Origin of the sequence: Nonomuraea sp. NPDC001831 (genome assembly GCF_042892035.1) — a bacterium.
Taxonomy (GTDB): Bacteria; Actinomycetota; Actinomycetes; order Streptosporangiales; family Streptosporangiaceae; genus Nonomuraea.
The window spans coordinates 1-55,410 of the sequence record NZ_JBIATU010000008.1 but is presented as its reverse complement, the minus strand read 5'-3'; the positions used below and the strand labels follow the sequence as shown (position 1 = coordinate 55,410).

Below are 55,410 nucleotides of genomic sequence, written 5' to 3'. Positions count from 1 at the left end.
GTCGCGCCGACGCGCGCTGAACCGCAGGAACCCGGCGGTCTGCGTCACGACGACGAGCAGCGAACCGGCGATCAACGCCAGCCACAGCCCCCGCAGCCCCCAAGCCCGCGCCGCCGGACCCGCCACGGACGCCAGCAGGCCGTTCCCCAGGACGGCCGACCCCAGCGTCCAGGACGACCGCCTGAGCGCCGTCAGCCCGGCCGACATCACGATCGCGCAGTGGTCGGCCAGGGCGTGCAGCACCGACAACGGCAGCAGGCCGACGGCGACGGCGAGCACGGCGGCGTCCGAGGTGAACAGCCCGAGCACCGCCTCCCCCAGGACGACCAGCACCAGCCCGCCGGCCAGCACACCGGCGGCGGCGATCGTCAGCGCCGCCCGGTTCAGCCGGCGGGCCTGGCCCGGCAGCGCCGCCCTGGCGATCTCCGGCGTCGCGGCCTGCGCGACCGCGACGGCGGCCAGCCCCAGGAATCCGTGCAGCGACAGCAGGACGGCGTGCGCGGCCGCCCCCTGCGCCCCGGTCCGCGCGGCGGCGTACGTCACCCCGCCCATGACCGCGAACTTCACCACGAGCGTGGCCGACATCGGGACGCCCACCCGCGCCATCCGCACGATCTCCCGCCACCGCGGGCGGCCCGGCCACGACGACCGCCCGGCCAGCTCGGGCAGGCGCAGCAGCAGCGCATTGGACACGACCACGGCCACGGCGGTGGACGCCACCAGCGCCACCCCGCTGCCCTGGACGCCCATCCGCGGCACCAGGACGAACTGCAGCAATACCCCCGTGGCCGTGCTCGACAACCCGGACCGGAGCACCAGCCTGCTGTGTCCGAGCGCGACCAGCACGCCGCCGGCGCCGCTGCCCGCCGCGTACAGCAACACCTGGAGAGCCAGCAGCGGCGGCAACGCCCCGAACTCGGCCACCACCTCGCCGGGCGCCCCGCCGATCCGCGCGATCACCGGGACGCCGAGCATGACGCCCGCGCCGGCCGTGCCGAGCCCGGCGGTGAGCCACCGCGCGTCCTTCAGGACGAGCAGCGCCTCCACCGGACGGTCCCGGCAGGCGGCGACGAACGGCGCCATCCCCCGCAGACCACCCGACACCGCCGCCGTCACGGGGGTGAGCACAGCGTTGACCAGCGCGAAGGCCGCAAGCTGGACCGTGGCCTGGCGGCCGAGGAGTGAGGTGGTGACGAGCTGGGCGACGATCCCGGCGCTCATGGACAGAAAGAGCGGGACGGCCGCGGCGAGCAGCGCTCGATGAGGTGTGGAGGGCATGACATGCAAGATCCCGGGAGCGCCTGCCCGCCGGGATGCATGATCATTATATCGGTGGGCCGCCCGTCCTGTCTGCCCCTTCGCGTCTCAGCCGCCGTTGAGGTGGCCCTGCTCAAGGGGGCGTCCGGAGCGTGGGTCGAGGGTGACCGTCCGCGCGGGCCGGTCGTCCAGGCGGACGTGTGCGGGGTCGAGCCAGGTCACCCTGGGCGGGCCGTCGTCGGGTCCGGCGGTGAAGCGCTCCGTCAGGGGCCATTCGCGGGTCAGGAGGCCGTCGTCCCGGCGGACCACGAGCCTCCAGTCGGGGGCGATCCAGTCGTCGGTCAGCACCTGCACCTCCAGCCCGCTGCCGTCCGGGCCGGGGATCCTGGCATGCACCCGCATGCCGGTCACGAGAGCGATCAGCCCGGCCATCGCCCAGATCATCACGAGCGCGACGGCGGGCGCGCGCGGACCGCCGCCGAAGGCGAGCGCCCCTGAGACGACGACCAGGCTCGCCGCCAGCGTCCCCAGCAGAACGGGCCGGTCGAGCAGCACGTAGTGCCCGAGGCCGCCGACCAGGGCGGCCGCCACCGCGACCACCGCCAGAACCAGCAGCCCGGCGGCCACCCGCGCGTGCGAACACGAAGTCGCGGCCTCCGGCTTCGGATCGTCATTCATGTTCATCGAGGTGCTTCTCGGCACGGCCGGATCAGCCGAACCTGACCTCCAGTCTGATCCGCTGGTTGGTCCCGCTCTGCTCGAAGTCGGCGGTGACCTGCGGGCCGAAGGCGGCCGAGCCGGTCAGCTTCACCTGGAGCGGGTAGACCTTGCCACTGGTGGCCGAGCGGTAGGTCGCGGTGATGCGGTACCGGCCCAGGGGCACGTCGACCACCGCCCAGCCGCTGTCCGTGTAGACCGGTGCGCGGCCGGAGACGACCTTGCCCTCGCTGCCGTCGATCAGCGGGCCGACCGGGGTCATCGTCAGCCGTACGTTCTCCTGGTCGACGTCCTCAGGGAGGTTGTCGAACCAGAGGTTCGTGGCGACCAGGCCGCCGTAGTACCGGCCGTCGGCGCCCGGCCGCCTGCCGGTCACGCGCCAGGTGAAGTTCCGCACCCCGCCCGCGCTCGCCCGGACGGAGCCGGTCGAGGACGGCTCCAGGTCGAAGGTGTACTGCCGCCCGTGGAACTGCCGCGTCACCGAGGCGCTGACCAGCCAGGACGACGGTTCGCGCGGCAGTTGCGCCCGGTAGAGGCCGTTGCCGTCGCTGTGCAGGACGATGTCGCTGTTGTAGTAGCGCCGGTCCTTCACCACGACCTTGGCGCCCTGGACCGGCCGGCCGGCCGAGTTCACCACCTTGCCCCGCACCACGTACGCCGCCGCACCGACGCTCGCGTCCGCCGCGTCGGCGGAGCCCGGCGCGCAACCGAGCACCGCGCTCAGGACGAGCGTCGCCCCCGTCCTGCCCAGCACCGACCGGGTCCTCGTCTCGCCCATCTTCTCCCCGTCCACCGACTGTGTCCTGACTGACCAGACCCTGGCCGCGGCTCCTTGGAAACGACTGGAAACCACTGGAGACGGCCGGTCGGGGGCGCCTGACCGGGCCGTCCGCGGCTGGGGCGGTGGGCGAGCCTCGGCTACAGTGGGGAGGAGAACGTGTATACGCAACCATTCTTCAGGGAGGCAGGGCCCGTCACGGCGGGCTCGTTGTTTTGAGAGGTCTGACGAGCAGTCTGGGACAGGACGAAACCGGGACCGTGTGGCGCGGCGCCCCTTACCCGGTCCTGGTGGTGGACACCGCGGGTGTCATCGCCCAGGCCAACGACGCGGCGCTGCGGCTGCTGCCCGGCGCGGTCCCCGGCGCGGCGCTGGCGGACAGCGCTCCCGCCTGGCTCTCCCACGCCCACGCCGCCACAACCCCTCTCCCTGACGCCGCCCTTCCCGACGCCGCCCTTCCCGACGCCGCCCTTCCGGACGGTGCTCTTCCCGACGGCGCTCTTCCCGGCGGTGTGCGTGGTTCGATCGGGGCGGCCACGTTCGTGGCGCGTCCGGTCCGCGACGGCGACGTGATCGCCTGGTGGCTGGCCGACACCACCGACCTCGACCGCGCCACCCAGGCCCTGCAGCTCGAACGCGAGCGCACGTCGTTCCTCGACAAGGCCTCCAGCGAGCTGCTGTCCTCGCTCAACCTCGACCGCTGCCTGGAGGTGACCGCCCGGCTGGCCGCCCGCCACCTGGCCGACGCCGCGCTGGTCATCCTGCCGCCCTACCGGCGCCGGCACCCCATCGCGTACTGCGGGCCGGACGGCGTCGTCGTCCGCGAGGAGCTGGCCGTCGATCCCGAGGCCGTGCCGGGTCTGGCCGAGGCGCTGCAGGGCTACCCGCCCCTGCCCTCCCGCTGGATCGACCCCGCCGCCGCCCCCGCCTGGCTGGCCCGCGACGGGCTCGACGAGATCGGCTCGATGGTGGTGACCGCGCTGCCCGGCCACGGCGTCCCGGCCGGGGCGCTCGTGCTGCTGCGCGGCAGCGGCCAGGCGTCCTTCTCCGACGGCGAGGAGGTCTTCGCCCGGCTGTTCGCGGCCCGCGCGGGGGCCGCGATGTCGGCCGCCCGCCTGTACGCCGAGCAGGCCGACATCACCGAGACCCTCATGCGCGAGCTCCTGCCGCCCCGCGTGCGGAGCCTGCACGGCGTCGAGGTCGCCGCCCGCTACCGTCCCTCGGAGCACACCGCCCGGGTCGGCGGCGACTTCTACGACCTCCACCCGCCCACCGAGCCCGGCCAGGAGTCGCTGGTGGTGCTCGGCGACGTGGCCGGCAAGGGCCTGGAGGCCGCCGTGCTCACCGGCAAGATCCGGCACACCCTGCAGGCCCTGCTGCCGATGGCCGGCGACCATCAGCGCGTGCTCGAACTGCTCAACGGCGTTCTCGTCAAGGGCGGCGACCGCTCCCGCTTCGTCACGCTCGTCCTGGCCTCGATCCAGCGGGCCGGTAACCGCGTCCTGCTCCGGGTCACCAGCGCCGGGCACGCGCCGCCGCTCGTCGTACGCGGCGACGGGCGCGTCGACGTGGCCAGCACCAAAGGCACCCTCATCGGCATGCTCGAACGCGTCACGAGCGTCACCGACACCGTGGTCCTGGAACCCGGCGAGACCTGCCTGCTCTACACCGACGGCATCACCGAGGCCATGGGCGGCCCGCTCGGCGACGAGATGTTCGGCGACGAGCGGCTGCAGGAGGAGTTGCGGCAGTGCGGCGGCATGCCGCCCGAGGCGATCACGGAACGTGTGGAGATGTTGTCGTCCCAGTGGGTAGGAGGTGGCGATCATGATGACATGGCCGTCATCGCCATCACCGCGCCGCGCGGGGCCCATCTGAGCGCGGTGGGAGGACACGGACGGGGAAGGTTCACCGCATGACGCACGCAGACGGACTCTCCGCCTGGCGCGAAAAACTCTGGGACGCCGCCGTCGCCGGAGACGAGTACGCCGCCACGGACGCCGCGCTCGCCGCGCTCGACCAGGACATCTCGCTGGAAACCCTGCTGCTGCACGTGGTCGCCCCCGTACAGGCCCGCGTCGGCCTGGAGTGGGAGAGCAACCAGATCACCGTGGCGCAGGAGCACACCGCCACCGCCGTCAACGAGCGGGTGCTGGCCGCGCTCGCCCACCACCCCGCCGCCCGCGCCGCCGCCGCGAGCGGCCCGGCGCTCGGGCGCATCGCCGTCGCCTGCATCGACGGCGAGTGGCACGCCATGCCCGCCCGCATCCTGTCCGAGGTGCTGCGGCTGCGCGGCTGGCAGGTCGACTACCTGGGCGCGCAGGTGCCGACGCACCACCTCATCACCCACCTCCACCGCACGGCCTGCGACGTGGTGGCGCTGTCCAGCTCCATCCCGACCCGGCTGCCCGGCGCCCACGCCGCCATCACCGCCTGCCAGGCGACCGGCACGCCGGTGATGGTCGGCGGCGCCGCCTTCGGGCCCGACGGCCTCTACGCCCGCCTGCTCGGCGCCGACGCCTGGGCCGCCGACGGCGCCGCCGCCGCCGACCGGCTCGCCGCCGGCCCGCTGACCCGCCCCGTCGCCCCCCGCCAGGCCGTCGACGACCTGCCGCACCTGGACGACCAGGAGTACACCATGGTCAGCCGGTCGGCCCGGGCCCTGGTCAGGGACGTCATGGGCGGCCTGGAGGAACGCATCCCGGCGATGGCGGACTACACGCCGCAGCAACGCAGGCACACCGCCGAGGACATCCTGCACATCGTCGACTTCCTGGCCACCGCGCTCTACGTGGACGACCCTGGGCTGTTCACCCGGTTCCTCACCTGGACGGCCGGCGTCCTGACCGCTCGCGGCGTCCCGGCGGGCACGCTGCTGCCGGCACTCGACCTGCTGGGCAGGCGGCTGGAGGACTTCCCGCGCGCCTCGGCCCTGATCAGCAACGGGCGCGACGCCGTGAGCGCCGCGGCCGTCCCGACCGACAAGACCCCGCTCCCCGGCCACGGAAAGATCGCATGACCGCCTTCGCCCCCGACCCGCTGACCCTCGTCCAGGCCACGCCCCGCCCGGGGGTGCTGCGTGTCGCCGTCACCGGCGACCTGGACTACAACACTGCGCGAGAGCTCCTGACCACCGCCCTCGCCGCGCTCGCCGACGGCGGCCTGACCGACCTGCACCTCGACTTCGACGGCCTGCACTTCTGCGACTCCAGCGGCCTGTCGGCGCTGCTGATGATCCACCAGCACGCCGTGACGGCCGGCACCCGGCTGCACCTGGAGCAGCGCCCGCGGGTGCTGGAGCGGCTGCTGGACGTCAGCGGCACGTACGAGCACCTCACCGGCGCCCCCGCCGGCGTCACCCAGCACTCCTCCACCCAGGACTGACCACCACCGTTCGTCCTGGGTCCTCACCCAGACTGACTCCCGGCGTCCGTCCGCCGGGATGCGGCCGGCCTGGTTCAGCCGGCCGCGGCCTCGTCGGCCGTGTCGCTCCTCGTCCTCGTGCGTCGCAGGATCGCCGCCCCGGCGATCGCGGCGGCCACCGTGTCGCCCATGGCGATGTGGTCGGCCAGCCCCGTACGCCGCATCATGTTGGCGCAGATCGGCGGCGGCGCGGCCACCGCCAGATCGCCGCCGGCCTCACGCGCCCGCTGCCACAGCGCGATGACGACGGACAGCCCGGTGGAGTCGAAGAACTCGATGCCCCTGAGGTCGAGCACGACCATCGGCGCCCCGCTGTCGCCGTTGTCATCGTTCCCGGCGCTGTCGCCGTTCCCGGCGTTGTGGCCGCCGGCCACGACGCCGAGCGCCCATTGCCGGAACTCGGGTCTCTGCATGTAGTCGAGCTCCCCGCTCAACCCCATGACCAGGCACCCGTCCGCCTGTCTCGTCTCCGCCCGCAACCGGGGCCCTCGCCAGCTTGTCTCGTCCGCTCCGCCGTCGATGCCGATCACCTCCCGGTGGTTCCTCTCCTACCCGGCCGATACCGGGCCACGCCGCCGTCTTGTGAGAAGCGTACGCATCCCAGGTGTCAAGTGCTGCCGGTGGAGTGCTACAAGGCGAGATGTCCGGTATGAAGCCGTGATGCAGGTAGGTTGGCCGACCATGGACGACCTCCGACGCCCGTTCCGCGCCCGCCCGCCGAAGCCCCGCACCGGCCGGGGCCGTACGCTCGCCTGTCTGCTGCTGGTGAGCGCGGCAGTCGCCGGGACGGCCGGATGCGGGGCCACGACCACCACCCCCTCCCCCGCGCCCACCCCCTCCTCGGCCTCCGCCACGGCGGCGGCCTCCGCTACGGCGGCGGCCTCCGCTACGGCGGCGGACCCCTCCCCGTCGGTGACGGCGAGCGCCGGCGCCTCCTCCGGCCAGGCGCTCCCCGCCCCCGGCGCGCCGCTCCCCACCGACCCCGCCCGCCTGGCGACGGCCCTGCGCGACACGACCACCGCCCTGAACGCGGCCATCGACCGCTGGCGCCCCTCGACGGGCGCCCCGCCGCGGGACGTCGAACTCCTGGCCCTCTACCAGCAGCGCCTCTACCGCCACGCCGCCCGCAACCGCGCCCTGGCCGACCGCGCCTTCGCCCGCCTGCCCGCCGCCCTCGCCGCCCAGGCCAAGGACAACGTCAGCGCCCTGCGCGAACTGCTGGCCCTGACCCGGCCCATCAAGCCGTCCGCCGTGTTCAAGGTGCAGCCGGCCCGTCCGGCCGCCGAACTGCTCAGCCACTTCAAGCGGGCCGAGCGCCGCTTCGGGGTGGAATGGGAGGTGCTGGCGTCGGTGATGTTCGTCGAGACCAAGTTCGGACGGGTACGCGCCGACAGCCACGCCGGCGCCCAGGGTCCCATGCAGTTCATGCCGGCGACCTGGCGCGCGTACGGGATGGGCGGCGACGTCCGAAACCCCCGGGACGCCGTCATGGGCGCGGCCAACTACCTCCACGCCAGCGGCGCGCCCCGCGACTACCGGCGGGCCCTGCACGCCTACAACCCGTCCCAGGCGTACGTGGACGCCGTCCTCCTGCACGCCCGCCAGATGCGCCGCGACCCGCGCGCGTACTACGCCTACTACAACTGGCAGGTCTTCGTCCTCACCACAGCAGGCGAACGCCGCCTGACCGGCCCGAAGTAGTCTCGGCCGCCGGGTCGCTTCACCGGACCCGGGTGTACTCCGGCAAAGGGCGGGGGTTCCTGGTCTGGACGCGGCGTTCCACCGCTCCCATGGCCTTCAGCAGCGGGAGGCGGATCAGGGCGTCCCGGACGCATCGGCCGCCCTCGGTTCTCGGCACCATGAGCCGGACGTTCGGGCCGATCTGCTGCTTCCTGGCCACCAGCGGACGATGGACGGCCTCGTACCGCGCGAAGGCGACACGGTGATCACCGCCGGCGGCGGCGAGCTCCCCCGCCAGCCGGTACGCCCCCACCAGGGCCAGCTCCGCGCCCGCCCCGGAAGCCGGCGAGGCGCACCAGGCGGCGTCGCCGACGAGCACGACGCGGCCCTTCGACCAGGAGTCCATGTGCACCTGGCCCAGCGCGTCGAAGTAGAAGTCGGGGTCGGCCAGGGCCGAGTCGAGCAGCTCCCGGGTACGCCAGGACGTCTCGCCCCCGAACGTCCGGCTCACCAGCCGCTTGTGCTCGGCGACGTCCCGGCGGTCGTAATCCAGCGGCGCGGAACGGAAGATGAAGTACGCCTTGGCCTGCGCGTGGTTGCCCGACCGGTAGATGCCGGCCATGCGTCCCGGCGTGTTGAACATCGTGACCCAGCGGTCCTCCCCGAGCGCGGCGTCGGCGTCGGCGAAGGCGAAGTAGTGGTCCTTGTGCCGGACGAACTCCTCCTCCGGCCCGAAGGCCAGCCGCCGCACGTGGGAGTGCATCCCGTCCGCGCCGACGACCAGGTCGAAGGCGCGGGCGGGCGCGTGCTCGAAGGCGACTCGCACACCCTGCTCGTCCTGGTCCAGGCTGCTGATCGCGTCACCGAACATGATCTCCACGTCGGCCGCCTCGCGCAGCAGCGCCACCAGGTCGCCGCGCATGATCTCCACCGAGCCGGGGTCGCGGGTGTCGACGCGGGCGACGGGCCGGCCGCCGGCGTCCACGAACTTCATGCCGTGCACGTCGGCGGCCAGCGCGCGCACCTGCGGCATGAGGCCCATCCTCGCGGCCACCTCGACGGCGTGGTCACGCAGGTCCACACCGTTGCCGCCGGCGCGCAGGCGCGGGGCGCGCTCGACGACGGTGGGCCGGAAGCCCAGCCGGGCCAGCCAGTGCGCCAGGGCCAGCCCGGCGATGCCGGCTCCGGAGATCAGGACGCGCTCGTTCACTGAGGCTCCTCGGGGTACAGTAACTGAAATAAGCGTTCCAGTTAACTATGTGGAATGAGCATTTCAGTTGTCAACACCCGCCGAGCCCAAGCGCCGTGCCGACGCCGTGCGCAACCGCCGACTCGCCCTCGACGCCGCCATGACGCTGCTGGCCGAACCCGGCGCGACGCTCACCGTCGAGGCCATCGCCAAGCAAGCGGGCCTGGGGGCCGCGACCGTCGTACGCGCCTTCGGCGGCAAGGACGCCCTGCTGGACGCCGCCGTCTCCCGTCTGCTGGAACCGGTCGTCCAGCGTGCCCGCGACCTGCTCGCCGAGACGACGGCCCACCAGGCCCTGCGGACCTTCCTCGGCGAGCTGATCGCGTTCCAGACCGCCCACCACGCCGTCAACGACCAGCTGGGCGGCCTGGACCTGCCGGCCACCGCCGCCCTGCGCGCCGGGCTGGCCGCCGCCGTCGAGGAGATGATCGAGGGGGCGCGGCGCGAGGGCACGATCCGCACCGACCTCGACCCGGCCGTCGTCACGACCCTCCTCGGCCGGACGGCCCTGGCCGTCGCCCGCGCCCAGCCCCCTTCACAGGCCCTCGCCGACGCCTACCTCACCGTATTGCTGGACGGCCTGCGCCCCACCAGATGACCGCTCGGCCTGCCTGCCGCATCACTTGTTGACGCAGTATTCGATCTTCGCGGCGGCCATCGTGATGTTGACGACCCGCTTGCCCAGCCACTTGTCCTGGAAATCGCAGAAGTAATCCCAGGTGCCATCGCTGTAGTCGATGTAGCCGGACCAGCCGCCGGGCTCCAGCTTGTAACCCTTGGAATTGAGCGAGTGGTCACCGGCGCAGTTATTGCTCCAGCGGCCGATGGTGCCGTCCGACTTCCAGTACTTGTAGACCAGGTAACTCGACTGGCACCAAGCCGACGCCGACGCGGCGGCCGGGCCTGGGGTGGCCACGATCGTCAGGGCCGCGCAGGTGGCGGCCGCCGTGGCGAGCAGTTTCCTCGTCCGATTTCCCGTTCCGAACATTTCTCGTCCTCTCCGGCCGCGCGGAACCACGGCGACACGAATGTTCAGCGATTTCACCGGGCCCTGTTCGCCCCGATGCCGGAAAGCCTGCCGCACCCGGAACGCGCCCTACAATGCCTTTTAGTCGTGCCTAAAAAGGGCCGCATCTGGCCGAGCGGCCGCGTTTGCTGGAAATGCCGAAGCCCAGGGAATTCCTGAACACCATCACCGTGTCATTCGGCTGAGTGCCCGGATCGGCGGGACCGCCACGAATCCTTTTCGAGAACCGAAGGGCGGCCCGCCGCGTCAACCAGGTGCGGGAGTACCGCCGGTTGCACCGGGCCGCGGTGCCTGCCCCCGGTCGCGGCCCAGGTCGCAGCAGGAACCTAGAATCTGCGGTCGAACACTGATCCGGAAAGAGCTGGGGGCGGCGGGTGGAGCCGAGCGGTGTGCCGGCCGAGGCCGACTGGCGGTCGCATCGCTCCGCCGTGTTCGGGGCGGCCTACCGGATCCTCGGCAGCGTGGCCGAGGCCGAGGACGTGACGCAGGAGGTCTGGTTGCGTGCCGCCGCGGCCGACCTGTCAGGCGTGCGTGACCTGCGGGCCTGGCTGGTGACCGTGGCCGCCCGCGCGTCCTACAACGTGCTCGGGTCGGCGCGGGTCCGGCGGGAGTCCTATGTCGGTCCCTGGCTCCCCGAACCGCTGCTGACCGTGCCTGACGCCGCCGCTCAGGTGCTCGTGGACGAGTCGGTGAGCACCGCGATGCTGGTGGTCATGGAGACGCTCACCCCGGCCGAGCGCGTCGCGCTGGTGCTGCACGACGTCTTCGACTTCCCGTTCGCCCGGATCGCCGAGGTGCTCGGCAGCACGCCCGCCGCCGGGCGCAAGCTCGCCTCCCGGGCACGGGCGCGGGTCGCCGCGGTCAAGGAGCGGCCCAGGGCGTCCAGGGCCGAGACCGAACGCCTGCTCAGGGCGTTCAAGGCGGCCGCCGACGCGGGGAACATGGCTGAGCTGGTCGAGCTGCTCCACCCCGAGGCCGTCTACGTCGCCGACGGCGGCGGCAGGGTGACCGCCGCGCGCCGGCCGGTCCACGGGGCCGGGACGATCGCCCTGCTGGCGGTCCGGCAGATCGAGATCAGGCGTCCCGACGCGTTCCAGATCGTCGAGGTCAACGGGCAGCCGGCCCTGGCGACCTACCGCGGCGGCGAACTGGTCTGGCTCGACACCGTGGAGATCGCCGACGGACGGATCACGACGTTGCGCAGACTGGCCAATCCCGAGAAATTTTCCCACATCGGTCACATCTGAGCCCGCTGTCCTGTCTCCCTGCCGCCCCCGGATCACCAGGGGCGACGGGAGAGAGGACGACACAATGGCACACGTTGTGATCATCGGTGGCGGTTTCGCGGGCGTGTGGAGCGCGGCGGGCGCGGCGCTGGCACGCGAGCGGGCGGGCGGCGCCGCGGACCTGCGCATCACGCTCATCGCCCCGAACGAGCACCTGGTGCTGCGGCCACGCCTGTACGAGCCCGAGCCGGACCTGGCCAAGGTGGAGCTGCGCAGGATCCTCGGGCCGATCGGCGTCATGCACCTGCGCGCCTCGGTGAGCACGATCGACACCGGCCGCCGCACGGTGGTGGCCGACGGCGCGGAGATCGGCTACGACCGCCTGGTGCTGGCGGCCGGCAGCCGGCTGGTACGGCCCCACGACCTGCCCGGCGCCGAACGGCTCTTCGACATCGACACCCTCGACGGGGCCCGGCGGCTCACCGGCTTCCTGCGTGACCGGGAGGACTTCACGGCCGTGGTCGTCGGCGCCGGGTTCACCGGCCTGGAAGCCGCGACCGCGCTGGCCGGCCGGGGCCGGGTGCTGCTGGTGGACCGGTCGCCGGTGGTCGCGCACCAGCTCGGCCCCGGCCCGCGTCCGCAGATCGAGGCGGCACTGGACAAGCTGGGCGTCGAACGCCGTCTCGGGACGACGGTGACCGAGGTCGGCGCAGGGTACGCCGTCCTGTCCGACGGCACCGAGCTCGAGGCGGACGCGGTGGTCTGGTCGATCGGCATGCGAGCCAGCGAGCTCACCAGGCAGATCTCCGACGAACTCGACCATCTCGGCCGGATACCGGTGGACCGGTGGCTGCGCGCGCTCCCCGAGGTGTTCGCCGCCGGGGACACCGCGGCGGCGGCCTTCGACGCCGAGCACACCGTCATGCAGGCGTGCCAGCACGCCACCCCGCTCGGCAAGGTCGCCGGGCACAACGCGGCGGCCGACCTGCACGGCGTGCCGCCGCGTGACTTCACCCCCGGCCCGTACGTCACCTGCCTGGACCTGGGCGACGCCGGCGGGATCTTCACCCGCGGCTGGGACCGCAGGGTGATGGCCTCGGGCGCCGACGGCAAGGACATCAAGGTACGGATCAACCAGGCGATCCACCCGCCGATCGACGACGCGGAGAAGATCCTCGCCGCCGCCGACCGCGTGCGCATCGAGCTGCCCTTCTTCCCCCGCGACGAGGAGACCGCCGGCTGAACCCCCTCCACCGGAACGCGGCGGCCTCCTGTCGCCGCGCCCCTGGCAGCCGGCCCGGTCGTGCCGGTCTTCCCACGAGCGGCAGGGGTCGTCCTGCCGGGCGCCGGCGTCAGCGGCTGCTCCGCTCGTTCCCCGGCCTCGCCGCCGGGTGGGCCGTACCGGACGACGTCGGGACCAGGTGGCCGAGCGTGAGGGGCGGCGGGGGCGGCAGGGGCTCGGCGTGGTCGGCGCGGAAGGACTGCAGCAGATACGCCACCAGCCGCCGCGACGCCGCCGCCACCCCCTCCCCAGCCCCAGCCCCGGCCCCGGCCCCGGCCCCGGCCCCGGCGACGATGCCGCAGTTGGCCCTCAACAGCAGCACCAGGTCCGCGGAGGCGAAATCGGCCCGCAGCCGCCCGGCAGCCTTGGCCCGCCGCACCACCTCCTCGAAGCCTCGCTCGGCCCGCTCCCGGGTGCGCTCGTAGTCGACCGCGTCGGGGAACGCGGTGAGGAAGGCGTCGGTGAACCCGCGGTCGGCGACCTGCATCGCGCACACCTTCTCGATCGCCCCGCAGAACCCGTGCCAGGGATCCGGGTCGGCCAGCGCCTCGTCCACGACCGACGCGCACGCCGCCAGCTCGTCCGCGAACACCTCCGTGATCAGGGACTCGCGTGACGGGAAACGCCGGTAGAGGGTGGCCACGCCGACCCCGGCGCGCCGCGCGATCGCCACCATCGGCACGTCCAGACCGCGCCTGGCGAACGTCTCCCGCGCGGCCTCCAGGATGCGTGCCCGATTGTGCCGCGCGTCGGCCCGCATTTCCCTGGTGGGCGCCAACTGAGAGCGAGGACTGGGCATCTTTCTCACATTAGCCTAAGTGGAGAGCCCCGACCGTTTAGCGGGCTAGCGTCGTCCACATGGAGACGAACGAGATGCGCGCGGCCCTGTTCGACCGGTACGGACCGCCGGAGGTCCTGTACGTGGGCACGGCGCCCAAGCCGGTCCCCGCCCCCGGACAGGTGCTGGTGCGCGTGCACGCCGTCAGCGTGAACGGCGGCGAGGTGCACGGCCGGACGGGCCGGGTGCGGCTGGTGACCGGGCTGATGCAGCGGGGCTTCCCGAAACGGATCGGCATCGACCTCACCGGCGAGATCGTCGCCCTGGGGTCCGGGGTCACCGGCCCCCGGATCGGCGACCGGGTGTGGGGCACGCTGGGCCGCGCGTTCGGCAGCGCCGCCGAGTACGTGGCGGTCCACCCCCGCCGCCTGTCCCGGGCCCCCGCGTCCGTCGACCTGGTGACGGCCGCGGCGCTCCCGGCAGGCACGACGGCCATCACGGCGCTGCGCGACCAGGCCGGGCTCAGGCCGGGCGACCGGCTGCTCGTCCGCGGCGGCAGCGGCGGGGTGGGCGCTGTCGCGGTGCAGCTCGGCAGGGTGCTGGGCGCCCACGTCACCGCCCTCGCCGGGGCACGCAACCTCGACCTCGTCCGCGACCTCGGCGCGCACGAGGCGTACGACTACGCCACCGTCGCCCCGGCGGATCTGGGCCGGTTCGACGTGATCCTGGACACCGCCGGCACCGAGCACGCCGCTTTCCGCCGCCTGCTGACACCGTCCGGCCGCATGGTGGCGATCGCCTTCGACTCTCGCAGGATCACGGCGTCCCTGGCGTACATCGCCGCCTCGGCCGTCCACGGCCGGCGGCGCGTGCGCTTCTTCAGCGGCAACCCCACCACCCGGCTCCTCACCGACCTCACCCGGTACGTGGACAGCGGCGCCATCCGCCCGGTCGTGGACAAGGTCTTCCCGCTCGACGACATCGCCGCGGCGCACCGGTCATTGGAGGCGGGCGGCGTGCGCGGCAAGATCGTCGTGCGGATTGTCTGAGACCGGGCGTGGCACGCCGCCGAGCCTCCGGGCGGGCGGCTACGGCGCTCAAGAGGAACGCGGGCCGTCGCCTACCCCTGCCTCTTCCAGAGCACGGAAGGAGACCCGGGTCGCGGCCAGGTCGGGATCGCGGACGTGCTTCTTCGCCTCGGACTCCGGAACCACCCGCCGGTGCTGGATCTCGAACTCCGGCGCCCACTCCCCAAGCCGGACCTCCGCACGCCAGTAGGAGCGGACGAGGACCAGGCCGAGCTCGCGCCCGCGCACGCATTCGCTGCGGACATAACCGAGCAGGCGGCTGCCGGTGACCGTGACGCACGCCTCTTCGAGCATCTCCCGGCGAAGGGTCTCCTCGATCGTCTCCGTTCCTTCGGGCCGCCCGGCGGGGAAACCCCAGTGCTCACCGTCATGGCTGATGAGGACCAGCTCATCGGCAGCCGTCACGCAAATGCCGGCGGCTCCGTGAGATCTGCCTTCCGGCGGGTCGTCGGCCGGATGCCAGGACACCAGCCAGTCCTGGCCGTTCGAGCGCACGGGCATGCGCTCCCCGTCACGAGCAGCAACAAAAGACGCCATACGACTCTCCTCGGAGACGGCTTTCTGGCTATTCGGAAGCCCCTCTCCCAGCGGCCCGCTCGACCGCATGACCGTACAGGAAGGTGGAAACTCCTGCGGTGACCATCTGGCGGAGCGCGTCCTGGTTGTGCAGGTCCGCCCGGTCGGTGAGGTTGTCGGCGGAGATGAGCAGCATCAGGTGCCCGGCTGCGCGAGCGGGGTCGTCGATCGCGAGGTCGCCGCGCTCAGCGATGCGGCGCAGACGTTCGGCCAGTTCGCGCCGGGTACGGCCGGGGCCGGTCTCCTGCCAGAGCTTGAGCGCGGCCGGCGGGATGTGCTCGATCTCGGCGTTGACCTGGCGGATGAGCGCGAAGTGCGGGGCCAGGTCGGAGGTCAGCACGCCGAGCCAGGCCAGCCCGAAGTCGATCATGTCGCGTTCCAGATCGATCACCTTGGTCAGGTGGCGGTCGATGATGTCGACCATGGTGTCCGCGACCCGTTGCGTGCTCTCCTGCATCACCGCCTGGAACAACTCGGCCTTGTCGGTGAAGTGGTTGTAGATGGTGCGGTTGGACACTCCCGCCTCGGCGGCGATCGCGTCGAGCCCGGCGCGCATGTAGCCGTCGCGGGCGAACAGGGTCAGCGCCCCGGCCATGATCGCCCGGCGCTTGTCCGGCTGGCCGACCGGCTTCCTTCTCTCGGTCACGTTCCCCGACCCTAGTCGATTACACCGACGCTTGCATTCACTACACCGATGGGCGTAACTTCTACACCGATCGGTGCAACACCCTTCAGTCAAGGAGACGTCAATGACCAAGATCGGTATCGTGGTCGGCAGCACACGCCCCGGCCGCCGTGGCCGCGCCGTCGCCGAGTGGGTGGCCGAGGTCGCCGCGCGGGAGCAGCCGGCGACCGGCTTCGAGATCATCGACCTCGCCGACTTCGGCCTGCCGCTGCTGGACGAGCCGCATCCGCCGGCGTCCGGCCTGTACGGCAACGCGCACACCGTCCGCTGGGCGGAGGCGATCGCCGGCTACGACGGGTTCGTGTTCGTCACGCCGGAGTACAACCACTCCATCCCCGGCGCCCTGAAGAACGCCCTGGACTTCGTCTACGCCGAATGGCACGACAAGGCGGCCGGCTTCGTCGGCTACGGCCTGCTCGGCGCTACCCGCGCGGTCGAACACCTCCGGTTGATCCTGGCCGAGCTGAAGGTCGCCACCGTACGCAGCCAGGTGGCGCTGTCCCTGCACCACGACTTCACCTTCTCCGCCCCCACCGAACCGGGCGACCTCACTCCCGCCCCGCACCAGCACGCCGCCCTCACCGCCCTGCTGAACGACGTCGTCGCCTGGTCACGGGCGCTCGAACCGATCCGCCAAGGAGTTCCGGCATGACCTCCGTGATGACCGAGACCGCTCTCGACGACCTGGCCGACGCGATCGCCACCGGCGCGACCGTCGCCGGGCTCGGCGAGTCCACCAGGTTCGCCCACGAGACCTCCGAGGTGCGCGACCAGCTCTTCCGCCGCCTCGTCCGCAGGCACGGCTTCCGTGCGCTGGCCGTGCAGGACGACGCCTCCGTCGGGGCGGCCCTCGACGCGTACGTCACCGGCGGCGCGGGCACCGCGTCGTCCGCCCTGGCCGGCGCCTGGCGGCCCTGGCGCACAGCCGAGACGGCCGCGGCGCTGGAGTGGATCCGCGCCTTCAACGAGGACCATCCGGACGACCAGGTCCGGATCTTCGGCGTCAAACCCGCCCAGGCGCGGCCCGCCGACTACGACGCCGTCATGGAGCACGTTCGCCGTGCCGCCCCGCACCGGCTGGCCGAACTGGCCGCGCACCTGGAGCCGATCCGTACCGCACATGAGATCGACGAGCACGTGCAGCGGGCCAGAGGGCTGCACCCGGGCCGCCCCTTCGCCGAACACGCCCGCGACGCCCTCGCGATCGTGGAGCAGCTGCCCGGCGACCCCGCCCTGGAGCGCATGCGCCTCATCGCGGACTTCCACCGGCGCAGCGTCGCCGGCCGCGACGACTATGCCGGCGACGCCCGGACCTGGGCCGGCACGATCGTCGGCCACCAGCAACGGACCGGCCACCGCGTGGTCTACTGGGACGGCATCGCGCACACCGTCGCGGCCCCGGCGACCCTGGGCCTGGCGCATCGACGCGGCCCCCAGCCCACCGTCGGCAGTGTGCTGCGCGACCACTATGGCACCGGCTACGTCTCCGCGGCGATCGGCTTCCACCACGGCGACCTCGGCGCCGTCACCGTCCCGGAACCGCCCTCCGACTGGCTCGACGCCCGCCTCGGCGCCACCGGCCGGGCCGCCCACTGGCTCGACCTGCGTGACGGCGGGATGGACGGGCCGATGAAAGTCCGCGTCATCAGCGGCGTCTACGACCCTTCCAGGGACGCGGCCGAACACCTCGCCGTCACCTCCCTGCCCGACGCGTTCGACGTGCTCGTCCACCTGCGCCAGGTGTCCCCCGTGCGCTGGTTGACGACGTAGAGACGCGCCGGCTCACCACTCACGCGGAGGTGACGCACACCACACGGTCACAGCGTCACAGGATCCCGGGGAGCGGAGTCTCCATGGACACCCCCGTCCAGCGCGAAAGGAAGTCCAACCCATGAACGAGCACACGTCACAGCAGAAGGTGGCCCTGATCACCGGCGCGAACAAGGGAATCGGCCGCGCGGTCGCCGAACTGCTGGCCGCACGGCAGGTGACCGTCCTGGTCGGCGCCCGTGACGCGCGCCGCGGCGAGGAGGCCGCGGCGGCGATCCGCGCCACGGGAGGCGACGCGCACGCGCTCGAACTGGACGTCACCGACCCCTCCGCCGCCCAGGCGGCCGCCTCCTGGATCGACGACCGATTCGGCCGCCTCGACGTGCTGGTCAACAACGCCGGCATCACCGGATCGGGCCAGGCCGCGCCCCAGGACGCCCTCGACCGCGTCCCCAGCGCCGTGGACGTGGAGCTGGTCCGCGAGGTGTTCGAGACCAACGTCTTCGGAGTGATCCACGTGACCAACGCGGTGCTGCCGCTGCTGCGGCGCTCCCCCGCTGCCCGGATCGTCAACCTCTCCAGCCACGCCGCCTCGCTGGCGCTGACCGCCGAGGTCGACGGGCCCTTGTCGGGGCTGCCGTCAGCGGCCTACTCGCCGTCCAAGGCCGCGCTGAACGCGCTGACCCTGCAGTACGCGAACGAGCTGCGCAAGGAGAACATCCTGGTCAACGCCGCCGCCCCTGGTTACGTCGACACCGACATCAACGGCCACAGCGGCTTCCTCACCCCGGCGCAGGGCGCGGCCGTGGTGGTGCGCCTGGCCACCCTCGGCGAGGACGGCCCGACCGGCGGTTTCTTCAGTGAGGACGGCCCACTCCCCTGGTGACGATCCGGCAAGGGGACGCGGCCGGCGGCCGTTGGTGACGATCCGGCGAGGGGACGCGGCCGGCGGCCGTCCGAACTCGTCACAACCGGGCGGTCGTCGCCATGGTGACCGCGGTCAGCGCGGCGAGCAGGGCCCAGGCGGGTGTGAAACTGCCGGTCAGGTCCGTGAGCAGGCCGAGCACGGGCGGCGCCAGAACGACCGCCACCTGGTTGACGGCCATGGCCAGGCCAAGGGCGAACCCGGTGTGGTCCGGCGGCGCCGATTCGGCGGCGTAGGCGACCCAGGGGCCGTACCAGCCGATCCCGAAGAAGCCGAGCCAGACGAACAGCAGGCAGGCCGCGACCGGAGATCGGCCGACCGGGGTGGCCAGCACCGTCATCCCGATGATCACGGCGGCCAGGCAGGTCAGGACGCAGGCGTAGCGGCCGGACCTGTGCCGGTCGCTCCAGGCCGCCAGGCAGACGCGGCCCAGCGCGCCTGCGCACTGGACCGCGACGTAGACCAGGCCCGCCGAGGCGGCGTCCATGGACGTCACCTCGTGCAGGTACAACACGGTCAGAACGCCCACGCCGCTGTGCACCGACACCATGCTCGTGCCGGACAGGACGATCTTCTTCAGGTACGGTTCGCGCAGCAGTTCCAGCCGCACGCGGGAGGCGGCCGGCACCGGACGCCGATCCGGTGGACGGCGGTAGAAGGCCATGAAGGCGACGGCTCCTGACAACGCGACGAGCGCGCCGGCCACGAGCGTCGACCGCAGACCGAAGCGCGTCGCCAGCGCGGGAAGCGCGAACGCGGCGAGGACGCCGCCGAGCGGAAGCCCCGCCTGACGGATGCCCATGGCCAGACCGCGCTTCGAACCGTCGAACCAGGACGCCACCGACTTGCTGCCGCCCGGCTGAATGGCGCTGTACCCGGCACCGACGACCAGCAGGACCACCAGCAAGGACACGTACCCTGGAGCCACGCTGCCGGCGGCCAGCGCGACGGCGACCACGAGAGCACCGATCCCGACGACCCGGCGTTCGTCGTGGCGGTCCAGCAGCCGTCCCGCCACGAGCAGTCCGGCCAGCGGAAGCAACTGAGCCGCCGACTGCAGCAGGCCCAGCTGGGTCGTGTTCAGCCTCAGGTCCCGTTGCAGGTGGACACTCATCGCGCCGATGCCCTGCACGAAGAACGCGGCCGCGGCCTGGGTGAAGGTCGCGACCCCCAGAATGATCCAGCGGTATCGCGACGCCCTCACGGCTTCCAGCACAACAGGGGGTCGGGGTGGTCGGTGAAGCCGAGTCGCCGGTAGAGCGGCTCTGCCTCGCGGGAGGCGGTGAGATCGACCCGTACGGCGTCCCGGTCGCGGAACCAGTCGAGCAGGCCGAGCATGATCGCCCGGCTGTGCCCGCGCCGCCGGTACGACGGGTCGGTGACCATGCCGATGACGTGGCCGATCCGCCCGTTGCGGGAGTGGGGGCCGGGGAACCACTGTTCGATCGTGCCGATGCCGCAGGCGGCCAGGCCGGTGTCGCCGTCCACGACCAGGATCCGGCAGTCGGGTTCGGCCAGCTTCTGCTTGAGGACCCGGGCGAGCGCGGCGCGCCAGTCGTCATCGGCGTCCGCGGGGTTGAAGAAGTCGCCGCCGAGGTCGTCGAAGAGCAGTGCCCGGAGGCGGACGAGTTCTGGAACATCCCGTTCCGTTGCTGTTCGCGTCATGACGTACAGGCTGATGTAATGAGCTTGTGCACCTCAACCCTTACGGCGCGGACGTGGTGAACTTCGCCGCGGACCTGGCGAACCGCCCACCGGCGAGCGCCGACGAGCTCGCCCACCGCTGCCGCACGGCGGGTCTGGTGCTGGAACGCCCCGTCGAACCGTCGGATCTCGACCAGACCCTCGCCGTCATCGCCGCCTGGACGAACGTCGTCGACGCCACGGGCGAGCGCGAGAAGGCCAAGCTGGTCAACGAGATGCTGGCCCGCTCGGCCGCCTACCCCCGGCTGACCGACCACGCCCACGGCTGGCACCTGCACTATCGCGACGACCTGCAGCCGCTCGGCGCGGTGCTGTTCGCGCTGATCTCCGTCGGCACGGCGCTGCACCTCGTCAGCCGGGGCATGGACCGGCTCGGACGGTGCGCCGCCGCCGGTTGCGACATGATCTTCGCGGACACCTCACGCACCGCACGTCAGCGCTACTGCTCCCCGCCGTGCGCCAACAGAGACGCGGTACGCCGCCACCGCGCCCGCCACTCCACGCGCCTCACCTGACCGAGCGTCCGCCTTCGCGCTCACATCCGGCCCCTGCTGGTGCCCCACCGTCTTTGACGTCGGCCTCACAGGCATACCCAAAAAGTCAGTCATCTGACTAACTACAGGAGTGCCCGTCGTGCTACGGTTCATTTAGTCAGTCAGCCAGCTAACTATCTGATCGAGGTGTTCATCATGATCGTTGTCACGGGAGCCACCGGCAATGTCGGCCGCACGCTGGTCCGCATCCTCGCGGAGCAGGGCCATGAGGTGACCGCCGTCTCGCGCCGCATCACCGATGGCGACGTGCCACCCGGCGTGCGCACGGTCGCCGCCGACCTCTCCCGGTCGCCCGCCGGCCTGCCTTCCGCGGCGGACGCGGTCTTCCTCCTCGTCGGCGGGGACCTGATGATGGCCGGCGACCCCGCTCGCGTCGTCGCCCAGTTCGCGGGCTCCGGAAAGATCGTCCTGCTCTCCTCCCAGGGAGTGGCCACCCGCCCGGACTCCTTGTCACACGGGCAGGCCTTCGCCGCTTTCGAACAGGCCGTCATGGAGTCCGGTGCCGACTGGACCATCCTGCGCCCCGGCGGCTTCGCCTCCAACGCCTACGCCTGGGCCTCGTCCGTCCGGGAGGCCCGCACGATCGCCGCGCCCTTCGGCAAGGTCGGCCTCCCGGTCATCGACCCCGACGACATCGCCGCCGTGGCCGCCGCCACCCTGACCCAGCCGGGCCACACGAAGGCGATCTACGAGCTGACCGGCCCCACGCCGACCACCCCACGCCAGCGCGCGGCCGCCATCGGGGACGCCATCGGCGAGCCCGTCACCTTCATCGACCAGACCCGGGAGGAGGCGCTCGCCCAGATGCTCACGTTCATGCCCGCCCCGGTGGCCGACACCACCCTCGACATCCTCGGTACCCCCACCCTGCGCGAACAGACCGTCAGCCCCGACGTCGAGAAGATCCTCGGCCGCGCTCCCGCCACCTTCACCGACTGGGCCAACCGCAACGCCGCAGCCTTCCGCTGACGGCATGAACCGTCTCCTTCACCCGGCACCTCATCGGATTGCACGGCCACGAGGGCGCAAGGCGCGACCCTGGCTGCCGGCCTTGACCAGCCAGGCGCCGGTGGGGTGTTCACGAATGAGCCCCACCTACGGCGGAGGGAGCACTACCTCGATCGCTTTCCGCATGGCGAGTGATCGTTTCCCGACCTCCACCGAGGCACCTCTGCACGGCTCGGATGCGGTAGGGCCTGGGTGACTTCAGGCAAGTTCCGGCGCGCCACCATGCTCAGGCGAGTAACCGCGACACATGGGATCGAACCTGGCGCGCACCTGGCCGTCGACCAGATCTTCTTCCAGTGCGCCGACGGGGAGCGCGGTGAAGGCGAGGATGTCGTCGGCGGCTTCATGCAGCATGGCTTCGACCTTGGGAACCTGGCGGCCGAGCAGGCCGGCGTGCGCGTCGCCGATGACCAGCTGCACCCCGGCCACATCGCGGGCCTTCAGAAGGTGTCTTCGAACCCCTTCTGCTGGATCTTGCAGGGTGTTCTGGTGGAGATCCCCTTACGGGACATTCGGTTCATGCCCGATGCTTCTGAGTCCTGGCGGAGACGGGGTATTTTCTGGGCGTTCATGGGGTGAGCCTCTCCGCAGTTTCGAGACGTCGGGGAGGGTCATGGAGCGTCTCGTTCCGTCATGGGCCGGCCCGCGATCAACGCCAGGGCGGCGGCCAGGTCGTGGCTGGTGGGGGCCCGTTCGGGATCGATCAGGTACTGGGCCATGACCCCGGTCAGCAGCGCCTGGTAGAAGCCGCCCACTGCCCAGGCGTTCGGGTCGGCGGGGTCGAGCCCGGCGAGCACCTGGGCCAGGCCGAGGCGGGCATGCTCCAGGCCGGCGGCCAGGTAGGCGCGAGCCTGCTCGGCGTGCTGAACCTGGCCGATGACGTCGAAGGTCGCGGCCCACAGCGGCCTGTGAAGCTCGAAGGACTTGATGATCTGGGCCCAGGCCGCCTCAAAACGTTGCAGCGGGCCGGCCTCGGGATCGGCCGGAACGGCGGCCAGCGCCTGGCCGAGCTGTTCGCCCCATTCCTGAGATGCCTGCGATAGGGCCTCGTTGAGCAGCGCCTCCTTGGAGCCGAAGTGGTAGCCGATGGCCGCCATGCTGACCCCGCCGGCGGCGGCGGTGATGTCGCGGATGCTGGTGCGTGCGTAGCCCCTGTCATACAGGCAGCGCTTGGCGCCAGTGATCAGATCTTCGCGGTTCCCCATGAGGGCGCAGCCTACCGCTAGATTCAAACAAGCGCCTTAGACGGTCGTCTTATTCGATCGCCTTGCGCATTTGCCTAAGTCGCTTGTACAGTTCTCGGCATCGGAAAGATCGCTGATGTGAGGAATGAACAGATGACCAGCAAGAACAAGCTCGCAGCGGGACTGACAGCGCTGGGCGTAGCAGGGGCGATCCTGAGTCCCTCGACGGCGCTCGCGGACAGCGGGGAATTGATCCGCACCGACCGAGGGCCGGTGCGCGGCCTCCTCGCCGAGGACCACCGCTCGTTCCTGGGCATCCCCTACGCCGCCCCGCCAGTGGGCGAGCTGCGTTGGCGGGCGCCCCGCCCGGCGGTGGCCTGGACCCAGCCGCGCCAGGCCACCACCCCCGGCCCCATGTGCGCGCAGACGGGTGACCACCTGGGCGGCGGCAGCACCAGCGAGGACTGCCTGTACCTGAACGTGACCACCCCCCGCCTCCAGCAGGGCCGGAAGCTGCCGGTGATGGTGTGGCTCCACGGCGGCAGCTTCAAGGACGGCGCCGGCCACCTGTACGACGCCCGGCGCCTGGCCGTCCAAGGCAACGTGATCGTCGTGAGCGTCAACTACCGCCTCGGCGCCTTCGGCTTCCTGGCCCACCCGGCCCTGCGCGACGCCGACGGCCTGTCCGGCAACTACGGTCTGGCCGACCAGCAGGCCGCCTTGCGCTGGGTCCGGCGCAATGCGGCCGCCTTCGGCGGCGACTCCCGCAATGTCACACTGTTCGGCGAATCCTCCGGCGCCATCGCCGTCTGCGCCCACCTGGCCGCGCCCGGATCCGCCGGCCTGTTCCACCGCGCCATCCTGCAAAGCGCCCCCTGCACCGCCTCGTGGGCGCCGTCCCTGGCCATGGCCAGCAACCCCCGCCCCCTCACGCAGGCCGAAGGCGACGGCCGAGCCCTGGCCAAGCGCCTGGGCCTCGGCGAGTCACCGACCGCCCAGCAGCTGCGCGCGGTCCCGGCCGACAAGCTGCTGCAAGCCGCCTCAGACGTGGCCCAGCCCGGCTTCGGCCCGGTCGTCGGTGGCACGTTCCTCCCGCTGGACCCAGCCCGCGCCGTGGCCACCGGCCGCATCCACCAGGTGCCGGTGCTGTACGGCATCAACCGCCACGAGGAGCGCATGCACGTGTGGGGGCTGGAAATGGCCAAATACCGTGGTCCGATCCCCGCCGACCGCTACGACGAGGAGGTCCGCGCCGCCTTCGGCGCCAACGCCGGCAAGATCCTGGCCCGCTATCCGCTCTCCGCCTACGCCTCGCCCAGCCAGGCGCTGGCCACCGCCCTGACCGACGCCGAATACGCCCGCCCCGCCCTCGACACCGGTAAGGCGCTCTCCCGCCAGGTCCCGACCTACGCCTACGAGTTCGCCGACGCCGGCGCACCGTGGTTCGCCGCCTTCCCCAAGCCGTATGACATGGGCGCCTACCACGCCGCCGAACTGCCCTACCTGTTCGATGTCGGCTACAACCAGCCCCTCACCGACCCGCAGCGCCACCTGGCCGACCACGTGATCGGCTATTGGACCCGCTTCGCACGCACCGGCGACCCCAACGGCTCCGGCGCACCCGCCTGGCATCCCTTCACCCCTGCACGCCTCCATGTCCAGTCCCTGGCCCCCGGCGACAACGGCATCAAGCCCGCCGACTTCGCCCGCGACCACCGCTACGACTTCTGGACCTCACTGAACAGCTGAGCTGTTCGAGAGCTTCATCGGCGGTCGCGGCCCGGGACGTTGAGGTGAGCATGACCAAGCGAGCTGAACCGGGCGGCGTCCTCGTCCTTGACCGGGATACCGCGGGCACGCAGCTGGTCGTCTTGTCCCTCACGGTAGGCCTGACGGATCTTCCCGCCGTGCCCAGACCATGAACACCATCTTCGGCGAGAAGCCCACGGGTTGAGAATCCGAGTGGGACGGCTCCCCCATTGGCTCCCATCGACTTCCAGACATGAGAAAAGGGCCTCTGGATTGCTCCAAAGACCCTTCTCACCTGCAACTTCCTGGTGGGGTGTTCACGAATAGGGCCGGCCTGGGGCGGAAGAGAGGTTGAGAAGATCGCTTCCCGAGAAGGGAATGATCGCTTCCCGCGTACGCAGCCCAGGCGCTGACCGGTTCAGGGGTCAGCGGGTCGCCTCGGGCATGCGGACCATCACGTAGGGGTGCGGCGGCTTCAGCCATTCGCCGGTCAGCCGTGCTCCGGTGGTGTGGTCGATGACTGCGAGGCGTGCCCAGCGAGTGGGAGACGACGTCGTGCAACTCCCGCACCACACGCAGCCGCTCGGCCGCCACCGCCGCCTGCGACTCCGCCCGCGTCGCGTGCTCGGCTTCCAGCACCGCCCGCCGCGTCGTGCCGCCCAGCAGCCATGACCCGGCCAGTGCGAGCAGGCTCAGCATGATGAACCGCAGCACGCCGCTCGCGCCGTCGGCGGTGCCGAACAAGGCGATCGCGATCACAACCAGGCCCGCCGCCGCCTTGACGATGGACAGCGACCTCGGAGTACGCGCATGCCGCACCGGCATCCAACCCGACGGAGCCTAACCTGCTGCGGGACGTCGACGGACGCTCGGCCATTCACTCAGCCTAGCCCCAGTGCCAGGACGCTCGACCACCTCGTCACCGACCACTTCCTCGACCAGTGGCGCCACACCCACCAGCCCCCAGACGAGCCCGACACATCCGCCGAGATCCCCGAGATCCCAGCAGAGCGCCTCGACCGCTCGCCGCTCACGGGCCGCAGCAGGCCACCACCTGCCCCATGACCCGCACTTCAGATCACCGTGTCGCACCATCAACTTCAGTCCAGCCGTTTAGAGAACGGCCCACGACGGAGGCTCAGGGATTCTGCTCATCCTTGAACACGATGTACATCGCCTCCTCCGGACCAAGGATCAAGAGCCTGCGCCCATGGCCGTACCGGTAGACCTCGTCTGTCGCATCCCGCCAGAAGCGGCCGTCCTCGTCGGCATCGGCCCACACCCGTAAACGGCGTTCCGGACCGCCCACGCGGCGGATGGGGCGGTCGAGAAGCTCGTTCAGGAGATACGGCACCAGCTCTGCCGCCTCCGCGCCAACTGCTTCCTGCAGGCAGGCGGCACGGAAGGACTGCAGTTCCCGGAAGAACTCCGTCGTGTCCAGAGGCTGGAGCCCGGCGCCGACCTCGCCTCCCCACCATGCCCGGCCGTTGTCCGGGTCGCCCAGTTCGAGCGGATCACGCTCCTCCGTCAGATTGTCCGGATCCTCGAAATACGCCTGCGGATCGTCAGGGACGGGCAGCTCGTCGAGCAGGTAATCCTCGAGATACCGTCGGCTCCATGCGCTACTTCTCCACCACGTCCGGATGGCGTCCACTCCAGCTGAGGACGGCAGCCCATGCCGCACCCATTCGATCTTGAACGGGCCGTAGCCGAAGAAGTCCAGCGGGGCGTGAAGAGCAGTTCCCGCGCAGATGGCCCGCAGCCTCGCCTCGGTGAGCGCGTGACTCCGCTCCCCCGGCCGGGCTCCGCTGTCGCACCAATGCCCCGCGAAGGAACAGGCCGGGTCACGGTCGAGTCCGCGATCGTCCACGCGCACGACACTGAGGCGCATCAGGCCGGAGGAGGACAGAAGCACAACATGCGTTTCCCCCCGGACGTCGCCACCGGCCGGGTCGGCGACCCTCACCAGCGCCGCCTCCTCGGCCCAGTCTTCGATCGACGCCCGAAGAGCGGCGGACATCAGTTCGACGCGCCGTGACGCCGGCGTGCCGAACAGGGCGCGCTCCACGGCCGTAGCCACCCCTGGGAGAGGGATCGGCTCGCAGGAGAGCGGCTCGCGCACCGGCCCATAGGGAGACAAGGCCGGAAACACCCCGGCGTTCACGAGGGAGGCGGTCTCCGGCCCGGCGGGGGCCTGCGTCACTTCACGAACATCAACGAGGAGGCGGATGCCGACCGCTTCCTTGTCAGGGGTGTCCTCCTGCAGCCACTCATTCAGCAGATGCGCACATGCCGCCACCTGCATCTGCGCGTGCCAGATAGGCGAGTCCCGGCCATCTTCGCATGTGTGCCCCAGAAACTGGCAGATCGTAAAATCCACGAAAGCCTCTCAGTTCGCATGACTTACTTGAGGCCGCACGCCGCGCGGTGCGCCTTCCGCGCCTCGGCTGCTCTCGCCAACGCCTGGGCGCGTCGCTCCCCCGCATCAGTCACCGCCGGAAGGGCCATCAGGCACCTCGCCCCCAGGGGGTCGGCTGGTCAGTGACTCCCGTCAGAGATCACGACAGGGCGACCGGCGACCATCATCCCGCACAGGGTCAATGCATGTGACACCAAACCCGGTTCACCGGTCCGCTCCTACTGGCAGGCCATGATCAGGTAACCGCTGCCGTCCGTGTGCTGATCAATCAGTACGCCCCGGCGATCGTTACAGGTCGCGCGGGGTCCGCGCCGGACAGCAGAGACCGAGTTTTCGGCACCGGATGCTAGCGCTGGGATGCGCTCGAATCCGCATGCAGAGCGTCTCGGATGCGCTGACCTGCGACTCAGTCATTCCGGAATCGGACGGAATAGGCGTTCCGTCCGATCAGCGCTACCTGACGGCTGGGGACAGCTTCGGGAGAAGGACGCCTGGACCATGACCTTCACCGAGCAGCGTCTCTGCGCCGCGATCGTCGACCGCCGCACCTTCGACGCCGCCATCATCGACACCGGCACTCGCTCCTACCGGCTCGCTCAGAGCGAGGCCCAGCACTCCACCCACAGCTGACGGCGGTCAACCCGTTGTTCGGTGCGTGAGTGCCTGATTCACATCTTCAGCTCGCCACCCAGCGCGACTGGCAAGATCAGCTTGTGATTCGATCGGTGACATTGAGCAAGATCGAAGTTTCAGACTGGCGGGCTGTCCATTCCTGGGCTTCTCTCGCCGAGGTCTGCAGGGGTTCGGGGACCGCAGTCCCCGAACCCACAGACGGCCTGAACCCTCGAACCGGGATCTCACCCAGGTGGGGCCAGAACTCGTGCGTGATCAAGGCGGTCCAAGATCGCTACCGCCCTGCGGGGAGGGTTATCCGACCGCGTAGGCGTGGTGGATGGTCTGGCTGACGGTGTTGCCCGCGGTGTCGGTCGACGTGGCGCGCAGGGACACGAAGCCCGCCGTGCGCGGGTTGGTCATCTGCGCCGTCCAGTCCGACCCCTTGGCTCTGACCCGGATGTCGCGCCAGGTCGCTCCGTCATCGACGGACATCTGCAGGTGGATGGACTTCACGGCTGCCGCGGGAGCGCCGGGATTGCGTTCGATCCAGATCGGCAGCCGGGTGGACGATCCGGGCTTGGCGCGGTTGTACTCGTCCAGCCCCTCCGGGGCGAAGCGAACCGCCGCCAGGGCGAGCGCTTCCCTCTTGGCAGTGCTCGCCGAGCGGAACGTCCACGTCGATTCCACTTTCGTGGACAGCGTGGAGTGCGGCACCTGTCGGCGGGCCGTCGCGCTGAGCGTGTACCTGGCGGGCTCCGCCGGGAGACCGGTGCTCAGCCGGCAGGAATCGGCCTCCCACAGCCCGCACCTGGTGTAGTCGATCGTGGAGATGACCTGATCACCCTTGGCGAGGCTGATGGTGCCGGTGGCGGCGCCGTCCATGCCGACCCGGCCGGGCATGCCCTCGGAGAACAGCCGGGCGCCGTCGAACGTCACGGTGTTCCCCTCCCGCCAGGCGCCCGAGGCGGAGAAGGACGGGCCGCTGACCGCGACGCCCCACGTCTGCCGATCGCGGCCGTCGCCGGTGGGTCCCGTGGCCCCCGTGACCACGGATTCGCCGACGCGCAGCGCGCTGGACCACTTGTGCCCTCGCGTCCGGTATTCCGTGAGCTTGCCCGGCAGAGGCACATCGTTCGTGGGGGTCAGGAATCCGTCAGAAACGCCTTCGATGGCGTTCGCCACGAAGTAGGTGCCCTTCGCGGCCGTTCCGGCACCGCGGAAGGTGGTGGTCACCTTGTCGAGGTCCTTCACCCTGGCCGCGTACGTGGGGTTTTCGGGCACGCCGTCATGGCGTTCGTCCACCAGGTCGTAGCGGACGGGGGTGGGAGAGGCGTCCTTGTGGAAATGCATTCTGGTGACGTATTTCAGTCCGGGCTGCTTGGAGCCGAGCACGAAGTACACGGCGCTGGGGTCGGGCCTGCCTCCGACCCAGCCGAGGTACCACGAACCGTTGATCACCCACATCTCGGTCCACCCGCTGATGACAGCCGTGGGCTCGTCCAGGGTGAATCTGATCGGTTTGGCCTGGCGCGTGTCCAGGACGATCTCCGCGCCCTGTCCGCCGACCTTGACCGGCAAGTGCGTGGTCGTGATGCGCGTGCCTTCGTAGATGTCCACGTACAGGCTCCACTCGCCGGCGGGGAGCCGGTAGGTGTCCGGCGCGCCGCGAAGGACCATCCGGAGACTCTCGCCCTTGCCGTTGTAGAACTCCCCGACCGCGTCGACGGGCTGGCCGCCGGTACCCAGTGCGCTGATCTTCACGTCGTAGGCTTCCGGCTCCACGTACGCGGTGGCGACGGTACGGACGAGAAGGTCACTCGATCGGGCCGTGATGGTGCCCGGATGATCGCCGGGTTCCTTGCCGGTCCCGTCGATCGTCACGGTGACCGATGCCGTGCCCTTGGCGGGCACCTCGACCCGCTGTGCCGAGGTGCGCAGCACGTCGCCGTCCACGGTGAGGTCCAGCGTGACCGCAGAGTCGCCGGCGTTGGTGTACGTGATCTCCTTGGTCGCCTGCCGTTCGCCGGATCTGCCCCAGCGGAGGACCGTGCCGATGTTCGCGGGACTGGCATACACCTGCTGACCGACCGCGCGAACCAGGTCGACGCGCCCGGCGCCCTGGTCGAAGTGCGTGGCGCCAGCCTGCGGCGCGGCGCTACCGATGAGCGCGGCCTTGAGCTGCTCGCCGCTCCAGTCCGGGTGCTGCTGGGCGAGGATCGCCGCCGCACCCGCGACGTGCGGCGCCGCCATGGAGGTGCCGCTGTGGGCGACGTAAGGGCCGTCTGCCGTGCCCTGCGCGGCCGCCGCCATGATGTCGACGCCGGGTGCGGTCACGTCGGGCTTGATCGCGTGATCGCCATTTCTCGGGCCGCGGCTGGAGAATTCGGCCATCTTGTCGGACTTGTCGACCGCGCCGACCGTCAACGCCGCATCGGCGCTGCCCGGGCTGCTGACCGAGCCGGGTGCTCCGTCGTTGCCCGCCGCGATGACGAACAGCGCTCCCGTACGCGCTGACAGGGTGTTGACGGCCTGCTCGATCGGGTCGATGCCAGGTGTGTCCGGGCCGCCGATGCTCATGTTGATGATCTTTGCTTTGACCTCGACAGCGGCCCATTCCATGCCTGCCAGCATCGCCGATTCGCTGATGTTCTCTCCGCCGACCTTGCCAAGCGCGATCTTCGCGCCCGGCGCGACACCCCGATACTTCTCTCCGGCGCCCGCCACGATGGAGGCGACATGGGTGCCATGCCCCACGTTATCGGTGATGTCTGGTTCGTCGGAGAAATTCCGCGACTGCGTGACCACGTCCTTGAGATCGGGGTGGGTGGCGTCGTAACCGGAGTCGAGCACGGCGACCGTGACACCGGATCCGGTCAGCCCCTGTTGCCACGCCTGTGGCGCCCCGATCTGCTTGACGCTCTGGTCAAGGGTGATGGGCCGCTTCCCGTCCAGCCAGATCTTCGACTTGCCGGCGGCCAGTGATCGGGCGCCGCCGACCAGGCTCTGCCAGGTCTGGCCCGCCGTCGCCTTGGACACGCTCGTGCCGGCCAGCCCCAGCCCGGCGAACTCCTTCGCCTTGCGCGTTCCGCTGAGCGCCGGTGCCGCCTTCCCTTCGGCGGACTGGACGATCAGCGGTATGTCCGCCTTGTAGGCGTCGCCGTACCGCCAGGTGAGCAGCTGCGTGACGTCGAACAAGCGCTCGTCCAGCAGGCCCTGGGCCAGCAGCCGTTTGGCATCCTCTGGAATGACGTGAAGGTGGCCCTGACGGCGCTGGACGTCGAAGCGCTGGTTTCTGCCCGGACCAGGCTCGATCCGGTGGCCGTTCGCTGTGACAGTCACCCGGTCGCCGGTCAGCAGCGTCACTGAGCCCGACACCCCGGTCACGGGAGATGCCGCCTCGGCTGCCTGTGCGGCACTCGTGGTACCGCCTGCGATGAGCGATCCCGCCACGATCACGGCGAGGGTTGCGTGGGTTAATTTCATCTGCTCTCTCGTTGTCGATGTGCGGAGAGTTGACATCAGTTCTCGGCGCCGAGGCGCGAGATCACCATGTGCCGGGAAGGCGATCACCCCGGTTGGCGTCGGGGCAATGGCCGGATCAGGAGAGTCCGCGATCATCACCACCGCCCTCGCTCACGGAAGCCCTCCGATGGGGCAGAGACGCTGCTGGCCTGGGAAGTGGCTCTGCTCTACCTTCTGGTCAGCAGGGGAGCTTGGAGGTGGGCGCGGGCAAGGGGCGCCCAGGCCGGCCCGTGAGATCCGAACTCGTGCGTCATTCGTTGCGAGGGGTGTCGCTCACGCGCCACGAGCGGCACCCCGGGAGCGCTGCGTCAGACGAGCTTGCCGTAGATCCGGGACGGGACCGCCTGGGCCGCGCCCTCCCTGCCGAACTCCTGGTAGACCCGCGACGTGATCTCCACGGCCTTGGGCAAGTAGGCGGGGTAGAAGGCCTTTCCGCACTCCAGGTCCCTCAGCGCCGCCTTGATCTCCTTGTCCAGGTACGGCCTGGCCTGCGCGGGCTTCAGATTCGGCCGGAAGATGACGGTCTTGCCCTCGGCCTCCTTGGGTAGTTCGCCCTTCCACGTCTTCTTGGCGACGTCCGAAGCCTGCCGCACGATCTTCGTGTGGCTCAGACCGTCCAGCGCGGTCGGCCTGGTCTCGCCGACCCCCAGGCACATGGCGAACTGCTTGCCCAGCTGGACGAGCTGCTTGTCCTGGTCGAGGACGCTCAGCGACTTGTCCACCGCCGCTTCGAGCTGGTCGTAGTAGTCCTCCTGGGAGGTGACGGTCTTGCCCAGCACCTCCTTGACCGCCTGGGAGAAGCAGGCGTCGTCGGCGGCGCGCCACTTCTTCAGCTGGCCGGCCGAGAGCGACATCAGCATCTTGTTGTTCGGGTTCTCGTGCTGGACGGGGTTGACGACCTTGTCCTTGGGATAGACGTTCGGGGACCAGACGCCGAAGCCGTACTTGGCCCGGTACTCCCGCAGCGCCTCCAGGTCACCCGCGAGCCGCTCCTGCTCCCCGGGCTGCCACGTGTACCGAGGCTCCGGGGAGGCCACGTAGTCCAGGCCCCGCTCCATCATGCAGGCGACGCGCTTGGCCTCCAGGTGTGTCTGCTTCTCGTACGCGGTGGCGTCCCCCGACGGCGGCGAGGTGAGGCCGCCGAACGAACCGGCGAGCAGGGTGACCGCAACGGCCTTGGCGATGAACATGCAGGTTCTCCTTTTCCTTGAGGGCATGCCGGATCGATCTGAGGGCATGCGAAACAGAACTCACGGCCCGAAAGGCCGGATCAGCCGGGGAAAGGTCTCAGCAGGGGATCTTCATGCGGGACGCCTTCGGCGACACCTCGGGCAGGCCGGGGGCGAGATCGGCGGCGAGCACCGCGGTGCCGGTCACCGTGCCCTTCTTCTCGATGTACTCGCCCTTGGGCAGCTCCACCCTCTTGCCCTTGGTGACCACCGTGCGCTCGCCCAGGTAGTGATAGGTCTGCCGGTCGAAGATCAGTTCGGACCGGGTGCCGTTGCCCTCGTCCATGGCGACGGCCAGCCCGGGGCGGCCGGAGACGTCCGCCGCGTCACCGATGAGCACGATGCCGTCCAGCCCGGCGGCCACCTGGTAGAGCGCGGCGCCCAGGCTGGGCCGTACCACGGACTCGCGGATCAGGCCCTGGAGGGAGGACCAGATGCGCAGCGGCTCCTCGCCCGTGTCGGCCACGATCTTCGCGCGCACCTGGGCGGGGTCCGTCGGCCAGGTGCGCAGCCGGGCGTAGGCCGGTTGGCCAGGGCAGCCCGACGACTCGGAGAGGATGTCCTCGACGCCGTGGTCCCAGAAACGCCGAGGCGCCGGTCCCGTGGCTGACAGGCTCTGCTTGCGGCTCAGCCAGGGCTTACCCACGTCGGCGGCCTCCCAGCGCTCCTCGTTGACCATCACCTTGGTGTACTGCATGGTGCCCGCCTTGTCCCTGGTGTACAGGCTGTGCTGGGCCAGCGTCTTGGTGTGAACGTACTGGCCGCGGGCCGGCACCGTGTCGGGCCGGTCGGCAGCGGCCCGCGCGGCCAGGGTGAGCAGCGCCTTGGCGTCGGCCGGAGGGGCAGCGATCAGGTACCCGGGGGTACGCGAGTCGGAGCCGCCCAGACTCACCTGGCTGACGATGATTCCGCCGGTGAGCATCACCGCCATGGCGCCGACCAGGGCGACGCGCCGGATCGGCAGCGCGGTGGGCCACCAGCGGCGCGGACGGTCCAACCGTGACGCCTGTGCCTGGCGGGTCAGGCGGAGGAAGCGGTCACGCCCCCTCGCTGCCGCCTCCGGCGTCGGCTCGGGCTCCGCGAACACGGCCTCGATCAGCTTCAACTCGTCCATCACCACTCCCCGATCGGGTTGACGTCGCCCAGGGCCTTTCGCAGCTTCTTGCGCGCCCTGTTGAACCGGGACCCGACGGTCCCCACCGGTACGTCCAGGGCGGCGGCGATCTCCTCGTAGCCCAGCCCGCCGAACACGAGCAGGAACACCACGTCGCGATCGCCCTTTGACAGGCCCTTCAGCCCCCGTACGAGCTCCGGCCGGCTGGCCTGCGCCGCGAGCTGCGAGGTCACTCGGTCCTCGTGCCCGTCACCGGAGTCCTCAGCCGCGATCTTGCTGAGCGCGTTCAGGCGGCGGCCCTCCCTGCGGCGGTGCCGGGCCACGACATTCGTGGCGATGCCGAATAGCCACGACCGCACGGTGCCCCGCTGCGGATCGAAGCCGCACCTGCCGTCGAACGCGAGCAGGAAGGCCTCCGCGACCAGGTCCTCGGCCTGCTCGCCGCCGAGCCGGGCGGCCAGGTAGCGGTAGACCTCCTGGAAGTACCGGTCGTACAGGAGGGCGAAAAGCTCGGGATTGTCCATCGACCGCTCGACCATGGTGACGTCTTCCAGCACATCGTTGGCGTCAGGTGGTGCAGCCATGGCGTCCTTCCGAAGGCGACTGTCTCCCAGTGTTCGCCGCTCGGCAGATTTTCTTCACGCCAATTTCCGGCGCGGCCATCGAAGCGAACCAGCGGGAACGCGCCCTCAACGCCGAGGACGCGCTGAAGGCCGCCCACACCGAAACCGTCCAGGATCGGCGTGGTGCCGGACCGTATGCGGTCCAGACATGGGCGCCCGTCCAGGACATCCAGCTAGCTCCTGTCCGGCCGGGCAGGCCAAGGCCTCGGGTACCTGAACAAGCGGGCGGTCTGCGCGGCGATGTCGTAGCACACCTCGCAGACGCCGATCAGCCCGGCGGCGACGATGACCACGGCGAGCGGCAGGTGAAGCTGGCGGTCGAGCCTGCCCAGGCAGTCGAAGTCGCCCGACGGCAGCAGTCGGGCGCCGTCACCCGTGCGATATCCACGGCGGCCGTACTCCTGGGGCAGCGAGATGAAGCGCGCGGAGGTCAGTGTCTCGTCCCCGACATAGCCGTCGGCAAGCCCGCTCCCCGTGACGATGAGCTCGCCGGGCATCCCCGGCGCCACCGGGTGCAGCCCGTCGGCCAGGACCCCCGCACCTGAGCCGTCACGAGGCGGGCCGATGGGCAGCTTCCGCTCGTACCCGTGGGCCGGGTCGTACCGGTAGCAGCCACGAGTAGACCGTGTGCTCGGTCGGACCGTAGCCGTTGACCAGGCTCTCCGGTGGCACGGACACCGCCGCCCGCCTGAAGTGCTGAGCCGGCACGGCCTCACCGCCGACGACGAGATGCCGCATGAGCTTCAGCTTGGGCAGACCCGCGCGGCTGTCGGCCGCTGCACCGTTCCTGGTGCTCTCGGACGGCAGCTACGTGATCGTCCTACGCCAGTCGATCCTCCACGGCCGCTGTCGGCGTAGCGAGCACGGTGGCCGGGCATTGCCCGGCGCGGTCAGACCGGCGCGGTCAGACCGGCGCGGTTAGACCGGCGTGGTTAGACCGGAGGCGTGAGCAAGGGCGGCGGCCTCGGTACGGGTGCCCACGCCGAGCTTGGCCAGGATGTTGGCCACGTGGAACTTCACGGTGTGTTCGCTGATCAGCAGGTCTTCGGCGATCTGCCGGTTGCGCAGGCCGCGCGCCAGCCGTTCGAGCACCTCGAGCTCGCGTGGCCTGAGCGCGGCCAGGGCGGCGTCCGAGGCCGGGGGTGCGGGCGGGGTGAGCGGCAGCGCGGCACTGATCGTCGTGCCCCAGCCGGGGACGGCGTCGAGGGAGAGACGGCCGTCCACGGCGGCTGCCAGCTCGGCCAGGCGGCGCAGGGCAAGCGCGCCGGCCGCGAGCGTGCCCGGCCCGTCGTCGCGAACGACGAGGTGGAGCTCGGACTCCTCCGGCTCCCAGGACACGCGAACTCTCGTCAGGCCGTCCTGCTCGAGCATGGCGACCACGGCGCCCCGTACCAGGGCCAGGGCGGTGTTGGCGATGTCGGACGGTAGGGCGCGGTCGCGGTCGCGCGGCCCGGCCAGCTCCAGCGACACCTGGCTGTGGCGGGCCAGGGGTGCCAGCTTGCCTGCCAGCCGGTCGAAGGCCGCCCCGGCCGGCTCCTCGCTCAGCGTGGAATTCAGGTCGGACGCGGCGCGCAACTCGATCAACGCTGACACGGCCAGGTCGGTGGCGGTGCGCCGGGCTGCGGCGTCGTCGAGCGTACGGCTGCGCAAGGTGCCGAGCAGGGATTGCAGTGTGGCGGCGTGAGTGCTGGTGAGCTCAGCGATGACGCGGGCCCGCTCGCCGGCGGCCACCCGGTTGCCGGTCAGGTCGGCGGGGGGCAGGTTCTCGGCGCGGTGCATCAGCTGCAGGGCGACCAGGTCCCACAGCTGCTGCACCAGCTCGGCTGGCGGGCCGGTGGGCGCGTCCCCGCCGACGGTCACCACCACGAGCAGGCCGCCGGAGGCCCCGGCCGGGCGGGAGGCGACAGCCAGCACCGGCAGGTCCTCGCCGGCCAGGCGCGCCCGGCCGGACCAGGGCTGGCCCACGCCGACCGTGCCGCCCACGCGGGCCAGCTCGGCGCTGGTGATCTTCTCGATGATCGCTGTCTCGCCGTGGGCCTTCATGGGATGCCGGGCGCAGTCGCCGGTGAGCACGGTCACCGCCCGGTGCGGCAAGAACCCGGCCAGCGCCTGTGACAGTGGTTCGAGCATGGCGCCGGTCGGCGCCCGCAGCACGGATGCGGCTGCTGCCAGCGCGGTGTGCGGGTCGGGCAGGTCCATGCGCTGATGCTAGGCGACGCCGGGCAGGGGAGGTCGCTGCCCGTTCGGGTAGCAGGTGCCGCCCGGACGGACGGTGAGCGGGAGGGCGGGCGGCGAGCAGGCTTGCCCTGCCCGATTCGCCGCCACATCAGGAGCCGCTGATCATGAAAGCTCTCGTCGCCGCTGCCTACGGCCCCCTGGAGCAGCTGCGCGTCCATGACGTGCCCGACCCGTCACCCGGCCCTGGCCAGGTGCAGGTCCGCGTGCAGGCTGCGGCGCTCAATCCCATCGACGTGAAGCTGGTCACGGGTGAGCTGCGTGCGATGTTCCCGGTGACGCACCCGTTCGTGCCCGGCGTGGATGCCACCGGGGTGGTGGCGGCCGTGGGAGAAGGCGTGACGCGGTTCGCGGCCGGTGACGAGGTGATCGCCTACGCAGGCGCGGCCTCGGCGATGATCGCCGAGTATGCGCTGGTCGGCGAGGGGCCCGAGCTCGTCCACCGGCCGCGCGCGCTGTCCCCGGTCCATGCCGCCGCGCTGCCCATGGCGGCGATGACCGCGCACTGTGTCCTAGCCGCCGCCCTGGAGCCAGGCGACAGTGCGCTGGTCATCCGCGCGCTCGGTGGCGCACGAGACCATCGACCACACCGCCGTCGACACCCTGAGCGCGGCCCGGCGGCTGCACCCCGACGGGCTGGATGTGGTCGTCGACCTGATCAACGCAGGTCCCGCACTCGCGTCCCCGCCGGGCTCGTACGGCCCGGCGGCCGGCTCGTCTCCACCCTGTACAGCCCGGCGGAGGTGGACGGGGTCGCGCCCGTCTACGTCCGGATGGAGGCATCGACCGGCGACCTGCACCGGCAGGCCGAACGGGTCGCGGCGGGCCGGATGAGCATCGAGGGGGCCGCGACCTACCCGCTCGACGAAGCCCCGCAGGCCACGCGCGACCTGGCCGAAGGCCAGTACACGCGCGGCAAGATCGTCATCACTTTCTGAGGAGTCCGTCATGCTGTCCCTTCCCACCCGCGCCGGGGACCGTCCCCGTACCGGCCCGTCCGTTCCGCACGTCCAGCTCAGCCAGAACAGCCCCGGCGAGATCCGCGAACAGCTCGCGCAGTGGATGAGCACCCGGCTTCCCGGCACCGAGATCAGACCGAGCGAGATCTCCGAGCCGGGCTCGCTCGCCTTCTTCCTGCACCAGGACGCGGTGCCGCCGCAGGGAGCGGTGCTCCTGCCGCCCCGACTGGTCGCCGAGTTCGCCCACGTCCACGCCGACGGCAGCCTGCACATGGCCCTGTCACAGGAGGACCAGCAAGAGCTCATCGCCAAGGGCTGGGGCGAGCGCCATCCCCTGTACTCACCCACGATCAACGTGGTGATGCTCTACGGTCCCCGCAGCCCACAAGAACTGGAGACCGCCAGAAGCGTCGTCGCGGCCTCCTACCGATACGCCACCGGCAGGCCCCTGTAGCCGCCCGGCCCCGCAGTCAACCCCTGGCCGCGTCGCCCGCCCGCGGCGCAGAGGTTGACCGCGGCGGCCACGCCGCCGTCCTCCCCCCGGCCGGGTTCCGGCATGATCACCTTGGGAGAAAAGCAGCGGTGGACTGGCGCGCTTCACCACTATGGTGCCGATGTGGAGGATCTGGAAAAGCTCGTCATCTCCCGCCGTCTGCGAGTTCCCATCGGCAGCGTTGGCACCGGCACTGGGCAAGGCCCGCAGCAGTGGGGACAGGTCGCCGCGCGTCAGCTCGACGTCGCGCTGTTGAGCGTCGGCTTCACCTGCTCGGCGCCGTTGCTGGAACGCCTGTCGAACCTGCGCGGTGAAACCGTTATCGATCTCGGCGTCCGGATCCTGGCAGCCGTGCGCACGCTGGTCGGCGACCATGTCGAGCACAACGCCTACTTCCTCGACTTCCCCAAGAACGTGCCGGACACGCTGGAGTTCTGGGCCGCTCTGCTGCGCGGGGCCATGCTCGACCCCGCCGCGCTCGACCCCGCCGCCGTGGAACGGCTCCGGCGCTCGTCGGGACCGTCCGCACTGAACCTGCTGGCGCTACCCGGCTATGGCCGCTACCAGCACACCTACGCCGACCTGCTGGCCGCGCACGCCGAGCTGATCCCGCTGGCCGGCGACCGGGTGACCGTCCTGGACCTCGGCGGCAGCCTGGAGTCGGAGACGCGCGAGCTCTACCTGTCGCTGGCGGGCTCGACGGTGCCGCTGCCGGCCGAGGACCTGGCCGCGCTGCGTATGCTGGCCGCCTCCTGCGCCGCCGAACCTGACAGCATCCCGGTGCGCGAGAACCGTGCCGTCATCAACGAGGCCCGCCTGGCAGGCGGCCGTCCGTTGCTCGTCGACACGGTCACCGACGTGCTCAGGCTCGCTTGCGCCGCCTCCGGCGGCGACGTCACGCTGGCCGCCCCGACCAGGTTCCGCTCCTTCCGCCGGGCCGAGCGCCGCGCCCTCCTGCAGGCCCTGGACGCGATCGCCTCTCCCGCCAAGCTCGGCGACGTGCCTTCCCACCGGGAGCAGTGGAAGCGGCTCGGCGAACGGCTGCACCCCCACGAATACCCGCAGTTCCCGCAGGCCGCGCACGTCTTCGAAGCCGCGCGGGGCGCACGCCGCGTGAGCAGTCTCGGCAGCCGGGTGGAGGCGGCCCTGGCGCAGGGACGTACCGGCGAGGCCGTCGACCTGCTGCAGAACGCGCCGGGCGCACTGCTGCGCCGCCTGGACCACCTGCTGCGCACCCGCACCGCGGCGACCGCACCGGCATCCGTGCTGGAACCCGTGCTGGAAGCTGCCGAGAAGGCCGCGGCGAGCGCGTCGGGGCGAGTCCTGCTGTCGCTGCGCGAGCACTTGACCAACCGGCTCATCCCCGCGCCCGGTCGCGTGTTCATCAACCGGAACGGCCGGGCCTGGGCGACCGACGACCAGCGGCCACCGCTGGCAGGCGACGTCGTGACGCGGGTCGCGGCCATCCTGGACGCGGAGATCACTCGCCGGCTTCCGGCCCCTGGCCGGCTGATCGTCGACCCCGAGATGCTCGACGTCGCCCTGCCGTTGTCCGCCAAGGCCGTCACTCCTGGGCTCGGCATGCTGCCGCGCGGCTCGCTCACCCGCGTGGACGGCGAACTGCTGCGCTTCTTCGTCCACTGGCGGCAGGCCGAGCGGCGTACCGACTACGACCTGTCCGCGTTGATGCTGGACGGCTCCTACGGCGCGCCCGAGCACATCTCGTGGACGAACTACGGCAACGACTTCGCCCAATACTCCGGCGACCTCACCCAGGCTCCCGACGGCGCGAGCGAGTTCATCGACATCCGCCTCGCCCAGGCGACCAAGCCGATCATCATCCCGCAGGTCAACATCTTCGCCGGCGAGGCCTTCGACGAGGCCGCAGAGGCGTTCTTCGGCTACATGACCAGGGACGCCGACCAGGAGGGCCTGCCGTTCGAGCCGCGCACGGTACGGATGAAGTCCGACCTGCGCGGCGCGGGCCGCGTCGCTCTGCCGCTGGCCTTCCTGCGTGGTGACGACGGCGGCTGGCGGGTGAAGTGGCTGCACCTGTACCTGAAGGGCCATCTCGGGTTCAACCAGGTGGAGGGCAACCGGGTGACCACCGCTCTGCTGGTGCGCTCCATCGTGGAACGCGACCACCTGCGCGTACGCCACCTGGTCGACCTGCTGCGGGCCAAGCCCCAGACGGGGGACCACACCACCTACATCGGACTGCAAACACCGGCCGACCTGCCGCCCGGCGCCCGGGTGTACACACCGGCGACTCTGCACGAGCTGATCCCCGGCTGATAGGGTGATGATCGCGAGGCTATGGAAGGGCTTCCTTCTCACTTCGAAAAGTTCTCTAGCCTTTCCGCTTTCCTCGCCACACAAGGCGTGAGGCCATCCGAGGGCTTCCTTCTCACTGGGACCAGTGTGGGCCCGCAGGGGCCAGCTGGCTGATCTAGCCGTCCTCGGCTTGCCCGCCGCATTCGCCGTCGTCGACCGCGCCTACACCGACCAGCAACCCGGCCACTTCGCCCGGCCGGCACGCGAACTCGGCTACCGGCTTGCACTTGACGACAAAGTGGATCAGCGCGGAGTGCAGGGCAGTGTCCACGGCACCCTGCTCGTCGACGGCTCCCCGGCCTGCCCACTGATGCCCGACAGGCTCGCCCAAGCGACCACCGGTCTGGACGACGCCGCCATCCGCGCACCATCGGACGAACTCACCGCGCTCATCAGCGCGCGAGAGCCGTACTTGCTGCGCCTCAAAGAGAGCCCGAACGCAGACGGCACCGTCCGCTTCCAGTGCCCGGCAGCAGGCACCTCCCCATCGGTCACCTGCCCCCGCTTCGACCGCCTCCACCAGCGCAGGCCCAGCCGGCCCGCCGCGGTCAACCTGACCGACGCCCGACAACGAGCCGCCCACCCCGCGGCCAAACCCCGCGTCCTGCCACCGCAGCCTGACCTGAAAACCGACCAACTGCCGAAGATCTGCCGCCAGCACACCATCACCCTGCACCCCGGCGATCTCGGCCACCTCGACAAGTTCCGCCAGGACCTGGCCTACCTGAGTCCCGCCTGGATCGGGACCTACAAGCCTGTCCGCGCCAACACCGAAGGCCTCAACGGCAGGATCAAGGGCCACGACCTCGACCTCGGCGATCCCAAGCACCGGCTCGCCCACGGCCGCGTCGCCCAGACCATCCTGGTCGCGCTGCTCATCGCGGTCGCCAACGACCACTTCCTCGACCAGTGGCGCCAAACCCACGAGCCCCAAGACGAGCCCATCACACCAGCCGACACCCCGCAGGCACCAGTCGAGCCCTTCGACGGCGCACCAACCGCAGCCCAGAGCAGACCACCACCCGCCCCATAAGCCGCAGAACCCGCCACCTTGTCGCAGCGCCTCGCCCACCGTCGGCTTCGCCATGCCCAACGGCCGGATCTCTGTCCTCCACCAGCGGCCTGACACCACCCCGGCCTTCCCGGACACCCGCACTGCGGTCCCCAAACCGGGACGAACCCGATTCGGAAACCCCTGAAACGACAAGATCCCGCCTGATCTCGATGATCAGACGGGATCCCGTCAACTTCAGTCCGGCCGTCTCAAGAACGGCCCCTGGTGGAGATGAGGGGATTCGAACCCCTGACCCCTTCGATGCGAACGAAGTGCGCTACCGGACTGCGCTACATCCCCAAGGACTCGACCAGATTAGCAAACTCCCAAGGGTCCTCGCGCCATCCTCTCAGTCCCCCACCGCCCGTTTGGGCGGTTCGGCGTACTGGTCGAACAGGACGTCGGCGTGCAGCGCGGTCAGGTCGATCACCTCGGCCTCCACCTCGGCCGCCGCCCGGCGCCGCTCGCGGGCCCGTCGCAGCCGCTCAGAGCGCGCCTGGAGCGCCCGCTCCCGGCGTTCACGATCCACCTGTACGGCGATCCGCAGAAAGGCCATGTACGACAGCATGACGACCACGGACGGTGCCACACCCCACCACGGGATCATCTCGACCCCGGCCGTGACCACCGAGGCGAGCACGAGCAGCGCGGTGAAGAACAACAACCTCCGGCGGCGCGCTACGATGATCGCCCTACGCCGAAGCCGGAACTGCCGGACATCGACCTTCTCGCCCTCCGGCGCGTCCTCGTCGCCGAGGGTGGCGTCGAGGTTGTCCAGGTCGGGCAGGGCGTGCTCGCCGGTGTAGTGCTCTTCGAGTTCGGCCAGCTCCTGGAGGTTCGTCTTGTCCCGGCGCAACCACATCGGGATCAGGACGCACAGCCACATCACCACAATGGCGACATAGAGGAAGGCGCTGCTCACGACCACCTCCGGGCAGCACGAAAGCGCGTCTGTGCTCGTCGCGCCTTCATTGTGCTCACGTCACGCACCGTAAGACCGTGTGTCACTGATTGACGAGCATTCGGTGCGGTGTGTCGCGAGATCGTCAAACCTCTTCGATCGGAGAACCGCCGTGAGCGGCCGCCTCACGGGCGCGCCGCCACTGTACGAGCAGGCCGCCGGGGACGTCCTCGACGGTCAGCGCGTAGCAGATGTGGTCGCGCCAGGCCCCGTCGATGTGGAGTTGGCGACGCCGAATGCCTTCTTCCCTGAACCCGAGCTTCTCCACCACCCTACGGCTGGCCTGGTTCTCAGGACGGATGTTCGCCTCTAGCCGATGCAATCCGGTGGTGAAAAAGCAATGATCGACGGCCAGGGCCAGGGCGGTGGGGATGATGCCCCGCCCGGCCAGCGCGCCGTCCACCCAGTAACCGACCTGGGCGGAACGGGCGGATCCCCACACGATGGCCCCCACGGTGAGCTGCCCCGCGAAGCGGCCGCCGTAGGTGACCACCCAGGGCAGCGCCAGCCCCTGCCTGGCCTCGCGGCGCAGGGTGCCGACCATGGAGATGTACGGGCCGAGCCCCGTCCTGAACAGCGGGGTCTCGGGGTTGCTCGGTTCCCAGGGGCGCAGCCAGTCGGCGTTGCGCAACCTGGTCTCGCGCCAGACGCGTACGTCGCTCAGCCGCAGCGGCCGCAGGCCTACCGGGCCTTCGTTCAGAATCGCCGGCCAGCCACGAAGTCGATCCACGCCTCTCATCATCCCCCCATCGGGCTCGATGTCGCCACGGATCATCGATCGGCAGACCGAAACCTGGTCAGCGGGGGTGATCGCCGCCCTTCATCTGCTCGACGGCGTGCCGCAGGACGGGCGCGAGCACCGCCACCCCATCCCGGACGCCACCGGACGAGCCGGGCAGATTAACGATCAACGTGTCACCTGCCTGACCCGCGAGCCCCCGGGACAGGACCGACGTGGGCACCTTGTCGCGATTCGCCAGGCGAATGGCCTCCGCAATACCGGGAATTTCCCTGGTGATCACGCGGGCGGTCATCTCCGGCGTCAGGTCGAGGGGCGTGAGCCCGGTGCCGCCGGTGGTGACGATCACGTCGTAACCCTGCGCGACGCCGTCCCGCAAGGCCGCCTCGACCGCGTCGCCGTCGGGGACGACCACCGGCCCCGAGACCTCGCAGCCGGCGTCGGAGGCCAGCAGCTCGGCCAGCAACGGCCCTGATTTGTCGGCATAAATCCCGGCGGACGCGCGGTTCGACACGGTCACCACGAGCGCCCTGATCACGTGGCTTCCCTGGTCCACAGACCGGTCTTGCCGCCCACCTTCTCCTCCACCCGGACGTCGGTGATCACGGCGGCCGGATCGACCGCCTTGACCATGTCGATCAGCGCCAGCGCGGACACGGTGACGGCGGTCAGCGCCTCCATCTCCACCCCGGTGCGGTCGGCCGTCCGCACCCGGGCAGTGATCGCCACCCCCCAGTCCTCGACGTCGAGCAGGACCTTGACGCCGTGCAACGCGATCGGGTGGCAGAGCGGGACGAGGTCGGGCGTGCGCTTCGCCCCCATGATCCCGGCGATCCTGGCCACCCCCAGCGCGTCGCCCTTGGGCACCTCGCCCGACCGCAGCAGCGCCACGACCTCCGGCGACAACAACACCCGCCCGGTCGCCGTCGCGGTACGGGCGGAGACGTCCTTGGCCGAGACGTCGACCATGCGGGCCGCGCCCGTCTCGTCCAGATGAGTGAACTCGCTCACAGCCGGATCACCTCCACCTCGGACCCGCCGGGCACCTCGGTCACGTCCTCCGGCACCACGATCAGCGCGTTCGCCGAGGCCAGGGCCGCGAGCTGGTGGGAGCCCTGCCCGTGGACCGGCGCGACCGTGCCGTCGGAGGCCAGCACGCCGCGCAGGTACGAGCGCCGGCCCGACGGCGACCGCAGCGCCGCGGTGACGTAGGCGGTCACCGGGGCCGTGTCGGTGGGCAGGCCGCGCATCTTGTCGAGCGCAGGGCGGACGAACAGCATGAACGACACGAAGGAGGACACCGGGTTGCCCGGCAGGGCGAAGATCGGCACCCGGTCGTCGCCCAGGACGCCGAACCCCTGCGGCATGCCGGGCTGCATCGCGACCTTCTCGAACCGGACCGTGCCGAGCGGCGCCAGGGCCTCCTTGACGGGCTCGTAGGCCCCCATGGATACCCCGCCGCTGGTGATGATCGCATCGGCGCGCACCAGATGGGTGTCGAGCTGGTCGAGCAGCACGGCGGGATCGTCGCCGACGGACCCCGCACGGAACCCCTCGGCGCCCGCCGCGCGCACCGCGGCCGTCAGGGTGAAGCTGTTGGACTCCCAGATCTGCCCGCGGCCCAGCGGCGCCCCCGGCTCGACCAGCTCGGCGCCGGTCGAGATGACGACGACGCGGGGCTGCGGACGCACCCACACGCGCCGCCGCCCCACACCGGCGATGATCCCGAGCTGGGCCGGCCCGATCACCGTGCCGGCCTTGAGCACCGCCTCGCCCGCCTGGACGTCCTCGCCCGCCCGGCGAATCGCGTTACCAACCGGGACATCACGATTTATCCGAACGGAGACCGTGCCGCCGTCCGTCCACTCCACCGGCACGACGGAGTCCGCCCCGGCCGGCATGGGCGCCCCGGTCATGATGCGGACGGCATGCCCGGGGCCCACCGCCCGCAGCTCGTCGGACCCGGCGGCGACGTCGTCGATCACCGGCAGCGTGCCGGGCACGTCCTCGGCCCTGACCGCGTAGCCGTCCATCGCGGAGTTGTCGAACGGCGGCAGCGGCACCGGCGAGGAGACGTCCTCGGCCAGCGTCGTGCCTAGCGCCCGCTCCAGCTCCAGCTCCAGCGGCGCCAGCGGACGCACAGTGGCCAGGATCTCGGCCAGATGCGCGTCAACCGATCTCATCGAGGAACTCCCGCAGCCACGGCACGAACTCCGGCGCCAGATCCTCGCGATCGGCGGCGAACTTCACCACCGTGCGCAGATAGTCGAGCTTGTCGCCGGTGTCGTACCGCCGCCCGCGGAACAGCACGCCGTGCACCGGCCCGCCCTGCTCGGAGCTGCGGCCGGCCAGCGTGCGCAGCGCGTCGGTGAGCTGGATCTCGTTGCCACGGCCGGGCGGGGTGTTCTCCAGGACCTCGAAAACGGCGGGATCGAGCACATATCGCCCGATGACCGCCCACGTGGAGGGCGCCTCGTCCACCGGCGGCTTCTCCACCAGGTCGGTCACGCGCACGACGTCGTCCTCGACGGTGCCGGCGATGGTGGCCACGCCGTAGAGCGAGACCTGCTCCCTCGGCACCTCCATCAGCGCCACCACGCTGCCGCCGAACGTGTCGCGCACCTCGATCATGCGCTTGAGCAGGTGGTCGCGGTAGTCGATCAGGTCGTCACCGAGCAGGCAGGCGAACGGGTGGTCGCCGACGTGCTGCTTGGCGCACAACACCGCGTGCCCCAGCCCCTTCGGCTCGCCCTGCCGCACGTAGTGCAGCGTGGCGAGCGAGGCGGGCTCGCGGACCTGGGACAACCGTTGCTCGTCGCCCTTGGCCTCCAGGGCCTCTTCCAGCTCGAACGCGCGGTCGAAGTGGTCTTCGATGGACCGCTTGTTCTTGCCGGTGACCATGAGGACGTCGAGGAGCCCGGCGGAGGCCGCCTCCTCGACGACATACTGGATCGCGGGCTTGTCGACGATGGGCAACATCTCTTTGGGTGTCGCCTTGGTCGCCGGGAGGAACCGGGTGCCCAGACCCGCGGCGGGCACGACGGCTTTCGTCACAGGGTCGAAGTCAGCCATGAGTAGACCCTAGTGGAGGTACCTGTGGACAAGCTGAACCTGCGTCGCCGACTGCTCGCGGCGCGTACCGCTCTGCCGCCCGAACAACTGCGGGCAAACGCCACCAAGGTCCGCGAGACGCTGCTCGAACAGCCCTGGGTCCAGATGGCCGGTCTGGTGGCTTGCTACTGGTCAGCGGGGTCGGAGCCGGAGACGCACGGTCTCGTGTTCGCTCTGTGGAAACACGGCGCGACGGTGATCCTTCCGGTGCTGAAAGAGGACAATGACCTGGATTGGGCGGTCTACGACGGCCCGGACACGCTCGCCCCTGGCCGCTTCGGCATCATGGAACCGGTCGACACGCGCCGGGGCGTCGACGCCGTCCGCACGGCCGCGCTGGTGATCGTGCCCGCCCTCGCGGTCGACCGCCGCACGGGGGTGCGCCTCGGACGTGGCGGCGGTTCCTACGACCGCGCGCTGGCCAGGGTGGGGCCCAACGTGCCCACGGTGGCCCTGCTGCACGACGGCGAGCTGATCGACGACGTGCCCGCCGAGCCGCACGACCACCGGGTCCGTTTTGCGATGACGCCGCGCGGACTCACTAGGCTTATGTGACCGAAGGGACGAGAGGGGGCTGGATGACGCTTGATGTCTGGCTCCTGATCGGTGCCGGAATTGTCATCGCGGCCATCGCGTCCGTACGCATCGCACATCGCAGCGGTCTGCCCAGTCTTCTGCTCTTCCTGGCCCTCGGCCTGGTTCTGGGGGCTTCGGGGTTCGGCGCCAAGCTGGAGAGCCCGCAGGCCGTCCAGCAGATCGGCCTGATCGCGCTGGCGGTGATCCTGGCCGAGGGCGGTCTGACCACGACCTGGTCGCACGTCCGCAAATCGGTGCCCCTCGCCCTGATCCTGGCCACCGTCGGCGTGACGGTGAGCATCGTGGTCGTGGCGCTGGCCGTCCAGGGGCTGCTCGGCATGGATCCGACCGCGGCGCTGGTCCTCGGCGCCGTGCTGGCCTCGACGGACGCCGCCGCCGTCTTCTCGGTGCTGCGCAGACTGCCGCTCCCGACCCGGTTGGCGGGGGTCCTGGAGGCGGAGTCCGGATTCAACGACGCCCCCACGGTCATCGCCGTCGTACTGCTCAGCGGGGCCTCGCGGCGGCCGGCGTCCGTGGGAACGTTCCTGCTGGAGACGGCCATCGAGCTGGTCATCGGCGCGGCCGTGGGCCTCGCCGTCGGACCGGCGGGCGCGTACGCGCTGCGCCGCGTCGCCCTCCCCGCCTCCGGCCTCTACCCGATCGCCGTGCTCGCCCTCACCTTCGTCTCGTACGGCGGCGCGGTGCTGCTGCACGGCTCCGGCTTCCTGGCCGTCTACCTCACGGCCCTCATCCTGGGCAATTCACGCCTGCCGCACCGCGCCGCGACCAGAGGGTTCGCCGAGGGCGCGGCGTGGCTGGCGCAGATCGGGCTGTTCGTCATGCTCGGGCTGCTGGCCACCCCCAAGGAGCTGCCGTCGGCCATCGTGCCGGGCGTGATCGCCGGATCCGTGCTGGTGATGGTGGCCCGTCCGCTGTCGGTGCTGGTCAGCTCGACCGTGGCCCGGGTGTTGCGGCTGGATCGGGTGAGCTGGCGCGACCAGGCGTTCCTGTCGTGGGCGGGGCTGCGCGGCGCGATCCCCATCGTGCTGGCGACCATCCCGTGGGCGTCCGGCGTGCAGGGCTCGAAGGAGATCTTCAACCAGGTCTTCGTGATCGTGATCGTGTTCACGCTGCTGCAGGGGCCCACTTTGCCGTACGCGGCCCGGCTGCTCGGGGTGAGCGCGCCGGGCGAGGCGCACGACCTGGAGGTGGAGTCCGCGCCGCTGGAGGAGCTCAAGGCGGACCTGCTGCAGGTCAAGGTGCCCGTCGGGTCGCGCCTGCACGGCGTGGAGGTCTTCGAGCTGCGCCTGCCCGCCGGAGCCGCCGTCACGCTCGTGGTCCGCGACGGCAAATCGTTCGTACCGGACAACAGCACCCGCGTCCGGGCCGACGACCAGCTCCTGGTGGTCACCACGGCCGCCTGCCGTGACCAGGTCGAACGCCGCCTGCGCGCGGTCAGCCGCAGCGGCAAGCTGGCCGGTTGGTACGGGGAGCGGGGGTTGGAATAGGTGTTTGGCCCAATCGGTTAGCATTAGCAGTCGCATCGCTCGAGTGCCAGAACGTGTAAGGAGGAGCGCGTGCCGACCTACCAGTACGCCTGCAACGACTGCGGCGAGCAGCTCGAAGTCGTGCAGAAGTTCACCGACGATGCGCTGACGGTGTGCCCCAACTGTCAGGGCAACCTGCGGAAGGTGTTCTCCGCCGTCGGCATCGTGTTCAAGGGTTCGGGCTTCTACCGCACCGACAACCGCTCGTCCTCGACGTCCTCCACCGCCTCGACCACCCCGTCGAAGCCGGCCGAGAGCAAGTCGAGCGAGTCGTCGTCCGCGTCGTCCTCGTCGTCGTCCACCCCGGCGCCGGCGTCCGCCGCGGCTTCCAGCTAGGCGCGTCACCCCGCCCGCACGGGCGGGGGCCTCATCGAGGCCGGTCGGCGTACGCGCCGAGCAGTTCCGGCGCGATGCGATCGACGAGCCGCGTCAGTTGTGGATCGGGCCCCCAGTCGGCCACGAGCCTGCTCAGCCCCTCGCGTGAGCAGCGCACGAGCCCCAGGGCCGCCCGGTCCCCCTCCGGCGTGAGCCGCAACCGCTCGCCGTCCGCCGAACGTTCCACCAGCCCCTCGTCCACCAGCCGGTCGACGTGGGGCCGTCCGCGTGCCCTGCTCACCTTGGCGCACTCGGCCAGCTCGCCCGCCCCGACCCAGCCCCTGCCGTTGAGCCTGGCGAGCACCCACACCCCTTGCGGCGCGAGCCCGCTCAGCCCGGCCAGCGCCCCGAGCCTTTCGTAGTACCCCCTGCGCAGGTCGGCGTCGGCGAGCCGCATGAGCCCCCGTTCGACCTCCTCCAGCGACGACCGCTCGGCCGACGTGGCGCCCAGCCCCTCGCCCAGGTCGGCCGCCTTGGTGGTCTCCCTGAGCCGCGTCTGCGGGATGAACCAGCTCAGCGCGAACGCGCCCAGCATCACCGGCGCGGCCACCCGGAAGACGGTGGCGATGGCGTCGGCGTACACATGGAGGAACTGACCGGCCAGCGCGGGAGGAAGCCGCTGGATGACGGTCGGGTCGCGCTGGATTCCGGACGGGTCGAACCCCGCCGGCAACCGGGCCCTGGCCAGCACCTCCCGCAGGTCGCCGTCGAGCGTGCCGGTGAAGACCGCCCCCAGCGTGGCGACCCCGAAGGACCCGCCGATCGACCGGAAGAACGTCGCCCCCGACGTGGCCACGCCGAGGTCCTTGAAGTCGACGGCGTTCTGGACGACGATCACCAGCACCTGCATGGTCATTCCGAGCCCGACGCCGAGCACCAGCAGGTAGCCGCCCATCGTCAGCAGGCTGCTGCGCTCGCTCAGCCCGGACAGCAGGAACAACCCCGCCGTCGCCACGGCCGTGCCCGCGATGGGCAGGAAGCGGTATCTGCCGGTCTTCGAGATCACCAGCCCGCTGACGATGGACATCATGAGCATCCCGGCCATCATCGGCAGCAGGTACACCCCGGACAAGGTGGGACTCACCCCATGCACGACCTGCAGGAACAGCGGCAGGTACGTGAGCGCCCCGAACATCGCGAACCCCACCACGAACCCCACCGCGGACGACATCGCGAACGCCCGCACCCGGAACAGCCCCAGCGGCAGCACCGGCTCGGCGGCCCGTCGCTCGACCGCCACCCACGCCGCGACCAGCGCCGCCGCCCCCAGCGCCAGGCCGGCGATGACCGGGCTCGCCCAGGGATACGTCGTGCCGCCCCAGGTCGTGATGAGCACCAGGCACGAGGTCGCGCCGCCGAGCAGCACCACCCCGGCGTAGTCGATGCGATGGCTGGTGCGCGTGTCGTCGCCGGGCAGCGCCGCCGCGATCACGCCCAGGGCGATCGCGCCCAGGGGCAGGTTGACGTAGAACACCCAGTGCCAGGACAGATGGTCGACGAACAGCCCGCCGAGCAGCGGCCCCACGATGCTGCTGACGGCGAAGACGGCGCCGAAGAAGCCCTGGTAGCGCCCTCGTTCGCGGGCCGAGACCACGTCGCCCACGATCGCCTGCGCGAGCACCATGAGCCCGCCGCCGCCCAGCCCCTGGATCGACCGGAACCCGATCAGCTCCCCCATGTTCCGGCTCAGCCCGCACAGGGCCGATCCGAGGAGGAAGATGACGATCGCGGCGATGAAGAGCTTTTTGCGGCCGTACTGGTCGCCCAGTTTGCCCCACAACGGCGTGGAGACGGTCGAGGCGAGCATGTAGCCCGTCACCACCCAGGAGAGCTGCTCCAGCCCGCCCAGGTCGCTCACGATCGTCGGCAGGGCCGTGGAGACTATGGTCTGGTCGAGCGAGGCCAGCAGCATGCCGAGCATCAGCGCGAGGATGATGAGGCCCAGCCCTTTTTGCCGCATGCGGCGATCCTACGCTTCGTACTGGTATGCGTACGCTCCGCGTTCGGGCGGGCGTGCGCACGCCTGAACGCGGAGCGTACGCACACCGGCGCGGTTATCCACAGAACGGCGTTCGGCCTTCTCACACCCCTCGGCCGTCCGGCTACTCTCGGCGCCATGGTCACTCGCGCAGACATCGGCGTCCTCGGCGGCTCGGGCTTCTACTCCCTCCTCGACGACCCGGAGGAGATCGAGCTCTCCACCCCCTACGGGCCGCCCAGCGACGTCGTCACCGTCGGCCGCATCGGCTCGCGTTCGGTCGCGTTCATCCCCCGGCACGGCCGGGATCACCGCTTCCCTCCCCACCGCATCCCCTACCGCGCCAACCTGTGGGCGCTGCGCTCGCTCGGCGTGACCCAGGTGCTCGCCCCCAGCGCCGTCGGTTCGCTCAAGGCCGAGTACGGGCCCGGCGCCATCGTCGTGCCCGACCAGATCGTCGACCGCACCTCGGGCCGGCCGCAGACGTACTACGACGTCTCGGGGGCCGTCCACGTCTCCTTCGCCGACCCCTACTGCCCGTCCGGCAGGGCCGCGGCCGTGGCCACCGCCCGCTCCACCGGCTGGGGCGACGTCGTCGACGGCGGCACGCTGGTGGTCATCGAGGGCCCCCGCTTCTCCAGCCGGGCCGAGTCCCAGTGGTTCGCCGCCAACGGGTGGTCGATCGTGGGCATGACCGGCTACCCCGAGTCCGTGCTGGCCCGCGAGCTGGCCCTGTGCTACACCTCGCTCTCCCTGGTGACCGACCACGACGCCGGGGTCGAGGCCGGCCAGGGCGTGACCCACGACGAGGTGCTGGAGTTCTTCGCCCGCAACGTCACCCGCATGCGCACGCTGATCGCCGAGACCGTCAATGCGCTGCCCACCGACCGCACGTGCTCCTGCGGCTCGGCCCTCGACGGCATCAAGCTGCCCTTCGAGCTGCCGTGAGCAGGCAGCCGGCCTGGCTGCGGCCGTGGGCCCGGCGATGCGCACGGGGGCGTCGTCCGATCGCGGCGGCGCTGGCCGCGGTGGGCGTCCTGGCGGCCTATGTCGCTCTCCGTCCTGCCGCAGGCCCCGAGGTCCTGGTCGCCGCCCGCGACCTGGCGCCCGGCCCGCTGCGTCCCGGTGACCTCCGTCCGGCGCCGCTCGCCCACTCGCCCGACGGGGCCGTCCGGTCGTACGCGGCGGGCCGCTACCTCGCCGGGCCCATGCGCCGGGGCGAACCGCTGACCGACGCCCGCCTGCTCCATCCGGTGCCGCTGCCACCCGGCACGGTCGCCGCCCCCGTGCGCATCGCCGACCCCGACGCCGTCGCCCTCATCTCCCCCGGCTCGACCGTCGGCGTCCTGGCGGCCTGGGAGGGCGGCCAGCCGGCCCGGCTCATCGCCGACGACGTCCGCGTGATCACCATTCCGCGTCCGGCCGACGACTCGCGTACCGGCGGCGCGCTGGTGGTGCTGGCGGCCACCCCGTACCAGGCGGCCCAGCTGGCGGGCGCCCAGACATCGGGCCGCCTCTCCATCACCTTCAAGAGTTAACTGAAAGTAATTGCTCGACTACGATTCTGGCCCATGAACGGATTCAAGAAGTTCCTCATGCAGGGCAACGTCCTCGACCTGGCCGTCGCGGTGGTCATCGGGGCGGCCTTCAACTCGATCGTGCAGTCGTTCGTCGCCGACCTGCTGACCCCACTGATCTCGGCCTTCGGCGGCCTGCCCGACTTCTCCTCGCTGAAGGTCACCGTCGGCGCGTCCCACTTCATGTACGGCAAGTTCGTCAACGCGGTGATCTCGTTCCTGATGATCGCAGCGGTGATCTACTTCCTGGTCGTCAAGCCGTACACGCATTTCAAGGAGCGCGCGGCGGCCCAGGTCGAGGCCAAGACCCGCGACTGCCCCGAATGCCTGTCAGAGATCCCGAAGGCCGCCTCCCGCTGCGCCTTCTGCAGCGCCGAGGTCGTGCCCGCCTAGAGCTGCGAGTCGATCTTCGGGTCGTACTCCCAGTGCCACGGCTCGAACGGGCTGCTGTAGGCCCAGGCGGGATGGAACCACCCGTACCTCTTGGAGTTCTTCTCCATCCACACGAACTCCGTGGACCGGAACCGCTCCACGCCGCCGCACAGGTCCACAGCCAGCCCGAGACCGTGGTTGCTCCGCCCCGGCACGGCCGCGAACCCCGGCCGCCGGTAGTAGACGGACTGCTGCTCGGCCAGGCTCCGGTAGGCGTCCGTCACGCAGATCGCCTTGCCGAACCGCCTCCGGTAGGCCTCGTTCAGGCTGACGAAGGCGATGGTGGCGTCCGCCCGCAGACTGAACCCCTTCTGCTGCAGCGGACAGAGCATGCTCTTGGGGATGAGCCCGTTGGGGTAGTTGTTGGCCGTGGCGGCCTGGAGGGGATTGCACCCCAGCGCCGCCCGCCCGACCTTGTCGATCTTGATGCCCAGCTTCACCAGCGCCGCGGTGAGCGACTTGACGATCTTGTCCGAACGTTGCCTGAGCGTGTCGATCTCGGCCGCCATCTGGGCCTCGGCCAGCAGGTTGCCCGCCCTCAGCTCCTGAGCCTCGGCGGCCAGCCGCTCGGCCTCCTTGTACAGGGTGCTGGTCTGCTCCACGGCCTGCTGCCGTACCCGGACCATCTCGGTCGAGTCCGAGAGCGCCCGCAGCGTGCCGACGCCGGCGTCCCCCGACAGGAACGGCACCACGCCGTCCGCCCCGACGGGCTGCTCGTAGAGCAGCTCCGCAAGCTGCGAGACCGGCTGCCGAATCACCGCGAGCCTGCGCTCCAAGTCCTGCAGCCCGTTCAGCTTGGTCTTGAGCTCCTTCTCGGACGCCGCGATCGTGGCACGCCGCTTCTCCAGCGCCTTGGTGGCGTCCTCAAGCTCCTTGGCCGACTTCTCGGCCTCCTTGCGCAGCTCCGCCAGATTGCTCGGATCCCGCCGCTCCACCTGGGTCCGCGCCTGCGCCTGAACCGCTGACGGCACGGAGAGAGAAGCCATCGCCATGACGACCGCGATCAGACCCGCTGATCGAGGGGATGGCACGTTCGACTCCTCCGTTTGCACACTCGTTACCCGGGTCAGGCACGCACGTTACTACAGCCCCCCGAGTGTCCGGACCGAACTCCGAAGAGCTGCTATGAGACAAAAAGCGCACTATGTACGGCTCCCCCTCCCCACCAGCGGCATCGCAGCCCTATGTCCCTCTCGCCCGCGAACGTGCGCCTTCGTGGACCTCTGCGTCGGGGTTCTGGCGGCCCGTGATGCACTGTCGCTGCACAGCCGGGAGACGGCCGCGAGAGTCCGCACACTGGGAGGACGGGTCAACGGCCCCCCGCCCGTCATGCACCCTGCACCCCCGTACACCCGCCGGCCCCGCATGCACCCAGACGTGCAATCGCCGCGGCATGGCATAGCCCCACGCACGACTCCGCCCTGAGCTTCCTTGCGGCGGCTCTCCTCCGATGCCCGTCCGCTACAGCACCCTTTCTCACCTCTCCAAGGCCTTCGGCGTCTTTCTTGTCACGAGGACCCGTGACCGCTTACGGGGACCCGCGACGCCCCCTTTGCGGAACCCTCTTCGTACGGGCTTCGGCGACTCGGCCACCCTCAGGAACAGGGTTCACCGCTCCCTCGGGGCAAGGCCCTCCCGAGATCAACGCCGACAGCGTCCTCAGACCTCCGAGTCTGTCGCGGCCCGTCGGGCACGATGGGAGGTCATCCGTCTGGCTGCGCCACCCGACTTGCAGTCCCTACACGATGCGCAACGTCGCCGGGCCACTCATGCCCTCCTCCCAGCCCTTCGCTTTAGAGCCTTCACCCCAGCCGCGCAGTCACATGCAGGTCTGCCAGCAAGAACCACCGGAGTTGGTGCCCCTGCCTCAGCAGCGCAGTGCCGCCTGACCTCTGGCCTCTGGCCGGAAATCTCGGCCGCAACCAACACCCGAGCCACTCTCCGCCGTCTGAGTGCCCCGAGACACCCCATCACAGGGAGAAGAGACACTGGTCTATCCCGCCAGCGGTCTGGGCGCCGTCACACCCCATGACCACACCCTCCTCAGCCAACGCCCCTTCGTCGACTTCACAAACCCGACAACCAGCCAAAGCGGGCATTCTGTGCCGCCTCCTGCTCCCGCTCCCGGCACATGTCCCACAGCCAGGTGTCCTCCCACTCCCCCGCACACCCGGGCGAGGACCGCGAAGCCTCAGGCGCGTACGGCTCCTCCTCCACCACCGGATCCGGCTCCGGCGCAGGCGTGGGCACCGAGGACCGCACCTCCACCGTCTCGGACACCTCGGAGACCTTCCGCACAGGCGCCGGAATCACCCCCTCGTACCGCCGATCAGGATGCGCAGGCGCGGGCACCCACACGGGCTCGAACGCCAACCGCACCGCCCTCCGCTCCTCCATCCCCACCGGCGCACCAACTCCCTCGAACCCCCGCATCTCCCCCGCCAACAGCCCGCCGGCAAGAATCGCCGGCGCCAGCAACGCCCCGAACAACACAACGGGCCGCCTACGAGCTTGCGTGGATCGCCTCCTGGTCACAGGCAGAAGCTAGCCACGCACGAAGCGCAGGAATCCGACCGCTTGCCATGCCTTTACCGCAGCTCAGAGCACCCATAACCAACCTCACCAAACTGACCCCTGCCCGGCGGCCCACGCACTGCCCAACTTTCGCTAGGCTTACGAGAGTCCGCCTCCGTAGCTCAGGGGATAGAGCACCGCTCTCCTAAAGCGGGTGCCGCAGGTTCGAATCCTGCCGGGGGCACCAGTGTGATGTCTCGGGACATCGGAAACCCTCGAACCTACGGGTTCGGGGGTTTCGTCTTGTTCGGGTTTGCCTGGGGCTGGTAGTCGCGGGCAGGGT

54 protein-coding genes, 2 tRNA genes and 1 pseudogene (1 of these 57 only partly in view) are annotated in these 55,410 nt (G+C 70.8%); 26 read left to right on the top strand and 31 right to left on the bottom strand.

Annotated features, from left to right (window positions below; genetic code table 11):
- The 3 genes from ACFYYW_RS25545 to ACFYYW_RS25535 form a co-directional block, all read right to left on the bottom strand.
- Window positions 1–1,278: the 5' portion of an MATE family efflux transporter gene (locus ACFYYW_RS25545; RefSeq protein WP_387652150.1), read on the bottom strand. It extends 6 nt beyond the left edge of the window; only the first 1,278 of its 1,284 coding nucleotides appear in the window; its start codon is at window positions 1,276–1,278; its stop codon lies beyond the left edge, outside the window.
- An 87-nt stretch (window positions 1,279–1,365) separates the two neighbouring features.
- Window positions 1,366–1,941, bottom strand: a complete 576-nt coding sequence (locus ACFYYW_RS25540) for a hypothetical protein (RefSeq protein ID WP_387652148.1) — start codon at window positions 1,939–1,941, stop codon at window positions 1,366–1,368.
- Between the two features lie 25 nt (window positions 1,942–1,966).
- The gene (locus ACFYYW_RS25535; RefSeq protein ID WP_387652146.1) at window positions 1,967–2,767 is read right to left on the bottom strand and encodes a hypothetical protein; all 801 of its coding nucleotides are present in this window, start codon (window positions 2,765–2,767) and stop codon (window positions 1,967–1,969) included.
- A 275-nt stretch (window positions 2,768–3,042) separates the two neighbouring features.
- Between ACFYYW_RS25535 and ACFYYW_RS25530 the strand changes: the two genes are divergently transcribed.
- Genes ACFYYW_RS25530 through ACFYYW_RS25520 form a run of 3 tightly spaced genes read left to right on the top strand, consistent with a single transcriptional unit; the run spans window position 3,043 to window position 6,136 of the window.
- A complete protein-coding gene (locus ACFYYW_RS25530) occupies window positions 3,043–4,671 on the top strand; it encodes a PP2C family protein-serine/threonine phosphatase (RefSeq protein ID WP_387652144.1) in 1,629 nt (542 codons plus the stop codon).
- Window positions 4,668–5,771 carry a B12-binding domain-containing protein gene (locus tag ACFYYW_RS25525; RefSeq protein ID WP_387652142.1) on the top strand — a complete coding sequence of 368 codons (1,104 nt, stop codon included), beginning with the start codon at window positions 4,668–4,670 and terminating at the stop codon, window positions 5,769–5,771. Before ACFYYW_RS25530 ends, ACFYYW_RS25525 begins: the two co-directional genes overlap by 4 nt.
- Window positions 5,768–6,136: an STAS domain-containing protein gene (locus tag ACFYYW_RS25520; RefSeq protein WP_387652140.1), complete on the top strand. Its 369-nt coding sequence runs from the start codon at window positions 5,768–5,770 to the stop codon at window positions 6,134–6,136. The genes ACFYYW_RS25525 and ACFYYW_RS25520 overlap by 4 nt, the downstream gene beginning before the upstream one ends.
- Window positions 6,137–6,210: 74 nt before the next feature.
- Here ACFYYW_RS25520 and ACFYYW_RS25515 read toward each other — a convergent pair whose 3' ends face one another.
- Window positions 6,211–6,705, bottom strand: coding sequence for an STAS domain-containing protein (locus ACFYYW_RS25515; RefSeq protein ID WP_387652138.1), 495 nt, complete (start codon window positions 6,703–6,705; stop codon window positions 6,211–6,213).
- 151 nt (window positions 6,706–6,856) lie between these two features.
- Here ACFYYW_RS25515 and ACFYYW_RS25510 point away from each other — a divergent pair, with 151 nt between their 5' ends.
- Window positions 6,857–7,876 carry a lytic murein transglycosylase gene (locus ACFYYW_RS25510; protein ID WP_387652136.1) on the top strand — a complete coding sequence of 340 codons (1,020 nt, stop codon included), beginning with the start codon at window positions 6,857–6,859 and terminating at the stop codon, window positions 7,874–7,876.
- A gap of 19 nt (window positions 7,877–7,895) precedes the next feature.
- Here the strand turns inward: ACFYYW_RS25510 and ACFYYW_RS25505 are convergent, their stop codons facing one another.
- Window positions 7,896–9,065 carry an FAD-dependent monooxygenase gene (locus tag ACFYYW_RS25505; protein ID WP_387652134.1) on the bottom strand — a complete coding sequence of 390 codons (1,170 nt, stop codon included), beginning with the start codon at window positions 9,063–9,065 and terminating at the stop codon, window positions 7,896–7,898.
- A 67-nt stretch (window positions 9,066–9,132) separates the two neighbouring features.
- Here ACFYYW_RS25505 and ACFYYW_RS25500 point away from each other — a divergent pair, with 67 nt between their 5' ends.
- Complete coding sequence (locus tag ACFYYW_RS25500; protein ID WP_387652133.1) at window positions 9,133–9,702, top strand: TetR/AcrR family transcriptional regulator; 570 nt, start codon at window positions 9,133–9,135, stop codon at window positions 9,700–9,702.
- A gap of 21 nt (window positions 9,703–9,723) precedes the next feature.
- On the opposite strand, the gene ACFYYW_RS25495 is transcribed toward ACFYYW_RS25500, so the two are convergent.
- On the bottom strand, window positions 9,724–10,149 hold the full coding sequence (locus ACFYYW_RS25495) for a hypothetical protein (RefSeq protein WP_387652131.1): 426 nt from the start codon (window positions 10,147–10,149) through the stop codon (window positions 9,724–9,726).
- A gap of 356 nt (window positions 10,150–10,505) precedes the next feature.
- On the opposite strand from ACFYYW_RS25495, the gene sigJ reads away from it, so the two are divergent.
- Both sigJ and ACFYYW_RS25485 read left to right on the top strand, forming a co-directional pair.
- On the top strand, window positions 10,506–11,378 hold the full coding sequence (gene sigJ, locus ACFYYW_RS25490) for an RNA polymerase sigma factor SigJ (RefSeq protein WP_387652129.1): 873 nt from the start codon (window positions 10,506–10,508) through the stop codon (window positions 11,376–11,378).
- 64 nt (window positions 11,379–11,442) lie between these two features.
- Complete coding sequence (locus ACFYYW_RS25485) at window positions 11,443–12,600, top strand: NAD(P)/FAD-dependent oxidoreductase (protein ID WP_387652127.1); 1,158 nt, start codon at window positions 11,443–11,445, stop codon at window positions 12,598–12,600.
- 109 nt (window positions 12,601–12,709) lie between these two features.
- On the opposite strand, the gene ACFYYW_RS25480 is transcribed toward ACFYYW_RS25485, so the two are convergent.
- Window positions 12,710–13,399 (bottom strand): TetR/AcrR family transcriptional regulator, encoded by a 690-nt coding sequence (locus tag ACFYYW_RS25480; RefSeq protein WP_387652125.1) that lies wholly within the window; start codon window positions 13,397–13,399, stop codon window positions 12,710–12,712.
- Window positions 13,400–13,497: 98 nt separating this feature from the next.
- Between ACFYYW_RS25480 and ACFYYW_RS25475 the strand changes: the two genes are divergently transcribed.
- Entirely contained in the window at window positions 13,498–14,466 is a 969-nt protein-coding gene (locus ACFYYW_RS25475; RefSeq protein WP_387652123.1) for an NAD(P)-dependent alcohol dehydrogenase, read from the top strand.
- Window positions 14,467–14,514: 48 nt separating this feature from the next.
- On the opposite strand, the gene ACFYYW_RS25470 is transcribed toward ACFYYW_RS25475, so the two are convergent.
- Complete coding sequence (locus ACFYYW_RS25470) at window positions 14,515–15,000, bottom strand: NUDIX hydrolase (protein WP_387652121.1); 486 nt, start codon at window positions 14,998–15,000, stop codon at window positions 14,515–14,517.
- A gap of 70 nt (window positions 15,001–15,070) precedes the next feature.
- Complete coding sequence (locus tag ACFYYW_RS25465; protein ID WP_387652119.1) at window positions 15,071–15,727, bottom strand: TetR/AcrR family transcriptional regulator; 657 nt, start codon at window positions 15,725–15,727, stop codon at window positions 15,071–15,073.
- Window positions 15,728–15,830: 103 nt separating this feature from the next.
- On the opposite strand from ACFYYW_RS25465, the gene ACFYYW_RS25460 reads away from it, so the two are divergent.
- From ACFYYW_RS25460 to ACFYYW_RS25450, 3 genes are all read left to right on the top strand, one after another.
- Window positions 15,831–16,418: an NADPH-dependent FMN reductase gene (locus ACFYYW_RS25460; RefSeq protein ID WP_387652117.1), complete on the top strand. Its 588-nt coding sequence runs from the start codon at window positions 15,831–15,833 to the stop codon at window positions 16,416–16,418.
- The gene (locus ACFYYW_RS25455; RefSeq protein ID WP_387652115.1) at window positions 16,415–17,536 is read left to right on the top strand and encodes an erythromycin esterase family protein; all 1,122 of its coding nucleotides are present in this window, start codon (window positions 16,415–16,417) and stop codon (window positions 17,534–17,536) included. Before ACFYYW_RS25460 ends, ACFYYW_RS25455 begins: the two co-directional genes overlap by 4 nt.
- A gap of 121 nt (window positions 17,537–17,657) precedes the next feature.
- The gene (locus tag ACFYYW_RS25450; RefSeq protein ID WP_387652113.1) at window positions 17,658–18,422 is read left to right on the top strand and encodes an SDR family oxidoreductase; all 765 of its coding nucleotides are present in this window, start codon (window positions 17,658–17,660) and stop codon (window positions 18,420–18,422) included.
- A 79-nt stretch (window positions 18,423–18,501) separates the two neighbouring features.
- Here the strand turns inward: ACFYYW_RS25450 and ACFYYW_RS25445 are convergent, their stop codons facing one another.
- Window positions 18,502–19,665: an MFS transporter gene (locus ACFYYW_RS25445; RefSeq protein ID WP_387652111.1), complete on the bottom strand. Its 1,164-nt coding sequence runs from the start codon at window positions 19,663–19,665 to the stop codon at window positions 18,502–18,504.
- Window positions 19,662–20,126: a GNAT family N-acetyltransferase gene (locus ACFYYW_RS25440; RefSeq protein ID WP_387652109.1), complete on the bottom strand. Its 465-nt coding sequence runs from the start codon at window positions 20,124–20,126 to the stop codon at window positions 19,662–19,664. The genes ACFYYW_RS25445 and ACFYYW_RS25440 overlap by 4 nt, the downstream gene beginning before the upstream one ends.
- A 26-nt stretch (window positions 20,127–20,152) precedes the next feature.
- Between ACFYYW_RS25440 and ACFYYW_RS25435 the strand changes: the two genes are divergently transcribed.
- Complete coding sequence (locus tag ACFYYW_RS25435; RefSeq protein WP_387652107.1) at window positions 20,153–20,680, top strand: CGNR zinc finger domain-containing protein; 528 nt, start codon at window positions 20,153–20,155, stop codon at window positions 20,678–20,680.
- Between the two features lie 174 nt (window positions 20,681–20,854).
- Window positions 20,855–21,688: an SDR family oxidoreductase gene (locus ACFYYW_RS25430; RefSeq protein ID WP_387652105.1), complete on the top strand. Its 834-nt coding sequence runs from the start codon at window positions 20,855–20,857 to the stop codon at window positions 21,686–21,688.
- 314 nt (window positions 21,689–22,002) lie between these two features.
- Here the strand turns inward: ACFYYW_RS25430 and ACFYYW_RS25425 are convergent.
- Window positions 22,003–22,129: pseudogene (locus ACFYYW_RS25425) on the bottom strand (transposase); the annotation flags it as partial.
- A 209-nt stretch (window positions 22,130–22,338) separates the two neighbouring features.
- The gene (locus tag ACFYYW_RS25420; RefSeq protein WP_387652103.1) at window positions 22,339–22,932 is read right to left on the bottom strand and encodes a TetR/AcrR family transcriptional regulator; all 594 of its coding nucleotides are present in this window, start codon (window positions 22,930–22,932) and stop codon (window positions 22,339–22,341) included.
- 132 nt (window positions 22,933–23,064) lie between these two features.
- Here ACFYYW_RS25420 and ACFYYW_RS25415 point away from each other — a divergent pair, with 132 nt between their 5' ends.
- On the top strand, window positions 23,065–24,660 hold the full coding sequence (locus tag ACFYYW_RS25415; RefSeq protein ID WP_387652101.1) for a carboxylesterase/lipase family protein: 1,596 nt from the start codon (window positions 23,065–23,067) through the stop codon (window positions 24,658–24,660).
- A gap of 291 nt (window positions 24,661–24,951) precedes the next feature.
- Here ACFYYW_RS25415 and ACFYYW_RS25410 read toward each other — a convergent pair whose 3' ends face one another.
- Entirely contained in the window at window positions 24,952–25,485 is a 534-nt protein-coding gene (locus ACFYYW_RS25410) for a hypothetical protein (RefSeq protein WP_387652099.1), read from the bottom strand.
- A gap of 313 nt (window positions 25,486–25,798) precedes the next feature.
- On the bottom strand, window positions 25,799–27,040 hold the full coding sequence (locus tag ACFYYW_RS25405) for a hypothetical protein (protein ID WP_387652097.1): 1,242 nt from the start codon (window positions 27,038–27,040) through the stop codon (window positions 25,799–25,801).
- A gap of 537 nt (window positions 27,041–27,577) precedes the next feature.
- On the opposite strand from ACFYYW_RS25405, the gene ACFYYW_RS25400 reads away from it, so the two are divergent.
- Complete coding sequence (locus tag ACFYYW_RS25400; RefSeq protein WP_387652095.1) at window positions 27,578–27,709, top strand: hypothetical protein; 132 nt, start codon at window positions 27,578–27,580, stop codon at window positions 27,707–27,709.
- Between the two features lie 297 nt (window positions 27,710–28,006).
- Here the strand turns inward: ACFYYW_RS25400 and ACFYYW_RS25395 are convergent, their stop codons facing one another.
- The 6 genes from ACFYYW_RS25395 to ACFYYW_RS25370 form a co-directional block, all read right to left on the bottom strand.
- A complete protein-coding gene (locus ACFYYW_RS25395) occupies window positions 28,007–31,057 on the bottom strand; it encodes a S8 family serine peptidase (RefSeq protein ID WP_387652093.1) in 3,051 nt (1,016 codons plus the stop codon).
- Between the two features lie 467 nt (window positions 31,058–31,524).
- Window positions 31,525–32,406 carry a hypothetical protein gene (locus ACFYYW_RS25390; protein ID WP_387652091.1) on the bottom strand — a complete coding sequence of 294 codons (882 nt, stop codon included), beginning with the start codon at window positions 32,404–32,406 and terminating at the stop codon, window positions 31,525–31,527.
- Between the two features lie 97 nt (window positions 32,407–32,503).
- A complete protein-coding gene (locus ACFYYW_RS25385) occupies window positions 32,504–33,559 on the bottom strand; it encodes a CU044_5270 family protein (RefSeq protein ID WP_387652089.1) in 1,056 nt (351 codons plus the stop codon).
- Complete coding sequence (locus tag ACFYYW_RS25380) at window positions 33,559–34,143, bottom strand: RNA polymerase sigma factor (protein WP_387652087.1); 585 nt, start codon at window positions 34,141–34,143, stop codon at window positions 33,559–33,561. The genes ACFYYW_RS25385 and ACFYYW_RS25380 overlap by 1 nt, the downstream gene beginning before the upstream one ends.
- Window positions 34,144–34,355: 212 nt before the next feature.
- Window positions 34,356–34,679 carry a hypothetical protein gene (locus tag ACFYYW_RS25375; protein WP_387652086.1) on the bottom strand — a complete coding sequence of 108 codons (324 nt, stop codon included), beginning with the start codon at window positions 34,677–34,679 and terminating at the stop codon, window positions 34,356–34,358.
- Window positions 34,680–35,100: 421 nt separating this feature from the next.
- Window positions 35,101–36,381: a LuxR C-terminal-related transcriptional regulator gene (locus tag ACFYYW_RS25370; RefSeq protein WP_387652084.1), complete on the bottom strand. Its 1,281-nt coding sequence runs from the start codon at window positions 36,379–36,381 to the stop codon at window positions 35,101–35,103.
- Between the two features lie 143 nt (window positions 36,382–36,524).
- Here ACFYYW_RS25370 and ACFYYW_RS25365 point away from each other — a divergent pair, with 143 nt between their 5' ends.
- The 4 genes from ACFYYW_RS25365 to ACFYYW_RS25350 all read left to right on the top strand — a co-directional run bounded on the left by ACFYYW_RS25365 (window position 36,525) and on the right by ACFYYW_RS25350 (window position 41,236).
- Entirely contained in the window at window positions 36,525–37,355 is an 831-nt protein-coding gene (locus ACFYYW_RS25365) for an alcohol dehydrogenase catalytic domain-containing protein (protein ID WP_387652082.1), read from the top strand.
- A 10-nt stretch (window positions 37,356–37,365) separates the two neighbouring features.
- Window positions 37,366–37,830, top strand: coding sequence for a luciferase family protein (locus ACFYYW_RS25360; protein ID WP_387652080.1), 465 nt, complete (start codon window positions 37,366–37,368; stop codon window positions 37,828–37,830).
- A gap of 162 nt (window positions 37,831–37,992) precedes the next feature.
- Window positions 37,993–40,164 (top strand): hypothetical protein, encoded by a 2,172-nt coding sequence (locus tag ACFYYW_RS25355; protein ID WP_387652078.1) that lies wholly within the window; start codon window positions 37,993–37,995, stop codon window positions 40,162–40,164.
- Between the two features lie 169 nt (window positions 40,165–40,333).
- A complete protein-coding gene (locus ACFYYW_RS25350; RefSeq protein WP_387652076.1) occupies window positions 40,334–41,236 on the top strand; it encodes a hypothetical protein in 903 nt (300 codons plus the stop codon).
- Between the two features lie 244 nt (window positions 41,237–41,480).
- On the opposite strand, the gene ACFYYW_RS25345 is transcribed toward ACFYYW_RS25350, so the two are convergent.
- From ACFYYW_RS25345 to galU, 7 genes are all read right to left on the bottom strand, one after another.
- Window positions 41,481–41,557 (bottom strand) — tRNA-Ala (locus ACFYYW_RS25345).
- A 49-nt stretch (window positions 41,558–41,606) separates the two neighbouring features.
- A complete protein-coding gene (locus tag ACFYYW_RS25340; RefSeq protein ID WP_387652073.1) occupies window positions 41,607–42,179 on the bottom strand; it encodes a hypothetical protein in 573 nt (190 codons plus the stop codon).
- A 124-nt stretch (window positions 42,180–42,303) separates the two neighbouring features.
- On the bottom strand, window positions 42,304–42,957 hold the full coding sequence (locus ACFYYW_RS25335) for a GNAT family protein (RefSeq protein ID WP_352325764.1): 654 nt from the start codon (window positions 42,955–42,957) through the stop codon (window positions 42,304–42,306).
- A gap of 58 nt (window positions 42,958–43,015) precedes the next feature.
- Entirely contained in the window at window positions 43,016–43,495 is a 480-nt protein-coding gene (locus ACFYYW_RS25330) for a MogA/MoaB family molybdenum cofactor biosynthesis protein (protein ID WP_352325746.1), read from the bottom strand.
- On the bottom strand, window positions 43,492–43,968 hold the full coding sequence (gene moaC / locus ACFYYW_RS25325) for a cyclic pyranopterin monophosphate synthase MoaC (RefSeq protein WP_387652069.1): 477 nt from the start codon (window positions 43,966–43,968) through the stop codon (window positions 43,492–43,494). Before moaC ends, ACFYYW_RS25330 begins: the two co-directional genes overlap by 4 nt.
- On the bottom strand, window positions 43,965–45,140 hold the full coding sequence (gene glp / locus ACFYYW_RS25320; RefSeq protein ID WP_387652066.1) for a gephyrin-like molybdotransferase Glp: 1,176 nt from the start codon (window positions 45,138–45,140) through the stop codon (window positions 43,965–43,967). Before glp ends, moaC begins: the two co-directional genes overlap by 4 nt.
- Complete coding sequence (gene galU / locus ACFYYW_RS25315; protein ID WP_387652063.1) at window positions 45,127–46,029, bottom strand: UTP--glucose-1-phosphate uridylyltransferase GalU; 903 nt, start codon at window positions 46,027–46,029, stop codon at window positions 45,127–45,129. Before galU ends, glp begins: the two co-directional genes overlap by 14 nt.
- A gap of 24 nt (window positions 46,030–46,053) precedes the next feature.
- Here galU and ACFYYW_RS25310 point away from each other — a divergent pair, with 24 nt between their 5' ends.
- The 3 genes from ACFYYW_RS25310 to ACFYYW_RS25300 all read left to right on the top strand — a co-directional run bounded on the left by ACFYYW_RS25310 (window position 46,054) and on the right by ACFYYW_RS25300 (window position 48,527).
- Window positions 46,054–46,623, top strand: coding sequence for a 5-formyltetrahydrofolate cyclo-ligase (locus ACFYYW_RS25310; RefSeq protein WP_358301060.1), 570 nt, complete (start codon window positions 46,054–46,056; stop codon window positions 46,621–46,623).
- A 23-nt stretch (window positions 46,624–46,646) separates the two neighbouring features.
- The gene (locus tag ACFYYW_RS25305; protein ID WP_387652060.1) at window positions 46,647–48,152 is read left to right on the top strand and encodes a potassium/proton antiporter; all 1,506 of its coding nucleotides are present in this window, start codon (window positions 46,647–46,649) and stop codon (window positions 48,150–48,152) included.
- Window positions 48,153–48,221: 69 nt separating this feature from the next.
- Entirely contained in the window at window positions 48,222–48,527 is a 306-nt protein-coding gene (locus ACFYYW_RS25300) for an FmdB family zinc ribbon protein (RefSeq protein ID WP_387652058.1), read from the top strand.
- 31 nt (window positions 48,528–48,558) lie between these two features.
- Here the strand turns inward: ACFYYW_RS25300 and ACFYYW_RS25295 are convergent, their stop codons facing one another.
- Window positions 48,559–50,526, bottom strand: a complete 1,968-nt coding sequence (locus ACFYYW_RS25295; RefSeq protein WP_387652056.1) for an MFS transporter — start codon at window positions 50,524–50,526, stop codon at window positions 48,559–48,561.
- A 156-nt stretch (window positions 50,527–50,682) separates the two neighbouring features.
- Between ACFYYW_RS25295 and ACFYYW_RS25290 the strand changes: the two genes are divergently transcribed.
- The 3 genes from ACFYYW_RS25290 to mscL are packed head-to-tail and all read left to right on the top strand — an operon-like array spanning window position 50,683 to window position 52,514.
- On the top strand, window positions 50,683–51,492 hold the full coding sequence (locus ACFYYW_RS25290) for an S-methyl-5'-thioadenosine phosphorylase (RefSeq protein WP_387652054.1): 810 nt from the start codon (window positions 50,683–50,685) through the stop codon (window positions 51,490–51,492).
- Window positions 51,489–52,082 (top strand): RcpC/CpaB family pilus assembly protein, encoded by a 594-nt coding sequence (locus tag ACFYYW_RS25285; RefSeq protein WP_387652051.1) that lies wholly within the window; start codon window positions 51,489–51,491, stop codon window positions 52,080–52,082. Before ACFYYW_RS25290 ends, ACFYYW_RS25285 begins: the two co-directional genes overlap by 4 nt.
- 33 nt (window positions 52,083–52,115) lie before the next feature.
- Window positions 52,116–52,514 (top strand): large conductance mechanosensitive channel protein MscL, encoded by a 399-nt coding sequence (gene mscL / locus ACFYYW_RS25280; protein ID WP_352326225.1) that lies wholly within the window; start codon window positions 52,116–52,118, stop codon window positions 52,512–52,514.
- Here mscL and ACFYYW_RS25275 read toward each other — a convergent pair.
- Together ACFYYW_RS25275 and ACFYYW_RS25270 are read right to left on the bottom strand one after the other, a co-directional pair.
- The gene (locus ACFYYW_RS25275; protein WP_352326226.1) at window positions 52,511–53,539 is read right to left on the bottom strand and encodes a D-alanyl-D-alanine carboxypeptidase family protein; all 1,029 of its coding nucleotides are present in this window, start codon (window positions 53,537–53,539) and stop codon (window positions 52,511–52,513) included. The genes mscL and ACFYYW_RS25275 overlap by 4 nt on opposite strands.
- Window positions 53,540–54,620: 1,081 nt before the next feature.
- Window positions 54,621–55,046, bottom strand: a complete 426-nt coding sequence (locus ACFYYW_RS25270; protein WP_387652047.1) for a hypothetical protein — start codon at window positions 55,044–55,046, stop codon at window positions 54,621–54,623.
- A 192-nt stretch (window positions 55,047–55,238) separates the two neighbouring features.
- Between ACFYYW_RS25270 and ACFYYW_RS25265 the strand changes: the two genes are divergently transcribed.
- Window positions 55,239–55,314 (top strand) — tRNA-Arg (locus ACFYYW_RS25265).
- Window positions 55,315–55,410 lie beyond the last annotated feature (96 nt).

Excerpts from the sequence above, each read along its gene's own strand:
- ACFYYW_RS25540 (WP_387652148.1), bottom strand. The coding sequence starts at position 1,941 with ATGAACATGAATGACGATCCGAAGCCGGAGGCCGCGACTTCGTGTTCG.
- ACFYYW_RS25525 (WP_387652142.1), top strand. The coding sequence starts at position 4,668 with ATGACGCACGCAGACGGACTCTCCGCCTGGCGCGAAAAACTCTGGGAC.
- ACFYYW_RS25520 (WP_387652140.1), top strand. The coding sequence starts at position 5,768 with ATGACCGCCTTCGCCCCCGACCCGCTGACCCTCGTCCAGGCCACGCCC.
- ACFYYW_RS25510 (WP_387652136.1), top strand. The coding sequence starts at position 6,857 with ATGGACGACCTCCGACGCCCGTTCCGCGCCCGCCCGCCGAAGCCCCGC.
- ACFYYW_RS25485 (WP_387652127.1), top strand. The coding sequence starts at position 11,443 with ATGGCACACGTTGTGATCATCGGTGGCGGTTTCGCGGGCGTGTGGAGC.
- ACFYYW_RS25480 (WP_387652125.1), bottom strand. The coding sequence starts at position 13,399 with ATGCGGGCCGACGCGCGGCACAATCGGGCACGCATCCTGGAGGCCGCG.
- ACFYYW_RS25475 (WP_387652123.1), top strand. The coding sequence starts at position 13,498 with ATGGAGACGAACGAGATGCGCGCGGCCCTGTTCGACCGGTACGGACCG.
- ACFYYW_RS25460 (WP_387652117.1), top strand. The coding sequence starts at position 15,831 with ATGACCAAGATCGGTATCGTGGTCGGCAGCACACGCCCCGGCCGCCGT.
- ACFYYW_RS25455 (WP_387652115.1), top strand. The coding sequence starts at position 16,415 with ATGACCTCCGTGATGACCGAGACCGCTCTCGACGACCTGGCCGACGCG.
- ACFYYW_RS25450 (WP_387652113.1), top strand. The coding sequence starts at position 17,658 with ATGAACGAGCACACGTCACAGCAGAAGGTGGCCCTGATCACCGGCGCG.
- ACFYYW_RS25440 (WP_387652109.1), bottom strand. The coding sequence starts at position 20,126 with ATGACGCGAACAGCAACGGAACGGGATGTTCCAGAACTCGTCCGCCTC.
- ACFYYW_RS25430 (WP_387652105.1), top strand. The coding sequence starts at position 20,855 with ATGATCGTTGTCACGGGAGCCACCGGCAATGTCGGCCGCACGCTGGTC.
- ACFYYW_RS25420 (WP_387652103.1), bottom strand. The coding sequence starts at position 22,932 with ATGGGGAACCGCGAAGATCTGATCACTGGCGCCAAGCGCTGCCTGTAT.
- ACFYYW_RS25415 (WP_387652101.1), top strand. The coding sequence starts at position 23,065 with ATGACCAGCAAGAACAAGCTCGCAGCGGGACTGACAGCGCTGGGCGTA.
- ACFYYW_RS25410 (WP_387652099.1), bottom strand. The coding sequence starts at position 25,485 with ATGCCGGTGCGGCATGCGCGTACTCCGAGGTCGCTGTCCATCGTCAAG.
- ACFYYW_RS25400 (WP_387652095.1), top strand. The coding sequence starts at position 27,578 with ATGACCTTCACCGAGCAGCGTCTCTGCGCCGCGATCGTCGACCGCCGC.
- ACFYYW_RS25390 (WP_387652091.1), bottom strand. The coding sequence starts at position 32,406 with ATGTTCATCGCCAAGGCCGTTGCGGTCACCCTGCTCGCCGGTTCGTTC.
- ACFYYW_RS25385 (WP_387652089.1), bottom strand. The coding sequence starts at position 33,559 with ATGGACGAGTTGAAGCTGATCGAGGCCGTGTTCGCGGAGCCCGAGCCG.
- ACFYYW_RS25380 (WP_387652087.1), bottom strand. The coding sequence starts at position 34,143 with ATGGCTGCACCACCTGACGCCAACGATGTGCTGGAAGACGTCACCATG.
- ACFYYW_RS25375 (WP_387652086.1), bottom strand. The coding sequence starts at position 34,679 with ATGCCCGGCGAGCTCATCGTCACGGGGAGCGGGCTTGCCGACGGCTAT.
- ACFYYW_RS25370 (WP_387652084.1), bottom strand. The coding sequence starts at position 36,381 with ATGGACCTGCCCGACCCGCACACCGCGCTGGCAGCAGCCGCATCCGTG.
- ACFYYW_RS25365 (WP_387652082.1), top strand. The coding sequence starts at position 36,525 with ATGAAAGCTCTCGTCGCCGCTGCCTACGGCCCCCTGGAGCAGCTGCGC.
- ACFYYW_RS25360 (WP_387652080.1), top strand. The coding sequence starts at position 37,366 with ATGCTGTCCCTTCCCACCCGCGCCGGGGACCGTCCCCGTACCGGCCCG.
- ACFYYW_RS25335 (WP_352325764.1), bottom strand. The coding sequence starts at position 42,957 with ATGAGAGGCGTGGATCGACTTCGTGGCTGGCCGGCGATTCTGAACGAA.
- glp (WP_387652066.1), bottom strand. The coding sequence starts at position 45,140 with ATGAGATCGGTTGACGCGCATCTGGCCGAGATCCTGGCCACTGTGCGT.
- galU (WP_387652063.1), bottom strand. The coding sequence starts at position 46,029 with ATGGCTGACTTCGACCCTGTGACGAAAGCCGTCGTGCCCGCCGCGGGT.
- ACFYYW_RS25305 (WP_387652060.1), top strand. The coding sequence starts at position 46,647 with ATGACGCTTGATGTCTGGCTCCTGATCGGTGCCGGAATTGTCATCGCG.
- ACFYYW_RS25295 (WP_387652056.1), bottom strand. The coding sequence starts at position 50,526 with ATGCGGCAAAAAGGGCTGGGCCTCATCATCCTCGCGCTGATGCTCGGC.
- ACFYYW_RS25290 (WP_387652054.1), top strand. The coding sequence starts at position 50,683 with ATGGTCACTCGCGCAGACATCGGCGTCCTCGGCGGCTCGGGCTTCTAC.
- mscL (WP_352326225.1), top strand. The coding sequence starts at position 52,116 with ATGAACGGATTCAAGAAGTTCCTCATGCAGGGCAACGTCCTCGACCTG.
- ACFYYW_RS25275 (WP_352326226.1), bottom strand. The coding sequence starts at position 53,539 with ATGGCTTCTCTCTCCGTGCCGTCAGCGGTTCAGGCGCAGGCGCGGACC.